Origin of the sequence: Pseudomonas sp. PAMC 26793 (assembly GCF_000313235.1) — a bacterium.
GTDB classification, from domain to species: domain Bacteria; phylum Pseudomonadota; class Gammaproteobacteria; order Pseudomonadales; family Pseudomonadaceae; genus Aquipseudomonas; species Aquipseudomonas yamanorum.
The window spans coordinates 170020-227487 of the sequence record NZ_AMXG01000058.1 but is presented as its reverse complement, the minus strand read 5'-3'; the positions used below and the strand labels follow the sequence as shown (position 1 = coordinate 227487).

General features: G+C 61.3%; 49 protein-coding genes and 1 pseudogene (2 of these 50 cut by a window edge). 27 read left to right on the top strand and 23 right to left on the bottom strand.

Annotated features, from left to right (window positions below):
* On the top strand, nt 1-1125 hold the 3' portion of the coding sequence (locus D109_RS0131555) for a DUF1254 domain-containing protein (RefSeq protein WP_017480439.1). 276 nt of this gene lie to the left of the window's left edge; the window shows 1125 of its 1401 coding nt (coding positions 277-1401); its start codon lies off the left edge, out of view; its stop codon occupies nt 1123-1125.
* Nucleotides 1126-1160: 35 nt separating this feature from the next.
* On the opposite strand, the pseudogene D109_RS1000000135115 reads toward D109_RS0131555, so the two are convergent.
* Nucleotides 1161-1289 (bottom strand): annotated as a pseudogene (locus D109_RS1000000135115) (DUF3313 domain-containing protein); the annotation flags it as partial.
* A gap of 118 nt (nt 1290-1407) precedes the next feature.
* On the opposite strand from D109_RS1000000135115, the gene D109_RS0131550 reads away from it, so the two are divergent.
* Together D109_RS0131550 and D109_RS0131545 are read left to right on the top strand one after the other, a co-directional pair.
* On the top strand, nt 1408-3231 hold the full coding sequence (locus tag D109_RS0131550; protein WP_017480438.1) for a serine hydrolase: 1824 nt from the start codon (nt 1408-1410) through the stop codon (nt 3229-3231).
* A 6-nt stretch (nt 3232-3237) separates the two neighbouring features.
* A complete protein-coding gene (locus tag D109_RS0131545; protein ID WP_017480437.1) occupies nt 3238-4041 on the top strand; it encodes a MipA/OmpV family protein in 804 nt (267 codons plus the stop codon).
* 135 nt (nt 4042-4176) lie between these two features.
* On the opposite strand, the gene D109_RS0131540 is transcribed toward D109_RS0131545, so the two are convergent.
* Nucleotides 4177-5454 carry an ATP-binding protein gene (locus D109_RS0131540; protein ID WP_017480436.1) on the bottom strand — a complete coding sequence of 426 codons (1278 nt, stop codon included), beginning with the start codon at nt 5452-5454 and terminating at the stop codon, nt 4177-4179.
* Nucleotides 5455-6162: a winged helix-turn-helix domain-containing protein gene (locus tag D109_RS0131535; protein WP_017480435.1), complete on the bottom strand. Its 708-nt coding sequence runs from the start codon at nt 6160-6162 to the stop codon at nt 5455-5457.
* Nucleotides 6163-6317: 155 nt separating this feature from the next.
* Here D109_RS0131535 and D109_RS0131530 point away from each other — a divergent pair, with 155 nt between their 5' ends.
* A complete protein-coding gene (locus D109_RS0131530; RefSeq protein ID WP_017480434.1) occupies nt 6318-7523 on the top strand; it encodes an MFS transporter in 1206 nt (401 codons plus the stop codon).
* Here the strand turns inward: D109_RS0131530 and D109_RS0131525 are convergent.
* On the bottom strand, nt 7479-8081 hold the full coding sequence (locus tag D109_RS0131525) for a tRNA-(ms[2]io[6]A)-hydroxylase (protein ID WP_008431008.1): 603 nt from the start codon (nt 8079-8081) through the stop codon (nt 7479-7481). The two genes, D109_RS0131530 and D109_RS0131525, sit on opposite strands and share 45 nt — an antisense overlap.
* Nucleotides 8082-8232: 151 nt before the next feature.
* On the opposite strand from D109_RS0131525, the gene D109_RS0131520 reads away from it, so the two are divergent.
* Nucleotides 8233-9093 (top strand): universal stress protein, encoded by an 861-nt coding sequence (locus D109_RS0131520; protein WP_017480433.1) that lies wholly within the window; start codon nt 8233-8235, stop codon nt 9091-9093.
* A gap of 822 nt (nt 9094-9915) precedes the next feature.
* On the opposite strand, the gene D109_RS0131515 is transcribed toward D109_RS0131520, so the two are convergent.
* Nucleotides 9916-10386 (bottom strand): DUF1289 domain-containing protein, encoded by a 471-nt coding sequence (locus tag D109_RS0131515; RefSeq protein WP_026078347.1) that lies wholly within the window; start codon nt 10384-10386, stop codon nt 9916-9918.
* A 394-nt stretch (nt 10387-10780) separates the two neighbouring features.
* Here D109_RS0131515 and acnB point away from each other — a divergent pair, with 394 nt between their 5' ends.
* From acnB to D109_RS0131495, 4 genes are all read left to right on the top strand, one after another.
* A complete protein-coding gene (gene acnB / locus D109_RS0131510; protein ID WP_017480431.1) occupies nt 10781-13381 on the top strand; it encodes a bifunctional aconitate hydratase 2/2-methylisocitrate dehydratase in 2601 nt (866 codons plus the stop codon).
* Between the two features lie 301 nt (nt 13382-13682).
* The gene (locus D109_RS0131505) at nt 13683-15659 is read left to right on the top strand and encodes an IucA/IucC family siderophore biosynthesis protein (RefSeq protein WP_017480430.1); all 1977 of its coding nucleotides are present in this window, start codon (nt 13683-13685) and stop codon (nt 15657-15659) included.
* Nucleotides 15649-16863 carry an MFS transporter gene (locus tag D109_RS0131500; RefSeq protein WP_026078345.1) on the top strand — a complete coding sequence of 405 codons (1215 nt, stop codon included), beginning with the start codon at nt 15649-15651 and terminating at the stop codon, nt 16861-16863. Before D109_RS0131505 ends, D109_RS0131500 begins: the two co-directional genes overlap by 11 nt.
* Before the next feature lie 11 nt (nt 16864-16874).
* Entirely contained in the window at nt 16875-18995 is a 2121-nt protein-coding gene (locus D109_RS0131495) for a TonB-dependent receptor (protein WP_017480428.1), read from the top strand.
* Here the strand turns inward: D109_RS0131495 and D109_RS0131490 are convergent.
* The gene (locus tag D109_RS0131490) at nt 18967-19392 is read right to left on the bottom strand and encodes a MerR family transcriptional regulator (protein ID WP_017480427.1); all 426 of its coding nucleotides are present in this window, start codon (nt 19390-19392) and stop codon (nt 18967-18969) included. The two genes, D109_RS0131495 and D109_RS0131490, sit on opposite strands and share 29 nt — an antisense overlap.
* Before the next feature lie 69 nt (nt 19393-19461).
* On the opposite strand from D109_RS0131490, the gene D109_RS0131485 reads away from it, so the two are divergent.
* Nucleotides 19462-20694 (top strand): NADH:flavin oxidoreductase/NADH oxidase family protein, encoded by a 1233-nt coding sequence (locus D109_RS0131485; protein WP_017480426.1) that lies wholly within the window; start codon nt 19462-19464, stop codon nt 20692-20694.
* A gap of 78 nt (nt 20695-20772) precedes the next feature.
* Nucleotides 20773-22497, top strand: coding sequence for a ubiquinone-dependent pyruvate dehydrogenase (gene poxB / locus D109_RS0131480; protein ID WP_017480425.1), 1725 nt, complete (start codon nt 20773-20775; stop codon nt 22495-22497).
* 44 nt (nt 22498-22541) lie between these two features.
* Here poxB and D109_RS0131475 read toward each other — a convergent pair whose 3' ends face one another.
* Nucleotides 22542-23099: an NADPH-dependent FMN reductase gene (locus D109_RS0131475; RefSeq protein ID WP_017480424.1), complete on the bottom strand. Its 558-nt coding sequence runs from the start codon at nt 23097-23099 to the stop codon at nt 22542-22544.
* Nucleotides 23100-23326: 227 nt separating this feature from the next.
* Here D109_RS0131475 and D109_RS0131470 point away from each other — a divergent pair, with 227 nt between their 5' ends.
* Entirely contained in the window at nt 23327-23563 is a 237-nt protein-coding gene (locus D109_RS0131470; RefSeq protein ID WP_003209248.1) for a hypothetical protein, read from the top strand.
* A 4-nt stretch (nt 23564-23567) separates the two neighbouring features.
* Here D109_RS0131470 and gspG read toward each other — a convergent pair whose 3' ends face one another.
* Complete coding sequence (gene gspG / locus D109_RS0131465; protein WP_017480423.1) at nt 23568-23996, bottom strand: type II secretion system major pseudopilin GspG; 429 nt, start codon at nt 23994-23996, stop codon at nt 23568-23570.
* A 176-nt stretch (nt 23997-24172) separates the two neighbouring features.
* Here gspG and D109_RS0131460 point away from each other — a divergent pair, with 176 nt between their 5' ends.
* The gene (locus tag D109_RS0131460) at nt 24173-25075 is read left to right on the top strand and encodes a LysR substrate-binding domain-containing protein (RefSeq protein ID WP_017480422.1); all 903 of its coding nucleotides are present in this window, start codon (nt 24173-24175) and stop codon (nt 25073-25075) included.
* A gap of 299 nt (nt 25076-25374) precedes the next feature.
* Here the strand turns inward: D109_RS0131460 and D109_RS0131455 are convergent, their stop codons facing one another.
* Nucleotides 25375-25944, bottom strand: coding sequence for a GNAT family N-acetyltransferase (locus tag D109_RS0131455; protein WP_017480421.1), 570 nt, complete (start codon nt 25942-25944; stop codon nt 25375-25377).
* Nucleotides 25945-25964: 20 nt separating this feature from the next.
* Complete coding sequence (locus D109_RS0131450) at nt 25965-28220, bottom strand: arginine/lysine/ornithine decarboxylase (RefSeq protein WP_017480420.1); 2256 nt, start codon at nt 28218-28220, stop codon at nt 25965-25967.
* Between the two features lie 146 nt (nt 28221-28366).
* Between D109_RS0131450 and D109_RS0131445 the strand changes: the two genes are divergently transcribed.
* Nucleotides 28367-29515, top strand: coding sequence for a MalY/PatB family protein (locus D109_RS0131445; protein WP_017480419.1), 1149 nt, complete (start codon nt 28367-28369; stop codon nt 29513-29515).
* Nucleotides 29516-29609: 94 nt separating this feature from the next.
* Nucleotides 29610-32957 (top strand): hypothetical protein, encoded by a 3348-nt coding sequence (locus D109_RS0131440; RefSeq protein ID WP_017480418.1) that lies wholly within the window; start codon nt 29610-29612, stop codon nt 32955-32957.
* A gap of 147 nt (nt 32958-33104) precedes the next feature.
* On the opposite strand, the gene D109_RS0131435 is transcribed toward D109_RS0131440, so the two are convergent.
* Nucleotides 33105-33320, bottom strand: a complete 216-nt coding sequence (locus tag D109_RS0131435; RefSeq protein ID WP_003217010.1) for a molybdopterin-binding protein — start codon at nt 33318-33320, stop codon at nt 33105-33107.
* Nucleotides 33321-33640: 320 nt separating this feature from the next.
* Here D109_RS0131435 and D109_RS0131430 point away from each other — a divergent pair, with 320 nt between their 5' ends.
* From D109_RS0131430 to D109_RS0131420, 3 genes are read left to right on the top strand one after another with little or no spacing between them, the layout of a single operon-like run.
* The gene (locus D109_RS0131430) at nt 33641-34612 is read left to right on the top strand and encodes an aliphatic sulfonate ABC transporter substrate-binding protein (RefSeq protein WP_017480417.1); all 972 of its coding nucleotides are present in this window, start codon (nt 33641-33643) and stop codon (nt 34610-34612) included.
* A 10-nt stretch (nt 34613-34622) separates the two neighbouring features.
* A complete protein-coding gene (locus tag D109_RS0131425) occupies nt 34623-35456 on the top strand; it encodes an ABC transporter permease (RefSeq protein ID WP_017480416.1) in 834 nt (277 codons plus the stop codon).
* A 2-nt stretch (nt 35457-35458) separates the two neighbouring features.
* A complete protein-coding gene (locus D109_RS0131420; protein WP_017480415.1) occupies nt 35459-36172 on the top strand; it encodes an ABC transporter ATP-binding protein in 714 nt (237 codons plus the stop codon).
* A 212-nt stretch (nt 36173-36384) separates the two neighbouring features.
* Here the strand turns inward: D109_RS0131420 and D109_RS0131415 are convergent, their stop codons facing one another.
* From D109_RS0131415 to D109_RS0131405, 3 genes are all read right to left on the bottom strand, one after another.
* Nucleotides 36385-37320 (bottom strand): FecR domain-containing protein, encoded by a 936-nt coding sequence (locus tag D109_RS0131415; RefSeq protein WP_017480414.1) that lies wholly within the window; start codon nt 37318-37320, stop codon nt 36385-36387.
* A complete protein-coding gene (locus D109_RS0131410) occupies nt 37317-37835 on the bottom strand; it encodes a sigma-70 family RNA polymerase sigma factor (protein WP_017480413.1) in 519 nt (172 codons plus the stop codon). The genes D109_RS0131415 and D109_RS0131410 overlap by 4 nt, the downstream gene beginning before the upstream one ends.
* An 84-nt stretch (nt 37836-37919) precedes the next feature.
* Nucleotides 37920-38540 carry an LpxA family transferase gene (locus tag D109_RS0131405; protein ID WP_017480412.1) on the bottom strand — a complete coding sequence of 207 codons (621 nt, stop codon included), beginning with the start codon at nt 38538-38540 and terminating at the stop codon, nt 37920-37922.
* Between the two features lie 114 nt (nt 38541-38654).
* Here D109_RS0131405 and D109_RS0131400 point away from each other — a divergent pair, with 114 nt between their 5' ends.
* Nucleotides 38655-39620, top strand: a complete 966-nt coding sequence (locus tag D109_RS0131400) for a threo-3-hydroxy-L-aspartate ammonia-lyase (RefSeq protein WP_017480411.1) — start codon at nt 38655-38657, stop codon at nt 39618-39620.
* Entirely contained in the window at nt 39617-39994 is a 378-nt protein-coding gene (locus tag D109_RS0131395; protein ID WP_017480410.1) for a RidA family protein, read from the top strand. The genes D109_RS0131400 and D109_RS0131395 overlap by 4 nt, the downstream gene beginning before the upstream one ends.
* Before the next feature lies 1 nt (nt 39995).
* On the opposite strand, the gene D109_RS0131390 is transcribed toward D109_RS0131395, so the two are convergent.
* Nucleotides 39996-40622 carry a transcriptional regulator gene (locus D109_RS0131390; protein WP_017480409.1) on the bottom strand — a complete coding sequence of 209 codons (627 nt, stop codon included), beginning with the start codon at nt 40620-40622 and terminating at the stop codon, nt 39996-39998.
* Between the two features lie 764 nt (nt 40623-41386).
* On the opposite strand from D109_RS0131390, the gene D109_RS0131385 reads away from it, so the two are divergent.
* Nucleotides 41387-42790 (top strand): sodium:solute symporter family protein, encoded by a 1404-nt coding sequence (locus D109_RS0131385; RefSeq protein WP_017480408.1) that lies wholly within the window; start codon nt 41387-41389, stop codon nt 42788-42790.
* A gap of 37 nt (nt 42791-42827) precedes the next feature.
* Nucleotides 42828-43748: a pyridoxal-phosphate dependent enzyme gene (locus D109_RS0131380; RefSeq protein WP_017480407.1), complete on the top strand. Its 921-nt coding sequence runs from the start codon at nt 42828-42830 to the stop codon at nt 43746-43748.
* Between the two features lie 114 nt (nt 43749-43862).
* On the opposite strand, the gene D109_RS0131375 is transcribed toward D109_RS0131380, so the two are convergent.
* From D109_RS0131375 to aldA, 4 genes are all read right to left on the bottom strand, one after another.
* Complete coding sequence (locus D109_RS0131375) at nt 43863-45473, bottom strand: GMC family oxidoreductase (protein WP_017480406.1); 1611 nt, start codon at nt 45471-45473, stop codon at nt 43863-43865.
* A gap of 27 nt (nt 45474-45500) precedes the next feature.
* Nucleotides 45501-46718, bottom strand: a complete 1218-nt coding sequence (locus D109_RS0131370) for a mandelate racemase/muconate lactonizing enzyme family protein (protein ID WP_017480405.1) — start codon at nt 46716-46718, stop codon at nt 45501-45503.
* Between the two features lies 1 nt (nt 46719).
* Nucleotides 46720-48030 carry a nitrate/nitrite transporter gene (locus tag D109_RS0131365; RefSeq protein WP_017480404.1) on the bottom strand — a complete coding sequence of 437 codons (1311 nt, stop codon included), beginning with the start codon at nt 48028-48030 and terminating at the stop codon, nt 46720-46722.
* A 76-nt stretch (nt 48031-48106) separates the two neighbouring features.
* The gene (gene aldA / locus D109_RS0131360; protein ID WP_017480403.1) at nt 48107-49531 is read right to left on the bottom strand and encodes an aldehyde dehydrogenase; all 1425 of its coding nucleotides are present in this window, start codon (nt 49529-49531) and stop codon (nt 48107-48109) included.
* Between the two features lie 208 nt (nt 49532-49739).
* Between aldA and ccoN the strand changes: the two genes are divergently transcribed.
* Nucleotides 49740-51167 (top strand): cytochrome-c oxidase, cbb3-type subunit I, encoded by a 1428-nt coding sequence (gene ccoN, locus D109_RS0131355; protein WP_017480402.1) that lies wholly within the window; start codon nt 49740-49742, stop codon nt 51165-51167.
* Nucleotides 51167-51388, top strand: coding sequence for a cbb3-type cytochrome c oxidase subunit 3 (locus D109_RS0131350; RefSeq protein WP_017480401.1), 222 nt, complete (start codon nt 51167-51169; stop codon nt 51386-51388). Before ccoN ends, D109_RS0131350 begins: the two co-directional genes overlap by 1 nt.
* A gap of 110 nt (nt 51389-51498) precedes the next feature.
* Here D109_RS0131350 and D109_RS0131345 read toward each other — a convergent pair whose 3' ends face one another.
* Nucleotides 51499-51993 (bottom strand): hypothetical protein, encoded by a 495-nt coding sequence (locus tag D109_RS0131345; protein WP_017480400.1) that lies wholly within the window; start codon nt 51991-51993, stop codon nt 51499-51501.
* A gap of 126 nt (nt 51994-52119) precedes the next feature.
* Here D109_RS0131345 and D109_RS0131340 point away from each other — a divergent pair, with 126 nt between their 5' ends.
* Entirely contained in the window at nt 52120-52815 is a 696-nt protein-coding gene (locus tag D109_RS0131340) for an aspartate/glutamate racemase family protein (protein ID WP_017480399.1), read from the top strand.
* On the opposite strand, the gene D109_RS0131335 is transcribed toward D109_RS0131340, so the two are convergent.
* From D109_RS0131335 to D109_RS0131325, 3 genes are all read right to left on the bottom strand, one after another.
* Nucleotides 52812-53324, bottom strand: a complete 513-nt coding sequence (locus tag D109_RS0131335) for a GNAT family N-acetyltransferase (RefSeq protein WP_017480398.1) — start codon at nt 53322-53324, stop codon at nt 52812-52814. The two genes, D109_RS0131340 and D109_RS0131335, sit on opposite strands and share 4 nt — an antisense overlap.
* Before the next feature lie 77 nt (nt 53325-53401).
* Entirely contained in the window at nt 53402-54547 is a 1146-nt protein-coding gene (locus tag D109_RS0131330) for a glycerate kinase (protein ID WP_017480397.1), read from the bottom strand.
* 91 nt (nt 54548-54638) lie between these two features.
* A complete protein-coding gene (locus D109_RS0131325) occupies nt 54639-55745 on the bottom strand; it encodes a sugar diacid recognition domain-containing protein (RefSeq protein ID WP_017480396.1) in 1107 nt (368 codons plus the stop codon).
* Nucleotides 55746-55905: 160 nt separating this feature from the next.
* On the opposite strand from D109_RS0131325, the gene D109_RS0131320 reads away from it, so the two are divergent.
* Both D109_RS0131320 and D109_RS0131315 read left to right on the top strand, forming a co-directional pair.
* Nucleotides 55906-57216: an MFS transporter gene (locus D109_RS0131320; protein ID WP_017480395.1), complete on the top strand. Its 1311-nt coding sequence runs from the start codon at nt 55906-55908 to the stop codon at nt 57214-57216.
* 230 nt (nt 57217-57446) lie between these two features.
* Nucleotides 57447-57468, top strand: partial view of a hypothetical protein gene (locus D109_RS0131315; RefSeq protein ID WP_152416434.1) — the start only. It continues 326 nt past the right edge of the window; 22 of the gene's 348 nt are visible here — the first part of the coding sequence; the start codon lies at nt 57447-57449; its stop codon lies beyond the right edge, outside the window.

Sequence of the window (57468 nt, the reverse complement as noted above, 5' to 3'; positions counted from 1 at the left end):
ACGCCCAACTCCTTTGTCTGGCTCGATCTGCGGGCCGAGCCCGTGGTGTTGACCCTGCCCAAGATCGAAGACAACCGCTACTACGCCGTGCAGTTAATCGACCTCTATACGCAGAACTTCGGCTATCTGGGTACCCGTAGTACCGGCAACAACGGTGGTCACTACATGGTTGCCGGCCCGGGCTGGAAAGGCCAGCAGCCAACCGATATCGACCGCGTCGTGTACAGCGAAAGCAACATCGCCTACGCCCTGTACCGCACTCAATTGTTCGATGAGAAGGACCTGGGCAAAGTCAAGCAGATCCAGAGCGGCTATAAGGTCCAGACCCTGAGCAGCTACGTGAACCAGCCCAAACCCATCAAGCCGCCGAAAATCGCCTGGCCCAAGCCTACGCCGAACATGAGCGACAGCGTGCATCTGTTCCGCTACCTGAACTTCATGCTGGCCTACGCCGCACCGCAGGACAGTGAGAAAGACGTGCTCGCGCGTTTTGCCAAGATCGGCGTCGAGGCGGGCAAGCCGTTCGACCTCAAGGCCCTGACGGTTGAGCAGCGCAAAGCATTGGATGACGGCATCGCCGACGGCAAGGCCGAGTATGCTGCCTTCAAGAAAGACAAGATCGATACCCATCAAGTATCCAGTGCTGACCTGTTCGGCAACCGCGACCACCTTCAAAACAATTACCTGTACCGCTACGCAGGCGCCAACCTGCACCTGTTTGGCAACTCCGGTGATGAAACGGCCTACCTGCGCTACTCCGTGGACAGCGAAGGCAAACCCGCCAACGGCGCACGCCACAGCTACACCCTGCACTTCGCCAAGGACCAGTTGCCGCCGGCCGACGCATTCTGGTCACTGACCATGTACAGCGCCAAGACCAAACTGCTGACGCCCAACCTGAAGAAGCGCTACCTGCTTACGTCGGGGATGTTGCCCAACTTCAAGCTCGACGCCGACGGCGGCCTGACGCTTTTGGTTGCACACCACGAACCACCGAAGGCGGAACAAAGCAACTGGCTGCCTGCACCTCCGGGTCCGTTCTACGCTCTGTTGCGCATTTACCTGCCCAAACCTGAAGTGGGCAACGGCCAATGGAAGCAGCCACCGCTCACACCGATCAAATAGCTCCTGCTCAAGCCGCGCACCGTTTGAGGCTTGGTCCTTTTTAGCTTCAAAAAGGATGGGTGCAGGCCCGACACCCAGCCGTCGATGACGCTTTTCACGTCATCGGCGTTCATCACCTAGGAGTCGTTTGCCAGCGGCTTGCCGGGGCCTTTGCGCACGACTTCGGTTGGGGGGCGGCCCCCCTTTAACAGTCTTTGACAGTTTCCCGACAAAGCTCACAAAGACTGATGGACGGCCCGCCCCTAGCATTCGAGCATCCAAACCACCCCTCGGGTGCTCATCATGTTTCGCACATTGCGCAGTATTCCGCTGCTGGGCTGCCTGCTGAGCAGTCTCGGCTGCCACGGCCAACCGCCGGCCCCGCCGCCCATCCCTAAGGGCGACTACAGCGCAATCATCCGCTACCTGCAAAAACGCATCCCCGTTGAAATGGCCAGGCAAAACATACCCGGCCTGTCCATCGCCCTGGTCAATGGCCAGGAACTGATCTGGGCCCACGGCTTCGGCGTTGCCGACAAAGCCCTGGGCAAACCGGTGACCCCCAACACTGCGTTCCGCGCCGGCGCCCTTTCCAAACTGCTCACCGCCACCGCGGCCATGCAACTGGTGGAGCAACAGCGCCTGGCCCTCGACGCTCCGATCCAGGACACCCTGCGGGAGTTTTACGTCCGCTCGCGCTTTCATTCCGACCAGACCGCTGCCGACCGCGACATCACCCTGCGCCGCCTGCTCAGCCACCAGTCCGGCCTACCCAGCGAACACCTGCGGGACGTGCGCAACACCTTCGCCATGGGCCAGATGCCGATGCGTATTTCCGGGGTATGGCTGAGCACGCCGCCGGGCACTCAGGTGGCCTATTCCAACCTCGGCTACGCCCTGGCCGGTGCCGCCATCGAGCGCAGCAGCGGGCAAGACTTTGAAAACCGCCTGCAAAGCAGCCTGCTCAAACCGCTGGAGATGAATCAGTCGAGCTTTGTCGGCACCGGCGCACAACTGAGCTTCCGCGCCCGGGGTTATGAGGATGGCACCGTCAGCGCCGACGCCCAGGTACGCGACCTCGCCGCCGGTGGCTTGTGGGCAAGCCCCAAGGACCTCAGCCACTACGTGCGCATGCTCTTCGCCCGAGGCCTCTACAAAGACAAACAGGTGCTGAGCAGCCAGTCGATTGACGACATGTTCACCCAGCAAAACACTGGCAACGCCCTGGACTTCGACTGCCAGATGGGCCTGGGGTGGTTTCTCGCCCCTTGTGGTGATGAACCGGTCGGCCCCGGCATACGCACTTACCAGCACAGCGGTGGCGGAGATGATTTCGCCGCGCAACTGACGATGCTGCCGGACCAGCAACTGGCCGTGATCGTGATGGCCAACGACAGCAACGCCGAAGAGATGGTGGTGTCTCTGACCACCGACACCCTGCGCCTGATGCTCCAGGCCCAGACCGGCGAGCCGGTGTGTTCTGACGACTGCCAGCAGCCGGCCCATGGCCTGAAAATCCGCCAGGTGCCCGCCGCTATCGACCGCAAGCGCCTGGCCGGTTTCTATGCCACGGCCTGGGGCATTTTCCGTATCAAGGACGAAAACGGTCAGCTGTATGGTGAGTTGGCCGACACCCGTTTCGAACTGCTGCGGGACGGCCATGGCTGGCTGCGGGCGCAGCAGAAATTCCTCGGTTTCTGGCTCAAGGACCTGGGTGAACTGGGCCGCGTCCAGCTGGACGTGGTGACGGTGCAAGGCCGCCAGATGCTCACCGCCCGCAGCCATGGTCAGCGCGTGCCCGTGGGCGAACGCATCGAACAGACCCCGCTGAGTAATGCCTGGGCCGACACCATCGGCACCTACCAAGTGCTCAACACCCATGAACCCGACGCGCCCTTGAGCGGCATCAGCGTGCGCCTGGAAAACGGCTTCCTGGTGATTCGCGGCCAACTGCACGACCAGACGCTGACCGACTACATCCTGCTGCCCGTGGACAACGCCCACGCGGTGCTTGCCGGCAACGGCTATGGCCTGGGGGACACCGTGAGCCGCCAGATCAATGGCCTGAGCGCCTCCGGCTACCAGTTCAAACGTACCGATTCTCCCCACAACCCCCTGAGTCTCTGACCTCACATGAAGACCCTCCTGCGTTCAAAAAACCTCTGCCTTTCACTGACGTCGCTGTGCCTGCTGTCCGGCGCCGACACCCTTCTGGCCGACGACTGGGAATACACCCTCAAGGCCGGCGTGGCCAACCTGCCCCGCTACAGCGGCAGCGACGAGCGGGTGACCGCGCCGGTGCTGGGGGCGGCCATCGTCAGCCCCTGGGGGATTTTCCTCGACACCGACAAGGGCCTGGGCTGGGGTTATGACGGCGGCGGTGCGAGCTTCAGCGCCTACGTCGGCGCCAGTGGCAATCGCAAGGATGAAAGCAGGAGCGGTCGCCCGGGCTCGAAGAAACTCAAGGGCATGGGCGAGATCAAGACCCGTCCCCAAGTAGGCATCAGTGGCAGCTATAACCTCGGCGGGGTGATTCTCGGCGCCACCCTCGAGCATGCACTTGAAGAGGATGATCACAAGGATTCCGGCAAGGCCTTCACCCACCTGGAATTGAGCCTGGGCACCAACCTGTATGACGGCGACTGCGGTTCGTTGGACGCCAGCCTCAGCAGCCATTTTGGCGACAGCAACTACCTGCAGACCTGGTACGGCGTCACCACCGGCCAGGCCGCGCAGAGCCGCTTCAAGGCCTACAAGGCCAGCGGTGGCAATATCAGCAACGGGATGAACCTGGTGTGGAGTTTGCCGATCAGTGAGCACACCCAGTTTTCGACGCTGCTGGATGTGCAATACCTGGCGGACAAGGCCGGCCAGAGCCCGATTGTGGAGCGGCGGCTGCAGACGTCAGTGATGGGGATGGTCGAGTACAGGTTCTAAGGCGATCGTTCCCACGCTCTGCGTGGGAATGCCTATTGGGACGCTCCGCGTCCCGCTCCTGCGCATGGGTGACGCGGAGCGTCACGGCAGGCATTCCCACGCAGAGCGTTGGAACGATCGGTGGCTGATGGGTGGTTATTCGGCATACGCCCACGTCATCCGAAACGACGCCCCGCCCCACTCCGAATCCAGCACTTCAACCTGCCCGCCGTGCCACTGGCACACCCGCCTCACCAGCGCCAGGCCGAGGCCGAAGCCACCGGTGCGGCGGTCGCGGCTGGCATCGAGGCGCAGGAACGGTTCGAAAATCTTCGCCCGCCCTTCCATCGGCACCCCAGGCCCATCGTCATTCACCCGCACTTCGTAGCCGGCACCGAATTTCACCAGCGACACTTCCACACGCCGGTCAGCGTAGCGAATCGCATTGCGCAACAGATTGATCACCGCCCGGGCCATAAAGCGCGGCTCGATGCGGATGTAATCGACTTCACAGGTGCGCAGCAGCAACTGCACGCCTGCCGCCTCGGCCTCCAGGGCGACGCTGCCGATCACGCTGTCGAGCCAGCTGTGGGCCTCGATGCTTTCCCGGGTGATCTGCGTGGCGCCACGTTCCAGGCTGGCATAGGTCAACAGTTCCGAGACCATTTCTTCCAGCTCGCCGAGGTCGGCGTACATGTCGGCGATCAGCGCGCGGCTCTGCCGTGGGTCGGCCTGTTGCTTGAGTTGGTCGAGCTCAAACGACAGCCGCGCAATCGGCGTGCGCAGTTCGTGGGAGACCGCGTTGGTCAACTCGCGCTGATTGGCGATCAGGCTTTCGATGCGCTCGGCCATCTGGTTGAAGTGCCCCGCCAGCTCGCGCACGGTGGAACGGCGCGGCAGCAGGATGCGCGAGCCGAGGTCGTTGTCGCCGAAACGTTGCGCGGCCAGGCGAATATGCTCCAGGTCACGCCAATGGGGCCGTACCCAGAAGTACAGGACAATCGCCAGGCACAGGCCGAGGAAGCCATACGCCCACATGTACAACCACTTGGGCTCTTCCGGCAGCTTGATTTGCAGCAGTTGCTGGCCGCCGTCGATGTTGGAGATGAACTCCATGAAATCGCCCCGCACCACCAACTCGCCCCCGGCCAGCAGTTGCTGCTCACGTTCGGTCAGTTTCAGCGCGTCCTTCTGCACCAGCGCCAGGCGCAGTCCGTAGTGCGGCTGCAAGTCAACCAGGCGAGCAGCGCGGGCTTCACCCGTCACCGGCCGCAATTGTTCCACCAACCCATAAGCAGGGCCGCGCAGGGCCTCACGGTTGTAGGTTTCGTTGGCCTCCGGCAGCAGCTCATCGAAGGTGTAGTTCACCAGCCAGATCGCCCCCGCCAAACCAATGGCCAGGATGATATACAGACGCAGAAACAGCCGTAACATCTAGACCTCCCAGGCGAACGGATTGAACAGGTAGCCCTTGCCCCAGATGGTCTTGATGCACACCGGTTCCCGAGGGTTGTCATTGAGCTTGCCGCGCAGCTTGCTGATGTACACGTCGACGCTGCGATTGAGCCCGTCGAAGGCAATCCCGCGCATGCGGTTGAGGATGTCGTCGCGGGAGAGGATTTTCCCGGCGGCGCTGGCCAGCAACCACAGCAGTTCGAACTCCATGGTGGTCAGGTCGATCTTCTCGCCGCCCAGGCTCACCACCCGGCAACTGCGGTCGATGGCCAAGCGGCCGAACTCAAGGGAGCCCCGCACCGTGGGCTCCGGCGTCTGCCGGCGTTGCAGGGCACGCAGACGGGCCAGCAGCACGGGCGGCTTGATCGGCTTGATCACATAGTCGTCGGCGCCGGATTCCAGGCCGAGGATATGGTCCAGGTCGTCTTCCTTGGCGGTAAGGATCACGATGGGCGTGTCGGACACGTTGCGAATTTCGCGACACACATGCAGGCCGCTCTGGCCGGGCAGCATCAGGTCGAGCACGACGATCTTGGGCTTGAACTCCAGAAAGGCCGCCAGCGCCAGGTCACCCCGGTGCACGGCCAGCACTTCGAAGCCGTGCTGGGACAGGAAATGGGCGATCAGCCCTGCCAGCTTCTGATCGTCCTCCACGAGCAAGACCTTGCCGAGACCCAAGTTATCCATAAATTTCCAGTGCACGCGCAGATTGAAGTGTGCGCATTATAGGGGGCAAGCAGGCAGACTAAAGCAGCTGGCCATTACTGGCCGACGAAGCTTCATGCTTTTAAGAGTTTTTAACAAATAGCCTGCAATCTTTAACGCCATTCACAGGGAGTTGTATGCGCAAGGATTACCTGGCGTTCTTCATTTCGTTATTCCTGTCACGCCTGGCCGACCAGATTCTGTTGTTCATCGTGCCGCTGATCGTGTTCCAGACCACCAACAGTGTGTCCTGGGCAGGCTTGGCGTTTTTTGTCGAGTCACTGCCGCGCTTTCTGTCATTCCCGGTGTGCGGCGCGTTGTGCGACAAGTTCTCTCCCGTTCGCATCCTGCATATCAGCCAGGTTTACCGGGCGGTTGCCTGCGTGCTGGCGGTGCTGCTGTATGGGGCATTTGACGGGATCTACTGGATTGTCATTCTTTCGGCGCTGTGCGGCGTGTTGACCACCCAGGGCATCATGGCCCGGGAAGTGGTGATGCCGCATATCTTCAAGCATTACACCTACGCCAAGACCTTGTCCTACTCGCAGATTGCCGACCAGACCGGGTTGGTGCTGGGCCCCTTGGTGGCGGCGCTGATGCTGGAGGTCTGGGCCTGGCATTGGGTAGTGCTGGGGATTGCCGGGCTGTTCCTGCTGGCAGACCTGGCGATGCTGATCTGGCAGCGCAACACCAGGGTCAACCTGGAGACCTTCGAGCAGCACCATGACATCTGGCTGCAACCGCTGCGCATTGCCTTCGGCCACATCCGCAGCCTGCCGGAACTGAAAAGGATCATCGCCCTGGCGGTGGGCGTGAACCTGATCATCGGTGTCACCCTGGCCACGTCGGCCGCCATGGTCATCGGTCAATACGCCGCCGGCAAGGACTCCTACGCCGGCCTGCAGGCAGCGGGTGCCGTGGTGACCATTGTCATTCTGTTCTATCTGGCGCGCGCCACCCTGCCGTTGAAGGTGCTCGGCGGCCTGTCGTATTCAATGATTGCCGTGGGTGCGCTGGTGACTGCGATCAGCCCGAACGTCTGGGCCTATGCCGCAGGCTTCCTGCTGGTGACCGGTTTCGACAAGATGTTCAACGTGTATATGCGCAGCATCCGCCAGCGGATGATTCCGACCCAGGATTTTGGCAAGACCGTAGGAGTGATCACGTTGCTCAACAACCTCTCGCAGCCGTTGGCCGGATTGCTGATTGCGGTTTTCGCGGCATCGCTGGGGACACAGACAGTGATCCTGCTGTTGGCCGGGATCACCGTATTGATCGGTGCGCTGGTGTACGTGGTGTCAGGCCGGCACGCCACTGTGAAAGCGGAACTCGACGTCCGGTGACTCGATCAGTTCCTGCTCGGCGGCGCGCACGCGGTCGATGACCTGGGCGATGTCCTTGGCGTCGCCGTACTGGTAGGCCAGTTTCAGGTAACCCTGGAAATGCCGGGCTTCGCTTTTCAGCAGGCCGAAGTAGAACTTGCCGAGTTCTTCGTCCAAATGCGGCACCAGTGCTTCGAAACGCTCGCAACTGCGGGCTTCGATAAAGGCGCCGACCACCAGCGTATCCACCAGTTTGACCGGCTCATGGCTGCGCACCACTTTGCGCAAACCCGAGGCGTAGCGGCCGGCGGACAGTTGGCGCAGCTCGATCTTGCGCTTCTTCATCAGGCGCATGACTTGCTCGTGGTGCACCAGTTCTTCCCGGGCCAGGCGTGACATCAGGTTGATCAGGTCGACGTGGGAATGGTACTTGGCGATCAGGCTCAAGGCAGTGCTGGCGGCCTTGAATTCACAGTTCTTGTGGTCGATCAGCAAGGTTTCCTGGTCGGCCAACGCGGCCTGGACCCAGCCGTCGGGGGTGCGGCAACCGAGGAATTCGTGGATTTCTGGCAGGTTCATCGGGCTCACGGGCAAAGATTCACAAAAGGCCGGCGATTATACCGACCGCGCCGCAGACCGCCAGCCACTGGGCTTGATGTGCATCAACATGACGTGTGCCGGGCAGCAACTATAGTTGTTCCACGCCCCCCCTTTTTTGGAGAACCCGACCATGCAAGCCATCCGCAGCATCCTGGTGGTCATCGAGCCTGAACATTCGGAAAGCCTGGCCCTCAAGCGCGCCAAGCTGATTGCCGGCGTCACCGGGGCCCATTTGCATCTGTTGGTGTGTGACAAGAAGCACGAGCATTCGGCGATGTTGAGCCTGCTGAAGGCCGGTTTGCAGGAGGATGGTTACAGCGTCACGACTGAACAGGCGTGGAATGACAGCCTGCATGAAACCATCATCGATGTGCAGCAGGCTGAGGGGTGTGGGTTGGTGGTCAAGCAGCATTTCGCGGACAGTCCGCTGAAAAAGGCGTTGCTGACGCCTGCCGATTGGAAGCTGATGCGTTACTGCCCTACTCCGGTGCTGCTGGTGAAGACGTCCACGCCGTGGGCTGGCGGGGTGATTTTGGCGGCCATCGATGTGGGCAATTCGGATGCCGAGCACCAGGCGCTGCATAACTCGATCATTGATCATGGGTTTGATATCGCGAGCCTGGCCAAGGCGCAGTTGCATGTGATCAGTGCGCATCCGTCGCCGATGTTGTCGGCGGCTGACCCGGTGTTTCAGCTCAAGGAGACGATCGAGGCGCGGTATCGCGAGCAGTGCAAGGCGTTTCAGGCGGAATTCGATATTGATGACACGCATCTGCATATCGAGGAAGGGCCGGCGGATGTGTTGATTCCTCATGCGGTGCATAAGTGGCAGGCGGCGGTGACCATTATCGGTACCGTGGCGCGTACGGGGATTTCGGGGGCGTTGATCGGGAATACGGCGGAGGTGGTGCTGGATGCGGTGGACAGTGATGTGTTGGTGCTTAAGCCGCAGGAGTTGATGGATCATCTGGAGGAGCTGGCTAATGGGTGAGGCTTTTTTGGGGGCATATCCGTTATTTGGGTGATGGCGGCTATTGGTTCCGCTCTTACAGCGGGTCACTTTTGGAAAAGAGCCCCAAAAGTAACCAAAAGGGCTCTTGCCCCACCACTCGGCACCTCGCCTAGGCTCGGTGTTCACTCCGGCTTTGGACCGTGGGCCGCCGCGATGGGCCATCCATGGCCCAGCGCGGCTAACCCGGCGTCCTGCCGGGTTACCCACGCTCCAAAGCCTGCGTTCGGCCAGCGTGGTTTAACGGGGCGCCTAAGATCAAGATCAAAAGCAAGAGCACAGCGGCCTACCGGCCGGCTTGGGTGTTGAAGAGCAAAATCAAAAGCTAAAGCGGGCACGGTCAAATGTGGGAGCTGGCTTGTCTGCGATGGCATCAACTGGGTGTACCTGATGTACCGAGTTGTCTGCATCGCAGGCAAGCCAGCTCCCACAGAAAAGCAGCTCTGTTTTCGCTCTGGATCTCTGGCCTTCTAACACTCAAGCCGGCCGGTAGGCCGCTGTGCTCTGCTTTTGATCTGCTTTTGATTTTGATCTGCGGGCCCCGTTAACCACGATGGCCGCAAGTAGGCACGGTGGAGCGGGTAAATCGGCAGGGATGCCGATTTAGCCGCGCCGGGCCATGGATGGCCCGTCGCGGCGGCCCGCGGAATCGGGCCGGAGTGCGGGCATGCCGAGCCTAGGCGAGGCACCGAGTGGTGGGGCAAAGCGTTTTTTGGTTACTTTTTTAGGCGTTTGTAAAAAAGTGACCCGCTGTAAGAGCGGAACCATAAGCAGCCGTTACCGCAGCAACGGATATGTACACAGTCAGCCAGCAAAAGCATCCCGCAAAAACCCCGGCGCGATATACCGCTGATAATGCGCCTCGGACAAAATAAAAAACTCCCGATCTATCGCATCCCGCAACTCAGGCAACCCCCACTCCCGAAACTCCGGCATCAACACCATCCCGTAAGCCTCAAGATTGCTGATCACCCGAGCCCCCCGGGCAATCAACTGATACGCCCAGCAATACTCCGACTGATGCGGCACAAACCGAATCTTGCGTTGCTCCAACTGCCCCCGCAGGATTTTCGGGTCAAACACCTCTAGCTTCCCAGCCATTACCTGCACCAACAACTGCTCCAGCCGCAGCCAGACCGCACGCTTTTCTTCCTCGTTATACCCGTTCCACTGAATCACCTCATGGTGAAACCGCTTACACCCCCGGCACACAAGATCGCCGTAAACCGTGGAGCACAGGCCTACGCAAGGGGTCTTGATGGTTTGGTTAGACATGGTCGACAACGCACAAATCAGCGAAACAGTTGCACATGTTAGCCCTTTGTCTAAGGTTGATCACCCCGCAAACTTGGCGACGCAACTTACGTTTAGATTTTTTTTGCCGTAGAATCATCCGGCCTTGTAAGGCGCCAATAATCCGTTGGAAGCTGTTTTCAAAGCGTCACGAGCACAGTCGTTCCTAAAGAACGGTGTTGGCGATGGTTATTTACCCGGTAAATAGCCAGCGCCAACCCTCATCAGCTCCGTTCTGCAGGCGTAAAACTTTGAAAGCAGCTTCTGTGAGGATTGCCGGCAGCGCTGGCTCTACGGCCCAAAAAGCCCCTGAGCGCATGCGTGCCGTGCTTTTCTGGATGAGCGTCCCGTGGGACCACTGATGAGGGTAATAACTGTGCTTGAAGCCTACCGCAAACATATCGAAGAGCGTGCAGCCCTGGGTATCGTTCCCCAGCCGCTTAACGCCGAACAAACCGCAGGCCTGGTCGAGCTGCTGAAAAATCCCCCGGCTGGCGAAGAAGAATTCCTCGTTGACCTGATCACCAACCGCATTCCACCAGGCGTTGACGAAGCTGCCTACGTCAAGGCCGGTTTCCTGTCTGCCCTGGCCAAGGGCGAAGCCACTTCCCCTCTGATCGACAAGAAACGCGCTGTTGAACTGCTCGGCACCATGCAAGGCGGCTACAACATCGTGACCCTGGTCGAACTGCTGGACGACGCCACCCTGGCTCCCGTCGCTGCCGCCCAACTCAAGCACACCCTGCTGATGTTCGATGCTTTCCACGACGTCGCGGAAAAAGCCAAGAACGGCAACGAACACGCTAAAGCCGTGATCCAGTCCTGGGCCGACGGCGAGTGGTTCAAGAACCGCCCGACCCTGGCCGACAAGATCAGCCTGCGCGTGTTCAAGGTGTCTGGCGAAACCAACACCGACGACCTGTCCCCTGCCCCGGACGCCTGGTCCCGTCCTGACATCCCGCTGCACGCCCTGGCCATGCTGAAAATGGCCCGTGACGGTATCGTGCCGGATGAGCAAGGCAAGACCGGCCCGATGAAGCAGATCGAAGAAATGCGCAGCCAAGGCTTCCCGATCGCCTACGTCGGTGACGTGGTCGGTACCGGTTCGTCGCGTAAATCGGCAACCAACTCGGTACTGTGGTTCTTCGGCGACGACGTGCCTTACGTGCCGAACAAGCGCGCTGGCGGCTTCTGCTTCGGCAGCAAGATCGCTCCCATCTTCTACAACACCATGGAAGATGCCGGCGCACTGCCAATCGAATTCGACGTCACCAACATGCACATGGGCGACGTGATCGACCTGTACCCGCATGCTGGCAAAGTCACCAAGCACAACAGCGATGAAGTCCTGACCACCTTCGAAATGAAGACCCCGGTCCTGTTGGACGAAGTCCGTGCTGGCGGTCGTATCCCGCTGATCATTGGCCGTGGCCTGACCGAGAAGGCTCGCGCCGAGCTGGGCCTGCCGCCTTCGACCCTGTTCAAGCTGCCGGAAGCGCCGGCTGAAAGCGACAAGGGCTACACCCTGGCGCAGAAAATGGTCGGCAAGGCCTGCGGCGTGGCTGGCGTTCGTCCAGGCACCTACTGCGAACCGAAGATGACCACCGTCGGCTCCCAGGACACCACCGGTCCTATGACCCGTGACGAACTGAAAGACCTGGCGTGCCTGGGCTTTTCCACCGATCTGGTAATGCAGTCGTTCTGCCATACCGCGGCTTATCCAAAGCCGATCGACGTGACCACCCACCACACCCTGCCTGACTTCATCATGACCCGAGGCGGTGTATCGCTGCGTCCAGGCGACGGCATCATCCACAGCTGGCTGAACCGTATGCTGCTGCCGGACACCGTCGGTACCGGTGGTGACTCCCACACCCGTTTCCCAATGGGCATTTCGTTCCCGGCCGGTTCCGGCCTGGTGGCGTTCGCCGCAGCCACTGGCGTTATGCCACTGGACATGCCGGAATCGATCCTGGTGCGTTTCAAAGGCGAAATGCAGCCTGGCATCACCCTACGTGACCTGGTTCACGCCATTCCTTACTACGCGATCCAGGCTGGCCTGCTGACCGTAGAGAAGAAAGGCAAGAAGAACGCGTTCTCCGGCCGCATCCTGGAAATCGAAGGCCTGGACAACCTGAGCATCGAACAGGCTTTCGAGCTGTCCGACGCCTCGGCTGAACGTTCGGCTGCCGGTTGCACCATCAAGCTGTCGAAAGAATCCATCACCGAGTACCTGAACTCCAACATCACCCTGCTGCGCTGGATGATCGGTGAAGGCTACGGCGATGCGCGTACCCTGGAACGCCGTGCCCAAGCGATGGAAGCCTGGGTTGCCAACCCTGAGCTGATGGTTGCCGATGCTGACGCCGAATACGCTGAAATCATCGAGATCGACCTGGCCGACATCAAAGAGCCTGTGCTCTGCGCGCCAAACGATCCGGACGACGCTCGTCTGCTGTCCAGTGTTGCTGGCGAGAAGATCGACGAAGTGTTCATCGGTTCGTGCATGACCAACATCGGTCACTTCCGCGCTGCCGGCAAATTGCTGGATCAGGTCAAGGGTCAGCTGCCAACCCGTCTGTGGCTGTCGCCGCCGACCAAGATGGACGCTCACCAACTGACCGAAGAAGGCTACTACGGCATCTACGGCAAGGCTGGCGCGCGCATGGAAATGCCGGGCTGCTCGCTGTGCATGGGTAACCAGGCACGTGTAGAGCCGAACTCGACCGTTGTGTCGACGTCGACCCGTAACTTCCCGAACCGCCTGGGTGACGGCGCAAACGTCTACCTGGCTTCGGCTGAGCTGGCGTCGGTGGCTTCCATCCTGGGTCGCCTGCCGACCGTTGAGGAGTACATGGAATACGCCGCGAAGATCAACACCATGGCCAGCGACGTGTATCGCTACCTGAGTTTTGACCAGATCGCCGAGTTCCGTGAAATTGCTGCAAGCGCCAACATTCCTGTGGTTCAAGCCTAAGGTTTTGTTGCTGTAAAGGAACGCCGCGTATCGCAAGGTACGCGGTGTTTTTTTATGCCTGCAGAAAATCGTTCTATCCGAGACAGCCCCAAATAGTCCGTAAGATCGGTCCTGTATTCGCGTCAGTAATATTTACACTTCGATACAGAGCATTCCGTCAGAACATTAAATCATCCACAAACGTCAATGAATCCGCGGGATAGAGCGGTTTATTCGGACCGCTGGAAGGCCCGTCGGCTGTATCAAAATACAAAAACAGCGCTGCGAATAACAATGATTATCATTGGTTTCCGCATTTAAAATGGGTATCCTTCGCCTGCTTTTACTCAAGGCTGCGCAAAAGGACTCCCACTTGAAGTACGAATACAGCACAAAACCGCAATGGCTACTGACTCGCTGGAGCGAGGCACTCGGCACTCCCCTCTTCCAAACCCATCGCATCACACTCGACTCCCTGATCAACACCTTGGCGCCAGCCGCCGAGCGCAGCTTCCAACGTTTGATTCAGGCGCTGTTCCGTGAGGGGTTACTGAACGCAAACGCCCTTGAGTACGACGACCACCACCGATGCTGGTTGACCCTCTGCGACCAAACCCGCCTGTGCTTCGACCATTTGCTCCCGGGGCGCATGAGCAGCTGGGACCTGCGTGGCAATATCACCGCACACAGCGGGGAATACCCACCTCACAAGGTCCAGTTTCCTTCGGAACTGCTGACCCTGCTCAACAACGATCTCCAGGCGCCTGCCGCTCCCGAGGTGCTGCACCGCCTCAACGAAGAGCTCGATGACAGCTTCACCAACGACACGCTGTGCCTGGCGTTCCATCAGCAGTGGACGCTCCATTTGCACGAGGCCATGGACCCGGCACACAGCGACAATCTGTTGGCATGGCTCAAGGACGATCCACGCGTTGCCAACCCGACCTCGTTACTTGAGCAATGGGGCACCCTGGGCCACCCATGGCACCCCAACTACAAGACCAAGCTTGGCTTGAGCACCGACCAAGTCATCGATTTTTCACCGGAGTTCGAAGCCCGCTTTCCGGTGATCCTCTGCGCGCTGCACCGCCAGTTTGCTCATGTCGAATCACTGGCTGGCACCGCCGACTACTGGCAGTGGTGGCAAGCCCACTTTCCACACGCGGCCCAGCAACTGACGGCTGAACTGACGCGCCAAGGCCTTGAGGCCGCAGACTACCTGCCGCTGCCTGCGCACCCGTGGCAAGCCCGCCAGGAGCTGCCACAGACCTTTGCCAACGAAATCGGCGACCGGCTGTTGGTGCTGACCGACATCGTCGCATTTACCGCACATCCCACCATGTCGTTCCGCACCGTGTTGCCCGAGGGACGGCGTGATGCACCGATGGTCAAGCTGCCGGTTTCACTGCGCCTGACCAGCGTGCAACGCACCGTATCGCCACGCTCGGCGCGCATGGGCCCGCGCATCAGCCACTTAATGCAAACCATCCTGGCTCGCGAGCCGGAGGTTCAGAAGATTCTCGGCATCGTTCCCGAACGCATCGGCGTGCACTTCAAGCCACAACCGGCAGACGACGAGCGCTCTCGTCACCTGGCGGTGCTGTACCGGGACAACCCGCTGAACCAACTGCAGCCCGGGGAAATAGCGGTTCCGGTCGGCAGCCTGTTCGCCGTCGACCAGCACGGCCAGCCGCTGTTGCGACAGTGGGTGCATCTGGCACAGGGCAAGGACGATAGCGGCGCCATGCAAGCGTTTTTCCGTGATTACGTTGCGATTGCAGTGCCTGGCCTGCTGAATATGTACCTGCGCTACGGCGTGGCTTTCGAAGCCCACCAGCAGAACAGCTTCATGATCATGGCCGCAGACGGACAACTGAGCCGCCTGCTGTTGCGTGACTTCGGCGACATCCGTATCGACCGCAAGACGTTGCATGCGCAGGGCCTGGACATCGAACTGCACGACCCGAAGATGACGCTGTATGACGACGCAGGCTTCGTGCGCGACAAACTGCTGCACACGGTTTTCATGTGTCACCTGGGCGAACTGGTGCTGCTCGGCGCCCGCGAATTCGACGTCCCCCAGGCGCTGCTGTGGGGTGAGCTGGCTTCACAGGTCAGCCAATGCTTCGACGACCTGCGCGGCCAGGTCGAACCGCAGCGCTGGGCCACGGAACGCCAGGCCTTGCTGGAACAGGACTGGCCCGCCAAATCGTTTATGCGCATGCGCTTGCTGGAGAGCCATGCCGATATCGTCGGGCGCCTGTGCAACCCGCTGAGCGTTCAAGTCGATGGCAACTAACAGCGCAGCCCTGAGGTTGCTGGTCTGCATTCAACTGGTGTCCATGGGCGCCATGGAAATGAGCGGCCCTTTCTGGCCCTTGCAGATCCAGAAACTGCTTGGCATCGCCAACGCCCAGTACACCGGCCTGCTGTCTTCACTGGTGTACGCCGGGCCGATGATGGCGGCTATGGTGCTGACTCCCGCCTGGGGGCGGCTGGGTGATCGAACCGGCCACAAGCCCATGATCATTCGGGCGTTGCTGGCGCTGGCAGCGTGTCAGGCCCTGGCCGCAATCACCTTCGATCCATGGCTATTGGTGGGCATCAGGGTGGCGCAAGGAGCGCTCGCCGGGTTTATTGCAGCGGCCCAAGCCTACGCTCTGGCCTGCTGTGGCGACGGGGGGCGCGGGCAAATTCTTGCCCGCCTGCAATCGGCGACGGCCGTTGGCTCACTGGCCGGCCCAGTGCTGGGTGGCTGGCTGATGGATGTCTCGGGGTTCGCGTTGCTGTGCTACAGCGCCACCGTCATTTGCCTGTTGTGCGCGGCGATCAGTGTGTTTTTGCCCAGCGATACGCAGCGCGTAACCCACAAGCAAAAACCGCCACATACCCAGCTGCCCAAGGGTTGGCTGGGAGCGATGCTCGGCGTCATCGTGCTGATTCAAGCGGCCAAAATGATGCCGCAGCCGTTCTATGCCTTGTACGTGGCAGACATCCTGCACGCGCCCGCCTGGCTGATCGGCGCCAGTTATGCCGCCAGCGCCGCCACGCTCGCACTGTCCGCGCCGCTTTGGGGGCGGTTATTCGACCGCCATCAACCGGCGCACACCCTGCGTGTCATTGAATGGGTTGCCTGGGCCTGCGCACTGACCCTCGCTTTTACTGCGATCGCCAGTGAGTGGATGGGCTTTATTGCCAGCCGCTTGCTCTGGGGCGTATGGCAAGGCGCGCTACTGCCCGTTGCTTACACCTTGATCGCCAACACGGTCGCGTCCAGCCAGCAAGGCTTCGCGCTGGGCCTGGGCAACAGCGCCGCCAAAGCCGGCGCGTTGTGCGGAGCCCTGATCGGTGGCATCGGCATGGGGCTCATTGGGTTGGCGCACAGCTTCTGGCTCGTCGCCCTCACATACGCGTTGGCTGCACTGGGTATCCGTGCCATTCGGTCTTTCTCAAAAATGCCGGAAACGACTGTTTCCACCACCACCAACACTTCTCAACACTAAAAAAGAAAAAAATGAAAAAACTCCAACTTTCTATCCTGTTGCCCTTTATCGGCTCGTTGAGCACCCCGGCGTGGGCCGATCAAACCGAAACGGCGCCCACCACACCCAACGCCATGCAGTTACAGGAAGTGGTGGTGTCCGCCACCCGTACAGAGGCCAGCATCGCCTCGATTCCCGGCTCTGTGCAGGTGATCAGTCAAGATCAGATCACCCAGCAAACCGGTGCGGGACGTCGCGTCTCTGACATCCTCGGCCAGCTGGTTCCGGGTATTTCCCCCTCCACCGGAGGCATGAGTAACTTCGGCCAGACCCTGCGCGGGCGAAACACACTGGTGCTGATCGACGGGGTTTCCCAGAACTCGACGCGAGACAACTTCCGCCAGCTCAACAGCATCGCCCCGGAAAGCATCGAGCGCATTGAAGTGATTTCCGGCGCCAGCAGTGTGTACGGAGCGGGCGCATCCGGCGGCATCATCAACATCATCACCAAGCGCAACAACGGTGAGGCGTTGGCATTCAGCAGCAAGATTGGCCTGACTTCCGGCAACAATCTCAACAAGAAAGGTTTTGCCTACGACGTGTTCCAGAGCGCCACCGGGCGCAAGGACGCGCTGGACTGGTACGTATCGGCCAACGGCGTACAGCGCAACGATCAATTTGACGGGAACGGACACCGCATCCCCCAGGACACGTCCCAGGGCAGCAACATGGACACCGACACCTACGACCTGCAAGGTCGCTTCGGCTACGAGCTGGACGCCGACAAGAAGATCAGCCTGTCGCTGCAGGACTACAAAGACCAGCAAGATACCCACTACACCAAGAACCCACGCATCACCAGCGAAGCCGTCGCAGTAAAAGGCCTGGACCTGGATGACCAACCGTTCACCCACAACCAGGCCGTCAACCTCAACTACACCGACAAGGATTTCTACGGCCAGGGCTTGCAGGTCGAAAGCTATTGGCGCCGCGCCGACGCCTTGTTTTTTCCGGACCTGTCACGGGGCAGAGCCGGGATTTCCGACAACAATAGCGTGCAGGATGTGTACGGCCTGCGGGCAGCCATCGAAAGCGCCATGCCAGACATCGGCTCGGCCACCGGTACATTGGTCTGGGGTGCCGATTACAATCACGAAACCTCAACCCAGCGCGGTGATCAATATCGGGTCAATGGGCTGAGCTACACCAAGACCGGTACGACCTTTGAAATGGGGCCGGACATCACGACCACCAACAAGGCCATCTTCGGTCAACTGTCCTACGACATTGGCGATTGGACACTGCGTGGCGGCGTGCGCCGCGAATGGATCGACAGCGAGATTTCCGACAGCATCGCCTACGGGGAAATCGTCCAGACAGGCAATCGGGCGACCCTCCCCGGCGGCACCCTGAAATACAACGACACCCTTTACAACCTAGGCGCGGTGTACCACCTGAGCGAAAACCAGGACGTGTTCGCCAACTTCAGCCAAGGCTTTTCCCTGCCGGATATCCAGCGTTTCCTGCGTGACGTCAACAGCACCTTTGACATCCAGAAACTCAATGCCCAGGCCCTCAAGGTCAACAGCTATGAGTTGGGATGGCGTGGCAACTGGGACAAGTGGCAGGCCAGCGTCACGGCGTACGAGAACACCTCGGACGTCACCCAGTTCTATGACGCCAACGACCGCGTACTGCGCTTGATCAACCAGAAAGAGCGCGTGCGCGGCGCGGAAACAACCCTGACCTATAACGTGACGGATCAATGGTCGGTGGGCGGCACTTACGCGTACGCCAAGGGCGAGACCAACCAGAACGGCAAATGGATCGACCTGCCTGCCACGCGTATTTCACCGGCCAAGACAACTGCCTTCGTGGGTTACGACCGTGGGGACTACAACCTGCGCCTGCAAGGCATGCGATTGGCCAACTATGACGCCGCGTTCGACGATAACAACGGCCGCGATATCAAGGGCTACACGTTGTTCGACCTGCTAGGTTCGGTAGCGTTGCCGGTGGGTCGCCTGGAGGGCGGGGTCTACAACCTGACCAACCGCAACTACCAGAACATGTTTGCCCAGGCCAACGCCCGCGCGCCCTACCCGAATGCTGAAGGCCGTACGTTCAGCCTGAGTTATGCCGTCGACTGGTAATAACCTCTGCACGCGGAAGCGAGCTCCCGCTGATCAAGCAAGGCTCGCCTTCAGGGTGAGCCTTGACCGTCTCGATCACCGCCCGCAACTCAGCCTTGCTTTGCTCCAGACGCGCCTGTATCACCTCGATTTCCTCGATCTTTCGCTCAAGCCCGAAGACAATCTCTGCTCGCCTGGCCTCGCTGGGCGAGGCATCCGGCATCAGCTGTTTCAGCTCCTGCAAACTGAAACCTGCGCGCTGAGCGCCTTGGATCAACTGCAACGCCTGCAGGGTTTGGGGCGCATAACGGCGATAGCCATTGGCTTGCCGTTCAACCTGGATAAGCCCCTCAGCCTCGTAAAAGCGAATTTTTGAGGCCGACAGGCCGCTGAGTTTTGCCAACTCGCCGATATTCATGCTTTACCCGCTTGACCTTAAAGTGACCTTTAAGCTTAGCCTGAGCGCTCCCATTGTGAGGAGTCAAGCATGTCACCCTTTGAAGCGTTGCAATTGCCCAACGGCCAGCTCATCAGTAACCGCATCGCCAAGGCGGCGATGGAAGAGAACATGGCGGATGCACACCAGGCGCCTTCCGAGGCCTTGATGCGCCTGTATCAAGCCTGGGCCGAAGGCGAACCCGGCCTGATCCTGACCGGCAACGTGATGATCGACCGCCACGCCATGACCGGCCCCGGCGGCGTGGTGCTGGAAGACGAACGTCACCTGGACAAGTTTCGCCAATGGGCCGCGATTGGCCGGGCCAAGGGCGCGCAGTTCTGGGTACAGCTGAACCACCCGGGCCGACAGACCATGGCCAACCTCGGCCAGCCAGCATTGGCTCCGTCTGCGGTGGCCCTCGATCTCGGCGGCTTTTCGAAGATGTTCGCCCAACCCAAGGCGATGACCGAGGACGATATACAGGACGTCATCTCGCGCTTCGCCACCAGCGCGCGTCTTGCCGAAAAAGCCGGTTTCAGCGGCGCGCAGATCCATGCCGCCCACGGCTACCTGCTCAGCCAGTTTCTCTCGCCCTTGAGCAACCAGCGCACGGACCGCTGGGGCGGCAGCGTGGAAAACCGTGCGCGGCTGCTGCTGGAGGTGGTCAAGGCCGTGCGCGCCTCTGTGAGCCCTGACTTCTGCGTGGCAGTAAAACTCAACTCCGCCGACTTCCAGCGTGGCGGGTTTGACGCCGCCGACGCCCGCGCCGTGGTCGAGCTGCTCAACCCGCAGGCCATCGACCTGCTGGAGTTGTCCGGCGGCAGCTACGAAGCCCCGGCCATGCAAGGCGAGGCTCGCGACGGACGCACCTTGGCCCGCGAAGCCTATTTCATCGAGATGGCCAGCGACCTGGCGAAAGTCGCCAGCATGCCGGTGATGGTCACCGGCGGTATCCGCCGTTTGCCAATCGTCCAGCAAGTACTGGACAGCGGCATCGCCATGGCCGGGATCGCCACCGCCCTGACCCTGGAGCCGCACCTGATCAAGCAGTGGCGCGCTGGCCGCGATCTCAACCCGCAACTGCCGCCGATCCGCTGGAAGCGCAAACCCCTGGCCAGCCTGGCGAACATGGCAGTGGTGCGCTATCAGCTGCGCCGCCTGAGCCGTGGCCGCCGGCCGAACCCCGGGGTGGCGCCGCTGCTGGCGTTGATAAAAGACCAACTCTTTATCGCCCGTCGCACCCGCCAATATCGAGCCGCGATGACCAATTCTTCACATTGAGCGGGGAGCATTCAGCGCCATGGAACTGTCCTTTACTGATCAGCAGCTTTTTACCCTCACTGACGATTGGAGTTCTTCATGGCGAAAATCACCCTGGCCCAGCAATTGGCGACCACCCTTGAACAGGCGGGCATCAAGCGCATCTGGGGCCTGACCGGCGACAGCCTCAACGGCCTGACCGACTCCCTGCGCACCATGGACAGCATCGAGTGGATGCACGTGCGCCACGAAGAAGTGGCCGCATTCGCCGCCGGTGCCGAAGCGGCCGCCACCGGCGAGCTGACGGTATGCGCCGGCAGCTGTGGCCCCGGCAACCTGCACTTGATCAATGGCCTGTTCGACTGCCATCGCAACCATGTGCCGGTACTGGCCATCGCCGCACAGATCCCCTCCTCCGAGATCGGCCTGAACTACTTTCAGGAAACCCATCCCCAGGAACTGTTCAAGGAGTGCAGCCACTTTATCGAGCTGGTGACCAACCCCGAACAAATGCCCCACGTGCTGCACCGCGCCATGCGCTCGGCGATCCTCAATCGCGGCGTGGCGGTGGTGGTGATTCCGGGCGACGTGTCGTTGCTGGAAGTGGAAGACAAATTCAAACCATGGCCGGCCCTGCTGGCGCCGCGCACCTTGCCGGCAGAACAGGACCTGCAACGCCTTACCGGCATCCTCGAAAACAGCGGCAAAGTCACCCTGCTGTGCGGCAGCGGCTGTGCCGGCGCCCACGATGAAGTGGTGGCCCTGGCCGACGCCCTCGGTGCACCGGTGGTTCACGCCCTGCGCGGCAAAGAGCATGTGGAGTGGGACAACCCGTTCGACGTCGGCATGACCGGCCTGATCGGCTTCAGCTCCGGTTACCACGCCATGCTCAACTGCGACACGCTGATCATGCTCGGCACCGACTTCCCGTATCGCCAGTTCTACCCCACTGACGCGAAGATCATTCAGGTCGACCGCAACCCTCAGGCACTGGGCCGGCGTGCCACCCTGGACCTGGGGATTGCTGCCGACGTCAGCGAGACCATCCAGGCGCTGCTGCCGCGCCTGACCCGCAAGACGGATCGCAGCTTCCTGGAAACCTCGCTCAAGCATTATGAGAAAGCGCGCCAAGGCTTGGATTACCTGGCAGAACCGTCAAAGGCCGGCCGGCCGATTCACCCGCAATACGTCGCGCGCCTGCTCAGTGAGCTGGCGGACGATGATGCGATCTTCACCGCCGACGTGGGTTCGCCGACCGTGTGGGCGGCACGCTACTTGAAGATGAATGGCAAGCGCCGGTTGATCGGCTCGTTCAACCACGGCTCGATGGCCAACGCCATGCCCCAGGCCATCGGCGCACAAGCGGCGTTTCCCGGGCGTCAGGTGATTTCGATGTCTGGCGACGGTGGCTTTACCATGCTGATGGGGGACTTCATCAGCCTGGCGCAGTTGAACCTGCCGGTGAAACTGGTGGTGTTCAACAATTCGTCCCTGAGCTTTGTCGCCATGGAGATGAAAGCTGCGGGCTACCTGGACACCGGCACCGAGCTGAAGAATCCGGACTTTGCTGCCATGTCCAATGCCATGGGCATCCTCGGCATTCGCGTCGAACAGTCCGAAGACCTCGAACCGGCCCTGCGCCGCGCCCTGGCCCACGACGGCCCGGTGCTGGTGGATGTGGTCACCGCCACCCAGGAACTGGTGATGCCGCCCAGCATCAAGCTGGAACAGGCCAAGGGCTTCAGCCTGTACATGCTCAAGGCGGTGATGAGCGGACGCGGTGATGAAGTGATCGAGTTGGCGAAAACCAACTGGCTCAGGTAAGTCCTGCCAGTGTAGGAGCGAGCTTGCTCGCTCCTACAGGTTACTTATGCGCTTTGCTTTTCCACCCACTTGCCGTAGGCATCAATAAACGCCTGCAAAAACGGCTTGGTCTTTTCCGACAGTTTCCCCGACTCGTCGAACACACTGCCCGCGCCGCCCAGGTAGGCTTCCGGCTGTTGCATGCACGGCACATCGAGGAACACCAGGGATTGGCGCAAATGGTGATTGGCCCCAAAACCGCCGATGGCGCCGGGGGACACACTGATCACCGCGCCCGGCTTGCCGCTGAACACACTTTGGCCATAAGGCCGCGAACCGACGTCAATTGCGTTCTTCAGTACACCCGGCACCGAGCGGTTGTATTCGGGGGTCACAAACAGCACCGCGTCGGATGAACGCACGTGTTGACGGAAAGTACTGTAGGCTGCCGGCGGTGCAGCACCGTCGATGTCCTCGTTGTAGAGCGGCAAATCGCCAATTTCGACAATGTTCAATTTGAGGTTGGCGGGCGCCAACTCAGCCAATGCCAGGGCGACCTTGCGGTTGATCGACTCTTTTCTCAAGCTGCCGACCAGTACGGCAATCGTGTAGACCTTGCTCATTGGGGTTTCCCGATTTCTGACTGAAGGAGCGTGTAGTTATAGAGCCTGCGCGACGCTATCACCAGCGCGTTTTTACAATGCCAAGGACGTTCACACCGCAAATGGACTTGTAAGTAATGTCTGAAAAAGTCAACGAATAGTATTTTTTTTCAATAGGTAAACTACCCCGCTCTCCTACGGTCTACAGAACCGCAAATCGAGTGTTTATCTCCAGAGGTTCTAAACAGATGGCAGCAGTACTTGTCGGACAGTTCCATGCCAGAGACGCGGAAGGTCGCGTTTATTCGGTGCATGAGTTCCAGGAATCCAACCCGCCCCTCGACGGCCTGGCTGGATCGGCGCCCACCACCACCTACAAGCTGGCCATTGGCGACCGCGTAGAAAAACTGGATGGCGATGAGTTCAGGCTGATTCAGTCGGGCACTATCATCACCCGCGAATCCGCAACGATCCACGCTTCATAAGACGTTATTCCCCATAGGCGATATCCACATTATCGCCGACGCCTCCCAGTGTCCGGTCCTTGCCGAACGAGAACAGATCAAAGTGGGTTTTGGCCTGGCTGGGAGGATAGTGGTACTGATAGGCCACGCCCCAAGGGTCCGTCAGCATGTCCTCATCCTTGAGATAGGGCCCCCGCCACTTCGCTTCCCCCGCTGGCTGAACCGTCAACACCGCCAGACCCTCGTCGTCGGTAGGATAACGCCCGACATCCTGATGAAACTGCTCGACCGCCTTGCCCAGCACGTTGAGCTGTACCTTGGCCGTGGCGATTTCGGTCTGAGTCACGTCGCCAAAGATCCTCGGCCCAACTGCAATCACCAGCACGCCCACAACCAGCACGGCCACCAGCACATCCCAATACGAAAACCCGCGCATGTGTGTTTTACCGAGCATCGATAAGGCTCCCCCGTGGATCCTTTGGTTGATACGCCCTTTGTATGACCTGTTGGTTGCAGGCGCCAAGGGACTTGATCGTGCAAGTCTAGTTGGGCCATTCCCGCGCCGGGTCTTTTTTCCGCACCCGGGCCTGAGCCATTGAATCCACGTCGCGCTGAACATAGACTCCGGCCATGCGTTTACGTCATATCGAAGTCATCCAAGCGATTTTGCAGACCGGACACCTCGGCACCGCCGCCGAATGGTTGCAACTGCCCGTGGCCGATGTGGACGCGACGCTCAAGGATGCCGAGCTGCAATTGGGTTTCATGCTGTTCGCCAGTGTGCGCGGACGCTTGCAGGCCACCCGGGAAACCCTCGAGCTGCAGGGTGAAATCGCCCACCTCTATGCGGCCCTTGAGCCGGTGCAACGCCTGGCCAGCAGCCTGAAGCACCACCATGCCCCGCCCTTGCGCGCACTGTGCACCCCGCCGCTGGCCAATCAACTGCTGCCCCAGGCGATCGCCGTGCTGCGCCGGCGCTTTCAAGACACGCCGTGCAACCTCTCCAGCCACTCCACCCGGGACATCGTCAAAAGCCTGCTGCTGCACGAAGCAGACCTTGGCCTGAGCCTGCACGACCCGGAGCATCCGCAGATCCACAGCACGCCATTGGCTCACGGCAAGCTGCAATTGCTCGCGCCCCATGGCTGGCTGAAGCCTCGGCAGAAGTACATCGCGCTACAGGAGTTGGCCGGGCAGTCGATGATCGGCCTTGAAGGCCAGGACCCCCTGAGCCGCCTGCTGGACAGCAAACTGCAAGCCCTGCGCCCGCTGCCGGTGGTGCAAACCCGGGTGCAGACCTACCAGATGATGCGCAGCATGGTCGAAGCCGGGGAAGGCCTGGCGATTGTCGACCCGTTCACCGCCACCGGCGCACGGGAAGCCGGGCTGGACGCGTGCCCGTTGTCACCACCGATGGTGGTGACCTTGTATGCGTTGACGCTGAAGGGCAGCGAGCCATCGCCCGCCTTGAATGCATTGCTGGAGATTGTCACCGAGAAGGCTGAAAGCCTGCTGACAAGCACACTGCCTTGAATGTGGGAGCTGTCGAGCTTTAGCGAGGCTGCGAAGGCGGCGGCATGCTCGATAAAGAGGTCGCCTGACCCACCGCTATCGCGGCCTCGCTGGGGCTCGACGGCTCCCACAGGGTTCGGGGGAAGTCTGGGAGTTGTGTGTTCGGTCGCAAGCACTTGGGTTGCGCAAATCGAATGTGGGAGCTGTCGAGCTTTAGCGAGGCTGCGAAGGCGGCGGCATGCTCGATAAAGAGGTCGCCTGACACACCGCCATCGCGGCCTCGCCAGGGCTCGACAGCTCCTACAGTTGATCGGGGTGACTCAGACCGCTTCCAATTCTGTCTTGAACAACCGATACCAGAAAATCGCCACTTCACGGGTCTGCGGGTCGATCCCTCGATAGCGCAGGTGGTCGATCCCGCCCATCACATAGCCACAACGCTCATACAACCGACAGGCACCGAGGTTGTTGTTCTGGGTTTCCAGCATCATCCCCGGCAGGTTTTTCTTGCGGCTCCAGAACTGCGCCACGTCCAGCAACGCCTTGGCCACCCCATGGCGCCGCGCCGGCAATACCACCGCCAGCTCATCCACATGGGCAAAGCCGTTCCAGTTGGTGCTGACCACGATATGCCCCACGGGCCGGTCATCCAGGTACGCCATGAACACGGCACTGTCGGCAGCGTCCCGGAAGCTGGCGAATTCCTCGGGATCGATGCCGTAGCATTTGCGGTACGGCACGATACGCTCCACCGCCCACTGATCGACGCGCTTGCCCATTTCCGGCACACCGTAGGCATTGACCTCAAAGCTGAAGTCGTTACCCCACACGTAGGCGTCAAATCCCTCATCAGCCACGCGGACACTGAGACCCGGGTACTTCGGGTTCATTACAGCTTGCATAAACATTCTTAACCCTTGATGCAATCGACGGTGTAACAGCGACCATTGCCGTCATCTTCGTGTTGCAGTCCATGAACATCGGCGACAAAACCGGGGAAACTACTGTCGAACGTCCTGGCAAACGCCAGGTAATCAATAATCGAGCGAGTCGATTCGGTGAAGCGCTCACCCGGCATGATCAACGGAATGCCCGGCGGATAAGGCACCAGCATGACCGCTGCGATGCGTCCTGGCAAAGCGTCGATGGACACCGCCTCGACTTCGCCCTTGACCAACAGGTCGTAGGCGTCGGCCGGTTTCATCGCGATTTCCGGCAATACCGTGTACATCCGCTTCAAGTGCTTGGCCGTGGCATTGCTGCGGTAGCAGCTGTGCAACTGGTCGCACAGATCCTTCAAACCCAATCCCTGATACCGCACCGGGCCCTGCTGAAACACCGATGGCAAACAGGCAGCAAGGCTCACATTGGCGTCATAACTGCGCTTGAATTCCAGTAATTCGGTGAGCAGGGTACTCCACTTGCCTTTGGTGATGCCCATGGAAAACAGCACAAGGAACGAATACAGCCCGGTCTTTTCCACCACCAGCCCACGTTCCCAAAGGAATTTACTGACCACCGCAGCGGGTATTCCGCACTCGCTCAGTGCCCCGCCGGCGTTCAGGCCGGGCATCACCAGGGTGACTTTGATCGGGTCCAGCAGCACGTAATCTTCGGCGATATCACCAAAGCCATGCCAGTCGGCCTGGGGTTGCAGCAGCCAGTCCGCCGTCACCACCCGGTCGATGCCCGCCACCAGCGGCGGCTGCCAGATGGAGAACCACCAGTCTTCAGCGGCGATGTGCTGGCGCAGGTTGGCCAGGGCACGACGAAAGCTCAGGGCTTCGTCAAACATCTCTTGCAGCAACGAGCGCCCCGCCGGACCTTCCATCATCGCCGAGGCCACATCCAGGGAGGCGATGATGCTGTACTGCGGCGAGGTGGAAATATGCATCATGAACGCTTCGTTGAAGCGATCCCGGTCGAGCTTGCGCACACCGCCATCCTGCACATGGATCATCGACGCCTGGCTGAACGCCGCCAGCAGTTTGTGGGTGGAGTGCGTGGTGAACACCATTGGGCTGTCGGCCGTGCGCGAAGTGCCCATGCCATAGCGCCCGGCGAAAAACTCATGAAACGCCGCGTAGGCGTACCAGGCTTCGTCAAAGTGCAGCACCTCGACACTGTTGCCCAGTTGCTGCTTGATCAGCTCGGCGTTGTAGCACAGGCCGTCGTAGGTCGAGTTGGTGACCACCGCCAGCTTGACCTTGGCCGGTCGACCTCGGGTCAGCGGGCTGGCGTCGATCTTGGCGCGGATCGACTCGGGGCTGAACTCGCTCAGGGGAATCGGCCCGATGATCCCCAGTTCATTGCGCTCCGGGCACAGGTACAGCGGGATGGCGCCAGTCATGATGATCGAATGCAGCACCGACTTATGGCAGTTGCGGTCCACCAGCACCAGGTCATCCCGGCCAACCATGGAGTGCCAGACAATCTTGTTAGCGGTGGACGTGCCATTGATCACGAAGTACGTGTGATCCGCGCCGAAGTTGCGCGCCGCCCGCGCCTCGGCCTCGGCCAGCGGGCCGGTGTGGTCCAGCAGCGAACCAAGCTCCGGCACCGACACCGACAAGTCCGAACGCAAGGTGTTTTCCCCGAAGAACTGATGAAACGCCTGCCCCACCGGGCTTTTGCGATAGGCCACGCCACCGCCATGGCCGGGGGTATGCCAGGAATAATTGGAATCCGCCGTGTGCTGCACCAGGGCCTTGAAGAATGGCGGCAACAGGCCATCCAGGTAAGCCCGCGCGGCCCGCGCCACTTGCCGCGCGAGAAACGGCACAGTGTCTTCAAACAGGTAAAGAATGCCCCGCAACTGGTTGAGTTCGCTCATGGCGTCGGCCGGGGCGTTTTCCAGGGTGACCTGCTCACCAAGGGCAAAGATCGGCAGGTTCGGCGCCCGCACCCGCGCCAGGCGAATCAGCTCCACCATGTTTTGCATCAGGTGGGTATTTTCCCCGGCCCCCTCGGCAGCAATCAACATGCAGGCCAGGCCGTGATGGGTCGAGGCCACCAGGCGGCCCTCGGCGTAGTCCACCGCTGAAAAGATACTGAAGCCCTCCTGTTCCAGCTCCCGGGCGATGCCCCGGACGCGGTCGCCGGCAACGGTGTCGGCCTTGATGTCGCGGTGCACGATCAGAACCGGGAACTTCAGGTCTTTGTACATGAGCGCTTGGCGTCCTGAGGGCTATGCCTTCAGGGTAGAAGCTCGGGGCGGATGTGGCGAATGAAGATGCGCAAATGCTGGCCTATAAAATTTATAGCGATAGAATTGGCGCCATTCCACGCCCGCCTCCCTGACACGAGCCCCCCATGAGCTTTGACTTCGACAAGATCCACTCCCGCCTCGGCACCGGCAGCACCAAGTGGAGTCGTTACCCGCAAGACGTTCTGCCGATGTGGATTGCCGACATGGACATCGCCGCGCCACCGGCCGTGCTTCAGGCGCTGCACCAGCGTCTCGATCAACAGATCCTCGGCTACAGCGTAGCCTGCGATGGCGTGCGGGAGGCAATCGTCGCCGACCTGTGGGCCAAGTACGCCTGGCGCGTGCAGCCCGATGAGCTGTTGTTCCTGCCGGGTGTCGAGCCGGGTTTCAACATGGCGTTGCATGCGTTTGTACAACCCGGGCACCCGGTGGTGTTGCAGACCCCCAACTATCGCCCGATTCGCCTGGCACCTGGCCACTGGAACCTGCCAAAGATCGAAGTGCCGTTTGAGTTGAGCGCCGAGGGCGAGTACCTCACGCCGCTGCCAGCAATGCGTGAGGCACTCCAGGGCGCCGGTGCGTTGCTGTTGAGCAACCCGCATAACCCGATGGGCAAGGTCTTCCCCCGTGAAGAACTGCTGGCCGTGGCCACCGCCTGCCTGGACCAGGGCGCGCTGATCGTCTCCGATGAAATCCACGCCGAACTGTGTTTTGACGGCCGCCGCCATATCCCTACCGCCAGCCTCAGCCCGGAAATTGCCCAGCGCACCATCACCCTGATGTCGGCGAGCAAGGCGTACAACGTCGCCGGGTTGAAGACCTGCTTTGCGGTGATCCAGAACCCCGAGATTCGCGAACGCTTCAATCACGCCCGTTGCGGCATGGTCGACAGCGTCAGCCCCCTGGGCCTGGAAGCCACCCGTGCGGCCTACAGCGACTGCGGCGACTGGCTGCAAGCGCTGGTGGCCTACCTGCAAGCCAACCGTGATTACCTGCTGAACGCCGTGCAAACCCGCCTGCCTGGCGTAGTGATGCATGCGCCCCAAGGCACTTATCTGGCGTGGCTGGATTGCAGCACCCTGGGCCTGGAGGACCCGCAACGGTTCTTCCTTGAGCAGGCCAAGGTCGGCTTGAGCGCGGGGATCGAATTCGGCGATGACAGCCAGCAGTTCGTGCGCCTGAACTTCGGCTGCCCGAGGGCCATGCTGGAAGAAGGCATTGCCCGCCTGGAACGCAGCCTGCGTCACCGTTAAGGCGCAATTCACAACTTTTCGCAACGACCGCCGAACCCCTGCTGTTACTGTTTTTGCCGATTCGTCCCACCGGTAACAGCAGGAGTTCCATGGCATGACGACCCAGCCGCTCAACCGCTCGACCGACCCCAAGCCCCTTCCGCTCACGCCGCCCAAGTCCGGCGCGGCGTTCCATGTGCTGCTCAAGAACAGCGCCAACAACAAGAAGGTCGAGGCCGGCGACAAAACCGCGCAAGGGCTCGCTGCCAGCAAGGAACAAGGCTATGAACTGGCCGACAAGGACGCCGCACCGCCGGCGAGCCTGGGTGACTACAAAGCCATCGGCCCGGCGGATGAAGTCGGCCCCGGGCTGATCCGTTATGAAACCCAAGATGGCAAGAAGGTCATCGTCAGCGAAAAAGACAGCCCCGACCTGTTCAAGCAAGTCAGCGCCGACTTCAAGGCACTCTCCGGCGTCAACGCCAGCGAAGCCGCTGGCTACGAGCGCCTGGGCAGCGATGCCACGGCCCCGGAAAAACTCGGTGACTACAAATCCCTCGGCCCGCCCGACGAAACCGGCCCCGGCGTGATCCGCTACGAAACCCAGGACGGCAAGAAGTTCGTCATCAGCCAGCGAGACAACCCCGAGGCCTTCCAGAAAGCCAAGGACGCCTACGAGAGCTTCACCGGCCTTACCAGCAGCGAAGACGCCGGCTACAAGCGCGCCAGCGACAACGAAGTGTGGCCGCCCTATGCCGGCACCACCGTGGGCCCCAAGGATGAAGTCGGCCCCGGCCTGATCCGCTTTGAAAGCAATGGCCAGAAAATGGTCGTGGCCCGGGACGACAACCCCAAGTTGTTCGACTACCTGGCAGGCCTGCACGAGGTCTACACCAACCCCGACAAGAAGGCCGCCGTAGAGTCCGCGCTCAACGACGGCTCGACCCTGGCGGATGCCAACACCAAGGTGCCGGAACTGAATGACTACAAGGGCTTCGGCTGGATCGAAGGCCAGCAAGGCAACGTGCTCACCTATGAAACCCACGACGGCACCAAGGTGGTGGTGTCGGCCGATGTCAGCCCGGAACTGTTCAAGAGCGTGGCCACCGCCCAGGACACCTGGAGCAAGATCCACAGCAGTGAAGACGCCGGCTACAAGCTGGCCGGGCCAAATGATTTCCTGAAAAACACCGACATCACCTTCGGCTCCCCTGACGAGCTGGGGGACGGCCTGATCCGCTATGAAACCAGCGAAGGCAAAGTCATCGTCTCCAAGGAGCTCAGCCCGCAGCTCTACGACGAAGTGGTGGCGAAATGGGAAGCCTGGAGCGCCGGCACCGTCGACGAAACCCGCGCCAAGTACAACCTGCCGAGCAACGATGAGCTCGACGTGCTCAACCTCGACACCGGCGTGCATGCCGACAAGGACGACGATAAATCGCCGACCCAGAGCGTCAGCGAACTGGCCACCACTGAACTGATCGACACCTACCGCGCCGGCGTCAAGGACGGCTCGATTCCCAAGGACGACCCGCGGGCCAAACTGGTCCGCGCCCTGGAAGCCCAGGCCGCCTACCAGAACGGCCACGGCATCACCGGCTACGAAGAATCCAAGCGCCCGTTCAACACCACCTGGCGCGAGTTCGATGACAAGCAGACCGAACTCACCTCCGCCGACATGCACGACATCATCGACGGCAAGGCGGTGCAGGAGCAGATCGGCGAACTGTTCAAAGACCCGACCGTGCAGGCCGACTACAAGACCAAGATGGACGACGCCATCAGTCACCTGCCCAACAAGGACGAGATCAAACAGAAGCTCCTCGACCTGACCAGCAACCCGGACTACGTGCTGTACCTCAAGGACCTGCAAAAACAGGGCAAGAGCCACGAAGCCCAGCAAGACCTGAGCAACACCCTGACCTCGCTGTCGCTGTTCGACCCGGAAGCCGCCACCAAGGCAGCGCAGAACATCCAGGCCGACGGGCTGACCACCGACCTCAACGAGATCCTCTCGGACCCGAGCAAGATCTCCGACGAGAACAAGGAACTGGCCACCAAGGACCTGTTCGGCCTGCTCAAGGGCGTGCTCAAGGGCAACCTGCTGGACCTGCCGCGTCGCAGCCAGGAAGTGCTGGAGAAATTCCTCAACGAGGGCCTGGAGGGCAAGGAGAAATCCTCGGCCGTGACCAAGGCCCTGGAAGAACTCGGCGACGTCTACAAGAACAGCGGCACCATCAGCGAAGCCGACGTGAAAACCGCCCTGAGCAAACCGTATATCCCGGTGGCGGATCGCGGCATGCTCGGCGAGGTGTTCAACACCCTCAACAGCAAAGGCATCCTCGGTTCGATGGGCGCCGGCGTCAGCCTGTTCTCGGGGATTTACCAACTGGTGGGCAAAGGCGGCAAGCTCGGCGAAACCCCGGCCCAACGCATGACCATCGCCAAGGACTTCCTGAGTTTTGCCGGCGGCGCGAGCCACTTCGTCAAGCTCGGTGACAAGATCGGCGAGGCCCTGGGCAAGGGCGGCCTGGTGGACTTCGTCGGCCTGGACAAGACCCTGCCGGAAATCTGGGGCAAGGAAGGTGCGGCCGGCAAAGTCATCGACTTCAGCAAGCCCACCGAGATCGACTCAAAGGTCAGCAAGGAAATCGCCGCCGCCCTGGACGCGGTTCCCGACAGCCAGTACGACGGGGTCGCCAAGCTGTTTGGCGAAGGTGACAAAGCCGTGACCGAAGCCACCGAAGGCCTCGCTACTCATCTGGATGACGGCCTCAAGGCCGCCGGTGCGGCCAAGCTTGGCGCCTCCCAATCGGCGAAGATCGCCGGTTCCGTGATCAAGGTGCTGGGCCCGGCAACCGACATTGCCGGTGGGTTTGCCGACATTGTGCTCGGCGCCCTGGCGATCAAAAGCGGTGTGGACAGCAAAGACCCCTTGGCTCAGGCCGCAGGTGGCTTGCAAGTGGCCGGCGGTGCGTTCGGCGCCTCGGCCGGGGTATTGGGTGCGGCGGCGCTGTTTGGCGCAGGCACGGCGGCGGCGCTGACCGGGCCGCTGTTCCTGGTGGGCGTGGTGTTGGCGGTAGTGGGCGGGATCATTGGCTACTTCGTCGACCACAACAAAAAACAGAAGGCCACCGAGAAGGAAAACGACTGGTACCGCGACCTGGCCGGCGACGGTTTGTTGCAGGACAACTGGGCGGACAAGGTCGAATACGCCCACTACGAAATCCACCACTACCACGGCCGCGACACGCCGACCGATGACAGCCTGTTCCGCTTCCAGCAATCGGAGTGGGAGCATTTCGACTCGACACCACAGAGTGGCGGTTCGTCGAGCAACCGGCTGGATGGGGATTTGCACAAGGACTACAAGGACCCGAGTGAAACCCCCAAGGCACTGCCGGATGCTTCGGATGAGAAGCCTGGGTCACGTCCATCGGGAGGCGGGCCTCGCCTTAACTAACCCTCCAACGGCCGTATGCAAAACAAAATGTGGGAGCGGGCTTGCTCGCGAAAGCGGTGGATCAGTCACTGTAGATGTCGACTGTCACAACGCATTCGCGAGCAAGCCCGCTCCCACATTTGGATTGGGTTCACAACTGGATTGCAGTCACAGCTTGGCGATCGACACTTCAGTCGACTTCACAAAGGCAATCACTTCACTGCCCACCTTCAATTCCAGGTCACGCACCGAGCGCGTGGTAATCACCGACGTCACGATGCCTGACGCGGTTTGCACGTCGATCTCGGACACCACTTCGCCGATCAGGATTTCCTTGATCACGCCTTTGAACTGGTTGCGCACGTTGATCGCTTTAATGGTCATGTCGGCTTTCCTTTGGTCTGTTGGGTCAATCCGCACGAATGCGCAGGCACTCAAAGTGCCCTATTCAAGAAACCAACAAAAGGAATATATAACTCTTTATTTATTCCATAAAAACATATGCAAGCTGTTGCGCAGCCAACAGTGATTCAACAAAGTGCCCTCCCCGATCACAACACCCACCAAGCCAACCCCAATAAAACCGGGCCTGCGACTGCTGGCACAGAGGCTGCATATTCCTGTAACGCATGATGGAACATGCCATATAAATTTTCTGAATATAAGAAAAGCCTTCTCTTTCCCGCCTTGCCCGGAGCTGTTCCATGAAACCCTTCGTCAACACCCTGTTGGGCGCCTGCGCCCTCGCCCTCAGCCTGCAACCCCTGGCCCAAGCGGCGGAAACCGACCCTGCGCAAGTCAATCTGGATTATGCCTATTACTCCCCGGTGAGCCTGGTGCTCAAGCACTTCGGCTGGCTTGAAGAAGCGTTGCCGCAAACCAAAGTCGGCTGGGTGTTGAGCCAGGGCAGCAACCGCTCGCTGGAATACCTCAACAGCGGCGGCGTCGACTTCGCCTCGTCCGCCAGCCTGTCGGCGGTGTTGAGCCGGGCCAACGGCAGCCCGATCAAGTCGGTGTATGTTTACAGCCGCGCTGAATGGACCGCACTGGTGGTGCGCAAGGACTCAACGTTCAAGAGCGTCAGCGACCTCAAGGGCAAGAAAATCGCCGCCACCAAAGGCACCGACCCGTACTTGTTCACCCTGCGCAGCCTGCAGAAAGCTGGCCTGAGCAAGGACGACGTGGAGTTGGTGCACCTGCAACATCCGGACGGTCGCACCGCCCTGGAAAAAGGTGATGTCGACGCCTGGGCCGGCCTGGACCCGCACATGGCCGCCAGCGAGATCCAGGCGGGCTCGCGCCTGCTGTACCGCAACAAGGACTTCAACAGCTACGGCGTGGTCAGCGTGACCGACAAATACGCCAAGGAGCATCCGCAGACCATCGCCAAGGTGCTCGGCGCCTATGAAAAAGCTCGCAACTGGGCGGTCAAGCACCCAGACGAATTCGCCAAGCTGCTGGCCGACGAGTCCGGCCTGCCCCTCGACGTGGCCAAGCTGCAACTGTCGCGCACCGACTTGAGCAGCCCGTTGCTCACCGCCCAGGACGTGGTGTCGTCAAAGGCCGCCGCGCCGATCCTGGTGTCGGAAGAACTGGTGCGCCGTGGGGTGAATGTGGATCAGGTGATCGACCAGTTGATCGACCCAAGCTTCGGCCAGGCCTTGCCTCGTCCATAAGGGGAGCGTCATGAGCAGCAAAAGCGAAACCCTGCCCGTCGCACTCGCGCCAACGCTCACCGTGCAGCGCAGCGCCTGGCCACGGCGGCTCAAGGGGCTGGCGTTGCCGGTGCTGATCCTGGTGATCCTCGAGGTGGTGGTGCGCATCGGCTGGCTGCCGTCCTACCAGATGCCGGCCCCCAGCGAGATCGCCGTGACCCTCACCGACCTCGCTGAAGGCGCGCTGTGGAAACACATCAGCGCCAGCCTGTTGCGGGTGCTGCTGGGGTTCACCATTGGTGCCAGCCTGGCGCTGGTGTTTGCCTCCTGGGTCGGCTTGAGTCGCGAGGCCGAGGCGTATCTGGAGCCGACCTTCGCCGGCCTGCGCTCGATCCCGAGCCTGGCGTGGGTGCCGCTGTTGCTGCTGTGGCTGGGCATTGATGAGACCTCGAAGATCGTGCTGATTGCCATCGGCGCGTTCTTCCCGGTGTACCTCAATGGCGTCGCGGCGATACGCGATATTGACCGCAAGCTGGTGGAGGTCGGGCAGATGTATGGCTTCAGCCGCACGCGCCTGGTGCGCCGCATCCTGTTGCCTGCCGCCCTGCCCGGCCTGTTCACCGGCTTGCGCAGCGGCCTGAGCCTGGCGTGGATGTTCCTGGTGGCGGCCGAGTTGATCGCCGCCACGAAGGGCCTGGGTTACCTGCTCAGCGATGGCCGAGAGACCTCACGGCCCGACATTGTGCTGGCAGCGATCATCGTGCTGGCGCTGCTGGGCAAGATCAGCGACGGCCTGTTGGCCGCCCTGGAAAAACGCTGCCTGGCCTGGCGCGATACCTTCAACGGCCAAGGCCCGGAGCATTGAGCATGAGTGAAGCGCTATTGGATATTCGCGTCGAGCGTAAGAACTTCGGCGCCACCACCGTACTGACCAACGTCCACCTGGCCCTGCAACCGCGGGAAGCGGTGAGCCTGCTGGGCCCCAGCGGCTGTGGCAAAAGCACGTTGCTGCGGATCGTCGCCGGGCTGGAAAAGGACTATCAGGGAGAACTGCTGCAAGGCGGTGGTGAGGTTGCATTTGTCTTCCAGGAGCCGCGTCTGATGCCGTGGCTGACGGTGGAGCAAAACATCGGCTTCAGCGATGACGACGGCTATGACAGGGCCTGGGTCGCGCAGTTGATCGATGAAGTGGGGCTGACGGGGTTTGGCCGGGCGTTACCCAAGGCGTTGTCGGGCGGGATGGCGCAACGGGTGGCGATCGCTCGCGGGCTGTATTCGAGACCGCAGGTATTGCTGCTGGACGAGCCGTTCAGCGCGGTGGATGCGTTTACCCGCATGAAGCTGCAGGACCTGTTGCTGCAGTTGGCTGAACACCATGGGATCGCCTTGCTGCTGGTGACTCACGATGTGGACGAGGCGCTGTACCTGAGTGACCGGGTGTTGGTGATGGACAACCGGCCCAGCAGCATTCGCCAGGAGCTGGCGGTGGAGCTGTTGCATCCGCGGGATCGGCGGGATCCGCTGTTGGCGCGGCTCAAGGCACTGGCGCTGACTGAGCTGCAGCGGGCGCATGTGATCTGAAAGGCACGTGTTGAGGCCGCCAAAGATCAAGAGCAAAGCGGCCTACAAGCCGGCTCGGGGTGTAGTGAAACAAAATCAAAAGCTAAAGCGGGCACGGTTCAAATGTGGGAGCGGGCTTGCTCGCGAAGGTCGTCAACGATGACGCGGGCATCCTGATTCAACGCGGCGCTCTCAGGTTCTTCGCGAGCAAGCCCGCTCCCACAAGGATCGCATCAAGCCGCCGATTTACGCGGCGTCAAGGTCACCCAGTACTGCGTACGGGACTGCACTTGCAGCGGCATCGTCGACGCCAGCAACGCAAGAATTCGATCGGTATCAGCCAACTGAAAACTCCCCGTGACCCGCAGTGCTTCTAGGCTCGGGTCCCAGCGCAGCACTCCCGGCCGATACCGCTCCAACTCCCGCAAGAAATCGCCCAACAGCTGGTTCTGCGCGGTCAACACACCGTCGCGCCAACCCAGTTGCTGCGCATCAAACGCCGCCGCAGCGCCCATCCCGGATGCCTGCAACCGTGCCTGCTGCCCACTTTGCAATGTCGCCATTTGCCCGCGCAGGTCCTGCACCTGCACCGCGCCCTTGAGCACCGACACCAGACACCCGGATGACACCTGCCGCACACACACGTCAGCCTGGCTGACGATCAGCTGGCCGTAACGCGTCTGCACCGTCAGCGCGCCGGCCCCCGGCACGGTTAACGCCATCTCCCCTTCCACCAGCATCACACGGCGCCGGGCAGCATCCACATCCACCGCGCTCGCGGTATTGAGTTGCAGGCTGCTGCCATCCGCCAGTGGCACCCGCTTGCGTTCGCCGGTGCCGGTGCGCAGGTCGGCGCGCCACACGTCAATAGGCAATTGCCGGCTGAGCAACCACGCCGTCGGCAACAATGCCGCCACACCCAACGCACGCTTGAGCACCGCACGCCGTCCCGGTTGCGGGCGATCGAGGCTGGCCATGGCCAATGCCGCAGGCAAGTCGGTAAAACGCTGGCGCAGCAACTGGGCTTTTTGCCAGATCTGTTCGTGTTGGGGATGGCTGTCGCGCCACTGCTGCAGGCTGGCATGATCACGCTCGGTGGCGTTGCCGGATTCCAGCAACGCCAGCCATTGCGCCGCCGCACGCGCCAGATCCGGCGCGGTACGGCTCACAGGTCCACCAGCAGGCAATGCTCATAGGCCTGGGCCATGTAGCGTTTCACTGTCCGCTCGGAGACTTTGAGTCGCTCGGCAATCTCGCGATAGCCCAGGCCCTCCAGCTGGCTCCAGAGAAACGCGCGACGCACCACCGGTGGCAAACCATCGAGCAGCTCATCCAGGGCTTGCAGGGTTTCCAACAGCAGCCAGCGCTGTTCCGGCGACGGCACGCAAGCATCCGGCAACTGCATCAACGCCTCGAGATACGCCTGCTCCAGGCTGCGCCGCTGGTGAAAATTCACCAGCAAGCGCTTGCCCACGGTCACCAAATAGGCCCGGGGCTCCTGCAATTGCGCAATCGGCTGCGCGCTGGCCAACACTCGCAGGAACGTGTCCTGGCTCAGGTCGGCCGCATCCCAGGCATTGCCCAAACGGCGGCGCAACCAGCTTTCCAGCCAGCTGCGGTGGTCGCGGTACAAAGTGTGAAGCGTCGGTTCAGCGAGGTGCGTCGGCAATACAGCATCATTCATGGCAAGTAACCTGCGCGGCGCGAGTCAGTCTCAAATGAGATTCATTCTATTTAATATCCCGCCGGCATACCATGTTCTTTTCGACTAGCCGTTGTGCACTTCCGCATCGAACAGTTGACCGCGCCCTACCACACTGCCGGAACTGAGCAGCGCCCCCGGTGCCAACACCCCATTGGCACCCACCCGACACTGATCCCCCAGCAACGCGCCAAACTTGTCACAACCAGTACCCTGCAACTGCCCATCAACGCGCACCTGGACCTCCTTGTCGTCACGCTCGTTCCGGTAATTGGCGACGATGCTGCCGGCTTCCAGGTTAACCCCGCGCCCCAGCACCGAATCGCCGACAAAGTTGAAATGCGCCAGCTTGCTGCCGCTGAACACGAAGGACGTCTTGAGCTCTGCACCCGGTCCGAAGATGCAATATTCATCCACCCAGCAGCCACCCCGCAGGTAAGCACCGGCGGCGATAAAACAGTGGGCACCGATGATCAGCGGGGCTTTTAAAACAGCGCCCGCTTCCACAACCGCAGTACGGTGCACGGCAATCTCGTCATGAATCTCATAGTCATCATCAGAAAGCCCCGCCAGCAACTTGCGAACGATTTCCGGCGCCTGGGTCACCAACTCCCACGGCGCAAGATCCGCCCAGGGTGCCAGCGGCGAACGGGAAAAATCAGCGATGTAATCGGTGAGTCGAATCAATGTCGAGCCCTCTACAGATCAGAGAAGCCCGAAACGCTAGCATGGAATGCAACTTTACATTTTGTATAGATATGGATATTTTATCCACATAACGACATTCGAGAGGTCCCTTCCATGCCACCGTCTTCCTACCCTGACGTGATCAAAGCCTCCGAACGCCTGGAAGGCTTCGCCCACCGCACGCCGGTGTTCACCTCGCGTACCCTTGATGTCGAGACCGGCGCCCAGGTGTTTATCAAGTGCGAAAACCTGCAACGCACCGGCTCGTTCAAGTTTCGCGGCGCCTTCAATGCGCTGTCGCGTTTTGATGAGCAGCAGCGCAAGGCTGGCGTCGTGGCGTTTTCCTCGGGCAATCACGCGCAAGGCATCGCCCTGGCCGCACGGTTGTTGCAGATGCCGGCAACCATCGTGATGCCCACCGACGCCCCCGCCGCCAAGGTCGCCGCTACCCGGGAATATGGCGCAAGCGTGGTCTTCTACGACCGCATCACCGAGGACCGCGAGCAGATCGGCCGTACCCTCGCCGAGCAATACGGCATGACCCTGATCCCCTCCTACGACCACCCGGACGTGCTGGCCGGCCAGGGCACTGCCGCGAAGGAGTTGCTGGAGTTCACAGGCCCGCTGGACGCGCTGTTTGTCGGCCTGGGCGGTGGCGGCATGCTGTCCGGCACCGCGTTGGCCACCCGTGCGCTGGCACCCGATTGCCTGTTGTACGGGGTCGAGCCCGAAGCCGGGAATGACGGCCAGCGCTCATTCCGGAACGGCAGCATCGTGCACATCGACACGCCCGTCACCATCGCCGACGGCGCCCAGACCCAGCATTTGGGCCAGCACACCTTCCCAATCATTCGCGAGCAGGTCACTGACATTCTCACTGTCTCCGATGCCGAATTGGTGGCCTCGATGAAGTTCTTCATGCAGCGCATGAAAATGGTCGTGGAGCCCACCGGCTGCCTTGGCCTCGCGGCCCTGCGAAACCTCAAGCATCAGTTCCGGGGCCAGCGCGTGGGCGTCATCGTGACCGGCGGCAACGTCGACCTCCAAACCTATGCGAAGCTGCTGAGCGCACCACAATGAACTTCATCCACACCCCTGCAGCCTCGGCGCCTGCCGGTCACTACTCCCAGGCCGTAAGCCATCAGGGCACGCTGTACATCTCCGGGCAATTGCCAGTGAGCCCTGACGGGCGTCATAACCTCGAGGCTTCGTTTGCCGAACAGGCTCAAGTGGCCCTGGACAATCTGTTGGCGATCTTGAAGGCGGCCGGCGGCTCTCCCGCAGACCTGGTGAAAGTCACCGTGTATGTGGTGGGCGTGAAGCACTGGCCTGAATTTGACGGTTTGTATGCCGCTGCGCTGGGGGAGCACCGCCCTGCCCGCGCGGTGGTGCCGGTGCCGGAATTGCACCACGGCTATCTGATTGAAATCGAAGCCGTGGCACGGTCGGCGTAGGTCATTTGGCGTAGGTGTAGACCGCCGCCCGCGAGACCCCAAGGTGCGAGGCAACGGTTTCCATGGCACGTCGAATGTCCATCACGCCCGCCTCTTTCAGCTCTTGCATCAGCAAGCGCCGGTCGGCCGTCTTGAGGGCACGGGGCGTGGTCGCCAGGCGTGCGGCGAACTGGTCGATACGCGCACGAATGGCATCCGCGCCGGACGGGTCGAGGGACTCGGCGGGCCGGTCGCCGCTGACCGAGCCGAACTGTTCCAACATGCCCTGCAGGCCCCGGAACAGCGAGAGGTCGACGTTCATGCACAAGGCCGCGACGTACTTGCCGCTGGAGTCCTTGATGCCGATGGAGGTGCTCTTGACCTGGCGCCCATCGCTGAACTGGTTCTGGTAGTTGGCGATCACCTGCGGGTATTCGGGATCGGCGATCCGCGCCAGGCCCAGCTCGGTGGCCGGGTCACCCGGTTGACGCCCGGAGAGGTTGTTGTGGATGGCCAGGATTGCGTGCTGCGGGTCGCGCAGGTCGTGCAGCACGACTTCGCAAAACGGACTGAAGGTTTTGCTCAGGCCTTCGGCAATCTGTTCGAGTTGGCTGATCAAGGCGGCTTGTTCGGGAGTGTGTTTTTTCATTCAGACAACATATCCAGTAGTGGATAGACCGTCAATTTGGCTTTTTGGGGTGTGAGGTTGGTTGGGGTATATCCGTTATTTGGGTAACGGCCGCTTATGGTTCCGCCCTTACGGCGGCTCACTTTTGAACAGCGCAAAAGTAAGCAAAACGCTCTTGCCCCACCACTCGGCACCTCGCCTAGGCTCGGAGTGCCCTCACTCCGGCTTTGGACCGTGGGCCGCCGCGATGGGCCATCCTTGGCCCAGCGCGGCTAACCCGGCGTCCTGCCGGATTACCCACGCTCCAAAGCCTGCGTTCGGCCAGCGTGGTTTAACGGGGCGCCTAAGATCAAGATCAAAAGCCAGAGCACAGCGGCCTACCGGCCGGCTTGAGTGTTGAAGAGCAAAAGCAAAAGCCAAATCAAAAGCGGGCACGGTCAAATGTGGGAGCTGGCTTGTCGGGTCGCCGCATCGCTGCGATGGCATCAACTGGGTGTACCTGATGCACCGAGTTGTCTGCATCGCAGGCAAGCCAGCTCCCACAGAAAAGCAGATTTGCTTTCGCTCTGGTCTTTGCCTTTGCTTTTAACACTCATGCCGCCCGGGAGGACGCCGGTTTAGCCGCGCCGGGCCATTGACGGCCCGTCATAAGTGGCCGTTACCTAAATAACGGATATTCACCCATACCATAAGGGTATCAACCCATACCAACCCGATATTAGACGAAAGCAAAACCAGCAGAGGAAACTACCCACAATTACAAAAATACCTAAAGAGTATAAAAAATGCCCGCCCGCTCCTCCTGGATCGTACTGTCCATCACCGGCCTGTACATGCTCAGCCTGGCACTGATCAGCTACGGCGTTCGCCGCCACTCCCGCAGCGCCAACAACTACACCACCGGCGGCGGCCACTTCCCGGCGTTCCTGATCGGCTTCCTGATGCTCTCGGAATTTATCGGCACCGCAGTCAGCATCGGCACCGCCCAGACCGGCTTCAAGGTGGGCATCTCCGCCGCATGGAACCTGTTCGCCCTGGCCCTCGGCTTCGTACTCTTCGCCTGGCTGCTGGCGCGCAAATACAAGGACTTGGGCGACAACACCATCTCCGGCGTACTCGCGCGCAATTACGGCCAACGCACCCGCTTCGCCACCTCGATCATCACCATCTTTGCCCTGGAGATCGTCGCCGTCTCGATCTACGCCAGCGGCGGGGCCGTATTGGCCAGCGTGATGCAAGTGGACCGAACCCTGGCGATCGTGATGGTCGGCGTGGTCTCGGTGGCGTACGTCAGCATCGGCGGCATGCGCTCAGTGATCTACACCAACTTCGTCCACGCCGCCCTGAAATACCTGGGCGTCGGCCTGGCACTGTGGTTTGGCTTGAAGCAGGTGGGCGGCATCGGCCAGTTGCAAGCGCAATTGCCCGCCAGCATGTTTGACTGGACCACCGTCGGTTGGGGCCAGATCATTGCCTGGATGATCGCCGGTATCGGTTCGATCTTCTCCACCCAATACGTGATCCAGGCGGTGAACACCGTCAGCCATGCAGGCAAGGCCCAGCGTGCGTGTTTCTACGTGGCGGTGCTGATGGTGCCGTTCGGCATCGGCGCGGCATTGATCGGGATGTGCAGCGCAGTGCTATTCCCCAATGTCGATTCCCTGCAAGCCTTCCCCACCCTGATCGCCAGCATGGACCAACTGACGGCCGGCCTGGTGGTGGCAGGCCTTGCCGGCTCGCTGTTCGGCACCATTTCAGCGGTGAGCATGGGCTCGGCGACGTTGCTGTTGCGGGACTTCTACGAGCCATGGTTCAACCCGGAAAAAAGCGACGCCAAGTCCCTGCGCTTCGTGCGCTTGGCGACCATCGCCGTCGGCCTGTTGCCGATTGCCCTGGCGCTGACCTCAGACAAGGTGCTGATGATCGCCTTCCTCGGCAAGGCGTTGCGCGCCTCCCTGGCGGTGCTGGTGTTGATGGTGTTCTACGCGCCGAAATTCGGCACGGCGGCAGGGGCATTCCTAAGCATCATTGCCTCGTTGCTCGCGACCGTGGGCTGGTTCCTCGCCGGTAATCCGTGGGGCATCGACAACGCTTACATCGCCCTGTTCACGCCGCTGATCATCATGGGCATCAGCCATGTGACACGCCGCAAGACACCGGCCGAACCGCTGGTGGCCGCCACAAGCTGAGGTAGGATGGCAGCCCAACCAATAAGGAAGTTGTGAAATGCTGCCCATCCGCACCCCGTTAATCCTGCACCCCGGCCTGTCCACCCCTACCCGGCGCATCTGGCTGAAGCTCGAGAACCTGCAACCCTGTGGCTCGTTCAAGTTGCGCGGAATGACCACGCTGTGTGCCTACGCGGCCAGCCAGGGCAAGACCACCGTGGTGTGCCCCTCCGGCGGTAATGCCGGGCTGGCGACGGCCTTTGCGGCGCGGGGCTTAGGGTTGCAGGCGCGGATCGTGGTGCCCTCCACCACCCCCGAAGCCACCCGTGCGCGCATCCGCCAGGCCGGGGCCGAGGTGGTGGTGCACGGTGATCTGTGGGATCAATCCAACGAACTGGCCCTGCAACTCGCCGAAGCGCCGGACGCGTTGTATGTGCCGGCCTTTGATCACCCGCTGTTGTGGGAAGGTCACAGCAGCATGATCGACGAGATTCTCGAAGACTGCCCTCAGGTGGGCGCCATCGTGACCTCCGTGGGCGGCGGTGGATTGCTTGCGGGCGTGCTGACGGGGCTGGAGCGCCATGGGCGGTTCGACTGCAAGGTGATTGCGTGCGAAACGGCGGGCGCGGCTTCGTTTGCGGCCGCGGTGGAAGCTGGAAAACCGGTGCGGCTGGCGAAGATTGATACCGTGGCCAAATCGTTGGCGGCAACCCAGGTGGCGGCGTGGCCGGTTGAACATATCGGCAGGTTTGCCCATCAGTGCGTGGTGTTGAGCGATGCCGACGCAATGATGGGGGTGGCGCGGTATGCCGATGATCTCAGGCAGTTGGTGGAACCGGCGTGTGGGGTTTCGTTGGCCGTGGCTTACTTGGAGCATGCCGCGATTGCCGGGGTTGAGGATGTGGTGGTGATTGTGTGTGGTGGGGTGAGCATCAATGCCGAAACGGTTGCTCAGTGGCAGAACACGGTCTCTCTATGATCGTTCCCACGCTCCGCCTGGGAATGCCGCCCTGGACGCTCCGCGTCTGCTCTTTAAGTCGTGACGCGGAGCGTCACTGGATGCATTCCCACGCAGAGCGTGGGAACGATCAGTTCAGGCATCCTGCAGGATCAGATCCGCGCCCTTCTCCGCCACCATCAACACCGCCGCATGGGTATTGCCCGAGGTCACGTTGGGGAAAATCGATGCATCGACAATCCGCAGCCCTTGCATCCCGTGCACCTTCAAGCGCTTGTCCACCACCGACACCTGCGGGTCCGAACCCATGGCGCACGAGCCGCACAGGTGATAGATCGAGCCGCTGTTCTCGCGGAAGTACTGCAGCATTTGCTCGTCGGTTTCCACCGCCGCACCTGGCAACACTTCAGCCACCGTCACGCCCTTGAGCGCCGGTGCCTGCATGATCTTGCGCATCAGCCGGCTGCCCTGGATCACCTCGTCGATGTCCTTCTGGGTACTCAGGTAGTTGGGGTCGATCAAGGCCGCATTCCGTGGGTTTTTCGAAGCGATGCGAATCGTCCCGCGGCTGGTGGGCCGGCACGGGTTGAAGCACAGCAGGAAGCCTGAATACGGCTCGGGCTTGAGGCTGGTCTTGTTGTTTTTCGGGATCTGGTACGACAGCGGGTTGAAGTACAGCTGCAGGTTCGGATGCGCCTGTTCAGCATTACCGCGAAAGAACCCGCCAGCCTGGTTGACGCTCATGGCCAGCGCGCCCTTGCGGGTCAGCAGGTATTTGAGGCCCAGCTTGAACTGGCCGAACAGCGAGCTGAGCTGGTCGTTCAAGGTCGGGATATTGGCCTTGTAGTAATAGCTGGCGCACAGGTGGTCCTGCAGGTTCTGCCCCACCGCCGGCAGGTCCTTGACCAGCGGGATGTTGTGTTCGGCAAGCAGTTGCTTGTCCGCCACTCCCGACAGTTGCAGGATCTTCGGCGTATCCACCGCACCGGCACACAGGATCACTTCCTTGCGCGCGGTAAAGGTCCGCACCACGCCGTGCTGGGTCACGCTGATGCCGGTGGCGCGCTGCTGGTCGTCGAACAGCACCCGGTCTACCAGTGCATGCAGTTCGACGGTCAGGTTCGGCCTACCCAACGCCGGATGCAGGTGCGCAAAGCTGCTGGAGCAGCGCTCGCCGTTGCGGGTGTTGACGTCGTAGAGACCCGCGCCTTCGAAGTTCGGCCCGTTGAAGTCATCGCTCAGGCCATAGCCCAATTGCTCGCAGCCCTTGAGGAACACATCGCAGATGGCGTGGGTCTGGCCCTTCATCGGCGTGATGCTGATGGGACCGCTGCTGCCGTGGTATTCGGTGTCGCCCAGGGGGTGGTTTTCCAGCTTGCGGAAGTACGGCAGCACGTCCTTGAAGCCCCAGCCGTCGTTGCCATTGGCGGCCCAGTCATTGAAGTCATGGGCCTGGCCGCGCACGTAGATCATGGCGTTGATCGAGCCGGAACCGCCCTGCACCTTGCCCCGTGGGGCATAGATGGCGCGGTCGGCCAGCTGTTTTTGCGGCTGGCTGTAGTACATCCAGTTGAAGGTCGGGTTGTAGTACATCTTGGCGAAACCGACCGGAATCTTGAACCACCAGGAACTGTCCTTGCCGCCAGCCTCCAGCAGCAACACCGAATGCTCGCCCGAGGCGGAGAGTCGGTTGGCCAGGACGCAACCTGCGGCGCCGGCGCCGGCGATGATGTAGTCGTATGTCATTCACGGTTACCGCATAAGTCGTTTTTTTTAGCCCTTGGCGGGCGAAGTGTCTTTCACATCAGCAGGCGTGGGCGCCATTTGCAGGTGCAGGCGTTCGCCGGTATATGGCGTGTGCTTGCGCACCACGTCCATGTTCAGCTCCACCCCAAGGCCTGGCTCGGTGGACGGGATGATGTAGCCGTCCTCCCATTGCAGCGGCTTGGTCAGCACTTCGGCATGGAAGCCGCCCCAGGTCATGATGCTTTCCTGGATCAGGAAGTTCGGCGTGCACGTGGCCAACTGAAAACTCGCCGCCGCGCCAATCGGGCCGTTGTACAAATGCGGGGCGATCTGCGCGTAGTACGCCTCGGCCATGCTCGCGATTTTCTTGGCTTCCAGCAGGCCGCCGCAGCGGGCCACGTTCATTTGCAGGATCGATGCACCACCGGCCTGCAAGAGCTTGAAGAACTCGTACTTGGTGGTCAGCCGCTCGCCGGTGGCGATGGGGATGCTGGTCTTGGCCGCGACCTGGGCCATGGCCTCTTCCTGGCCCGGTGGCACCGGCTCTTCGAACCACAGCGGGTCGTATTTCTCCAGGCGCTTGGCCAGGCGGATCGCCGACGACGGCACCATCTGCCCGTGGGTGCCAAACAGCAAGTCGCACTTGTCCCCCACCGCTTCGCGGATCTTGCGGCAGAAGGTTTCGCAGCGCTCCAGCACTTCCAGGGAAATCTGGTGGCCGGAGTACGCGGTGTAAGGCCCAGCCGGGTCGAACTTCACGGCGGTAAAGCCTTTGTTCATGTTCTCGACGGCGCACTCGGCAGCCAGGTCCGGGTCGTCGTAGTCGTACTCGCCCTGGCTGTTGACCGGGTACAAGTAGGTGTAGGAACGCAGGCGCTCGTTGACCTTGCCCCCCAGCAACTCGTAGACCGGCTTGTTGGCCGCCTTGCCGATGATGTCCCAGCAGGCCATTTCCAGGCCGCTGACCACGCCCATCATGGTCAGGTCGGGACGCTGGGTGAACCCGCTGGAATACGCCTGGCGGAAAAAACGCTCGATGTGGTGCGGGTCGTGGTTGAGCAGGTAGCGCTCAAACACATCCTCAATGATCGGCAGCATCGCCTTGGGCCCGAAAGTGGCGGCGTAAATCTCGCCCACGCCTTCAATGCCGCAGTCGGTTTTCAGTTTGACGAACAGCCAGTACATCCCACCGATGTGCGGTGGCGGTACGGCAACAATATGGGTTTCAAGGGCGACGATTTTCATCTCAGGCACCTGTCTGGTTGAATTTTTTACGATTGATTCGAGCGCGCAGGGTCAGGGCCGCGAGGGTCCCGAGCACGCCGATGAAGGCGATGTAGCCGAAGTACAGGTTGTAGCCGACCTGCCCCGGGTAGGTGGCGGTGAGGTAGCCATTGATCAGCGGGATAAAGGTGTCCGGCAGGTAACCCACCACCGAGACGATGCCGATGGCCAGGCCGGTGATGCGCAGCGGGATGTTGCAACTGTCGAGGATCGCCCAGTACAGGCCGCGAATCGCGTAAGTCATCAGGCCGATAAAGATCACCGTGCCGATCAGCAAACCGAGGCTGCCAATGGCCGGGAATACGATCAGGCCGACCATCGCCAGGGTCACCAGCGCCAGCGCGACGATCAGCACCGAGATGTTCGAAAACTTGTCCCCCAGCCAGCCGCCGCCGATCCCGCCGATAGGTCGCATCCACAGCTTGATGGTGGTGATGGTGCCGGCCATCACGGCGGTCATGCCGCTGCCTTGCAGGTAGTCGGAAAAGCTGTAGGTGGCCCAGAACATGTGATAGCCGCAGAACACAATGGCGGTGACCAGCCACAGCTCGGGGATTTTCACCAGGGTGGTGAGGTCGGCGACCAGGTTGAACTTGCCCTTCTCCACCGCGGCGGTTTCGGCCATGGATTTGGGGTCCTTGAGCAGCACCAGCACACAACCAATCGCGATACACACGAACGAATACAGGTACACCACGTGCTTGAAGCCTTCGGCTGCCGTCTGGCTGCGGGTCTCGGTGGCATAGGCAAACAGCCCCAGGGCCACGGTTGCCAGCAAGGCTTCCACCAGGCCACGACCACCGTCGAGGATGCCGAAGAAACGGCCCTGCTCGCTGTGATGGGCAATCATCTTCACCCGCTTGAGCACCGACGCCCAGAAGGTCAGGCCGGTGGTCAGGCCCCAGCAGCCGAAGATGATCATCAGGCCGATCATCGACGGCACGGTGGAATACCAGAGGCCCAGGGCACCGGTGGCCACCAGCGAGAAAAAGATCAGGAAGCGCGGCGGCAGGCGATCGGCCAACCAGCCACTGGGCAGGTAGCTGAGGAGAAAGATCGTACCGAGCATCGAATACAGATAACCCAGCTGGCTGTGGTTGATCTGGAACACCTCGAGCATGGTGGTCTGGTAGACCTGGCGCAGGTAGAGGATCGGGTAGATCGCCCCGGCGGCCAGCACCAGCAACATCAATTGGAAGTAGCGACTGGCTTTGTCGCTTTTGGCCGCGGACACGGCATCGAAACCCTGGGCAACGGGTGCAGGCTTGAACATCTTGTAGACCTCGGGCACCCACTGTGCAGGTGCCCCGATAATTGTTTTTATTGAGGTGAAGCCGGTGATCGGTGAATCAGTACTTCATGACCACCAAACGGGTCTGGGTGAACTCAAGCATCCCGTGCTTGCCGTCATCGCCGCCCAGCCCTGAGCGTTTCCAGCCGGCGTGGAAGCCCTGGTAAGGGTCGGCCGGGGTGCGATTGACGTACAACTCGCCGGCCTCAATGGCGTTGGCGACTTTCATGGCCGTGCGGTAGTTCTCGGTGTAGAGCACCGACGACAGGCCGAACTGGTGGTCGTTGGCCATGGCCAGCGCTTCGTCGATGTCGCGGTACTTGAGAACCGGCAGCACCGGGCCGAAGATTTCTTCCTGGATGATTTCCATGTCCTGGCGGCAGCCGCTGAGCAGCGTCGGCGGGTAGAAATGGCCCGGGCCTTCGGGCAGTACGCCGCCGGCTTCCAGTACAGCACCGTCGGCGATGGCGCGCTGGACCATGGCGTGAATATTCTGCCGGGAACTGGCGTTGACCAGCGGGCCCATCAGGCCTGCGTCCGTGGCACGGTCACCGAATTTGACGGCACTGATCTTGGTCTTGAGCAGGGCCAGGAATTGGTCGTAGACGCTTTCCTGCACGTACACCCGCTCGACCGCCGTGCACAACTGGCCGCAGTGGGTGGTCTTGGACGCGATGATTGCGCTGGCGGCCTGTTCCAAGTCGGCGTCGGCCTCGATGATCGCCGGGGTCTTGCCGCCCAGTTCCAGGGACGGCTTGGCGATGTTGGCCTTGCAGTAGTCGAGCACGACGCGCCCGGCGTTGACGCTGCCGGTGAGGGTGATCAGGCCCACGGCCTTGTGGGTGCACAGGGCGGCAGCGGTGGCGTGGTCCATGGTCAGGATATTGATCACACCGGCCGGCATGCCCGACTGCTCGACCGCACGGGCGATTTCAAAAGCAGACAACGGCGTGTTGTTGCTCGGGCGCACCACCACGGTGTTGCCGGCAATCAGCGCCGGGGCGATTTTGCGCAGCAGGGTGTAGACCGGGTAGTTGAACGGAATCAGGCAAGCCACCACGCCAATGGGCTCGCGCTGCAGGAACAGGCTTTCGTCCGGGGTGTCGCTGGGGATGATTTCGCCTTCAATGCGGCGCGCCCATTCAGCGTGGTAGCGGGTGATCTGAGCGGCGTAGCGGGCTTCGTTGCTGGCGTCGTCGAGGCTTTTGCCGGATTCGCTGGCAAGCGCCTTGCCTATGCTTTCAGCGCAGGTTTCGAGGGAGTCGGCGAACGCCCGCAGGTGTTCGGCGCGCTGGATGCTGGTGAGTTTGCCCCAGGTCTTTTGGGCGGTAGCGGCGGCCTCGACAGCAGCAGTGGCCTCATCAGGTGTGGCGGCGCAGACAAGGCCGACCTGAGCCTCGGTCGCGGGGTTGTAAACCGCGATCTGGGCGGTGCTGGCAGGTTCGGCGAAGTGGCCGTTGAAAAAGTTGCGCTCGATTTGCATGTGGTTTTTTGCCCAATCGTTGTTGTTTTGCGAGTGACTTGCAGTTTTGTCATTGGGCGGGCGGGGGACAAACGATTTATTGACGGGGGTAACGTGCAAAAAACGCAGGTTAGTGGCTGATCCGTATTAATGACCCGAGTCTGAGTCTGTATTGTTCTGCCCATACTTCCTACAGTGCCGCCCACTTGGAACCGTGGGAGGACTAAGCATGCAACCACCATCAACCGCACAGGCCTACAACTACAAGGTCGTGCGTCAATTCGTCATTGCAACCATCGTTTGGGGCGTGGTCGGCATGGCCATGGGCGTATGGATCGCCTCGCAACTGGTCTGGCCGGAAATGAACCTCGACCTGCCGTGGACCACCTTCGGCCGCCTGCGCCCGCTGCACACCAGCCTGGTGATTTTCGGCTTTGCCGGCAGCGCGCAATTCGCCGCCAGCTACTACGCAGTACAGCGCACCTGCCAGGTGCGGCTGTACTCGGACAAGCTCGCCGCCTTTACCTTTTGGGGCTGGCAGTCGGTGATCGTGATCATGTTGGTCAGCCTGCCCCTGGGCTACACCACCACCAAGGAATACGCCGAAATCGAGTTCACCGGCGCCGTGTGGATGACCGTGGTGTGGGTGGCTTATGCGATCGTGTTTTTCACCACCGTGGTGCAACGCAAGACCCAGCACATCTATGTCGGCAACTGGTTCTTCGGTGCGTTTATCGTGGTGATCGCGATGCTGCACGTGGTCAATCACCTGTCGATCCCGGTGGACTGGTTCAAGTCCTACCCGGTGTACGCCGGCGCCACCGACGCCATGGTGCAGTGGTGGTACGGGCACAACGCGGTCGGCTTCTTCCTGACCACCGGTTTCCTGGGAATGATGTATTACTTCGTGCCCAAGCAAGTCGGGCGGCCGGTGTATTCCTATCGTTTGTCCATCGTGCACTTCTGGGCGTTGATCACCCTGTACATCTGGGCCGGCCCGCACCACTTGCACTACACCGCGCTGCCGGACTGGGCGCAGTCCCTGGGCATGGCGATGTCGCTGATCCTGCTGGCGCCCAGCTGGGGCGGGATGATCAACGGCATGATGACGCTTTCCGGGGCCTGGCATAAATTGCGCACCGACCCGATCCTGCGTTTCCTGGTGCTGTCGCTGGCGTTCTACGGCATGTCGACCTTCGAAGGGCCAATGATGGCGATCAAGACCGTCAACGCCCTGTCCCACTACACCGACTGGACCATCGGCCACGTCCACGCCGGGGCCTTGGGCTGGGTGGCGATGATCACGTTTGGCTCGCTGTACCACATGATCCCGAAAATTTTCGGGCGCGCGCAGATGCACAGCGTGGGGCTGATCAATATGCACTTCTGGCTGGCAACCATTGGCACGGTGCTGTACATCGCATCGATGTGGGTCAACGGCATCACCCAGGGCTTGATGTGGCGGGCGGTGAACGATGACGGCACCCTCACCTACTCCTTTGTGGAAGCCTTGCAGGCCAGCCATCCGGGGTTCGTGGTGCGCTTTGTCGGCGGGGTGTTCTTCCTTAGCGGCATGTTGCTGATGGCGTACAACACCTGGCGCACGGTGCGCGTGGCGGACCTGAAGGTGGCGCAGCTTGAAGCGCAGATCGCCTGATGTGGGAGATAGCGCTGAACCTGGCGGCGGTGATTGGCCTGTATGGCGCGGTGGAGTATTGCTTGCGGGGCCAGTCGAAGGAGAGCCTGGATGAGGCCAGCCTGATGCCGTTTGCCGATGACCCGGAGGTGGCGCGGCGGGTGGAGTTGGCCACGGGCAAGCGGGTCAACGCGGTGGCGCCTGAAGAAACAAAGCAGGACTGGGGCAATATAGAGATCTAATTGTGGGAGCGGGCTTGCTCGCGAATGCGGAGGTTCAGTCAACATATACAGCGACTGACACACCGCTTTCGCGAGCAAGCCCGCTCCCACACAAGCACCACATTGAGCGACTAGCCGCGTTCGCGGGGAATCAGGCTCTGCAACTGCAAGGCCAGGAAGTTGGCATCGAAACCGAAGGTGTCCGGGTCTTTCAGGCCGTTGGTTTTCTTCCACAACCAATCGTTTTTCCCCGGCAGCAGCACCAGGGAAATACTGCCGTAGCGGGCGGCGGTCAAGCCCATCACCGACAACGAAATCAACCCACCGGCGCCCATCACATCCGGCACGAACTCCACCGGTTTGCCGGCGATATGGATGGTCAGTTTCTCGGTCTTGAAGGTGGAGGTCTCTACCGGCACGCTGGGGCCGGAAGCCACGTACGCTTCGCGCTGCACTTCCAGCAAGCCGACGGTCTTCACCGGTTCCAGCCACTGCTCGATCTGGTCGAACAACTCGACGATCTTCTGCGCCCAATGGGCCGACTGCACTTCGAACTGCTGCTTCTTGTGGGCTTCGCTGTCGGCGTAATGACGCAGCATCTCGCCCAGTTGTTGTACATCGTCCATTGCCGTGTTCCTTGGGTGACCCATGTTGCGAACCTTGATCATGGCAGATGCCGCACACGGGCGTATGACTAAAGCACAGCGCTTGGGTAATGTGGTGCCCTCGCCCGTCCAATTCAGGAGCATCGCATGCGCACCATCGGCCTTATCGGCGGCATGAGCTGGGAGTCCAGCGCCGAGTATTACCGCATCATCAACCAACGTGTGCGCGACCAGCTCGGGCCCCTGCGTTCGGCACAACTGTTGATGTACAGCGTCGACTTCGGCCCGGTGGAGCAGGCCCAGCACGCCGGGCGCTGGGATGACGCCGCACTGATCCTCGAAGACGCCGCCCGCTGCCTGCAAGCCGGTGGCGCCGAATGCATCGTGCTGTGTACCAACACCATGCACCTGGTGGCGCCGCGCATTGAAGCGGCGGTGTCCATACCGTTTCTGCATATTGCAGACGCCGCCGGCGCGGCGGCCGTGGAGGCCGGCACCCTGACCGTAGGCCTGCTGGGCACTGCCTTTACCATGGAACAGGCGTTTCTCAAGTCACGCCTGGCGGCGCAGGGGCTGACCGTGCTGGTGCCGGACGCCGACGAGCGCCAGGCCGTGCACCGGATCATCTATGAAGAGTTGTGTGTCGGGGTGATCAGCGACGCATCGCGTGAGGTGTACCGGCGGGTGATCGAGTCTTTGGCAGCCCGTGGCGCCCAGGCCATCATCCTCGGTTGTACGGAAATCAGCCTGTTGATCAAGCCGCAGCACAGCGACCTGCCCTTGCTGGACACCACCGAGCTGCATGCGCAGGCTGCGGTGGCGTTTGCCTTGCAGGACGACTAGGCCGGCTGGCGGATGCGCGCCATGGTCAGGGTATCGACGAAGGCGCCGTCACGTACGGCGTAATCCCGCAGCCGGCCTTCGGTCTCGAAGCCGAACTTGTGGTACAGGCGGTGGGCGGCTTCGTTGTCGGCGTACACCGTGAGTTCCACCCGGTGCAGGTTCATCCAGTTATCCGCCACCTCCAGCGCCGCACTCAGCAGCCGGGAGCCCACGCCCTTGCACTGCCAGGCGGTGGCCACGCCCATGCCGAATGAACCGACGTGGCTGCGGCGCACGCGGGAATATTGCTCAAGCCCCAGGTTGCCGATCACCTCGCCTGCATGCACGGCCACCAGTTGTAGCCGCCGTTCATCCCCGGGTGCCAGGCGTGCACGCCAGGCCTCAACCGATTGGAAAGGCATTTGCAGCACCTGACGGCAGACAGCCGGGTCGTTGTAGAGCGCAGCGACGCCATCAAGGTGGGCCTCGGTGAAGCGCGTGATCACGATTTTGGGTTCAGGTGTGTGCATGGTGTTTCATCCTTTGAAAACACATGGCGGGCCAGTGTAGGCGGCAAAGCCTCAGGATGGCGAGCCCAGCACCGCAATTATCGGGGCCGCGCAGCAACCAGTTTCCAGACCCGGGCGATGTCCGAGGCGCGCTCGCGCAACAGGCGCGGCGCCTCGCTGCAGGCCTGTTCCAGGGTAGTCGGGCCGGACGGCAAGGCGAACGCGGCATCCACACCGTGGGCGTACATCTGCTCGTAGCCATCACCCAAGGTGCCGGCGATCACAATCACTGGCACGTTGTGCTGTTTGGCGATCCGCGCGACGCCAAACGGGGTTTTGCCCCGCAGGGTCTGGGCGTCGAAGCGGCCTTCGCCGGTGATGACCAGATCGGCGCCACGCACGGCCTTTTCGAGCCCCACCAGCTCGGCGACCACTTCAACCCCTGCACGAAACTGTGCGCCAAGGAACGCCTTGGCGGCAAAGCCCAGGCCGCCGGCGGCGCCGCTGCCGGGTTCGTCGCGTACGTCCTTTGGCAAGACCTTGGCGCAGTGATCGGCGAAATGGCCGAGGGCAGCATCCAGTTGTTCGACTTGCTGGGGATTGGCGCCTTTTTGCGGGCCGAAAATCGCCGAGGCACCGTGGGGGCCGCACAGAGGATTGTTCACGTCGGCGGCAATTTCGAAGCGCACCTGGGCCAGGCGTGGGTCCAGTTGCTCAAGGCTGATGCGCGACAGCTTGGCCAGCGCCAGGCCGCCCAGGGGCAATGCAGCCTCTTCGGCATCAAGCAATTGCACACCGAGAGCCAGCATCGCCCCGGCGCCGCCGTCGTTGGTGGCGCTGCCGCCAATGGCCAGAATAACGCGTTGGGCGCCGGCATCCAGGGCGGCGCGGATCAACTCGCCAGTGCCGAAGGTGCTGCTGGAACACGCATCTCGCTGACCCGGTGGCACGAGTTGCAGGCCACTGGCCTCGGCCATTTCGATGATTGCGGTGTGGCTCTCGGCCAGCCAGCCCCAATGTGCGTCGACACTGCCACCCAGCGGCCCCTGCACACGGGTGGTGCGCAACTCGCCCTGGCAGGCGGCGAGTACCGACTCCACCGTGCCCTCACCACCGTCCGCCATCGGGCACTTGATCAGTTCGGCGTCGGGCCACACGCTGACCAACCCCTCGGCAATGGCATTCGCCACACCTTCGGCACTCAGGCTGTCCTTGAACGAGTCGGGGGCGATGATGATTTTCATGGGCTTTCTCCGGTTTTTATAACGCCCATGCTGCCAGTTGGCACCGGCAATAACGCCGGTCCATTGCACAAGAGTGGCTGGGGTTTGTTGTTCATTTCGACAAAGCCTGGGGCAATAGCTGCACGCCCAGGTACAACGCAAGCATGCCGTCGAGGGTCAACGGGTCGACGCCGCTCAACTCGGCGATGCGCTCCATGCGATAGCGCAGGCTGTTGCGGTGAATGCCCAGGGCGTCAGCGCAGGCCTGGCTTTGGCCGTCGTGATCGCACCAACTGCGCAGGGTCGCCAGCAACTGGCCGTTGCTGTCCTTGGCCAGCACCTTGCGCAGCGGGTTGAGCAGTTCGTCGAGGGCGTCGTCGTTGCGGTGGCGCCAGAGCATTACCGGCAGGCGGTAGCGATTGAGGGTCAGCAGCCGCGACTCGGGCAGCACATCGCGGCCATAGGCAAGCAGATCGCCGACCCGCCGGTAGCAACGGCGTAGCCCGGCCAGGCCGTCTGCTTGCCCGCCGACGGCGACCCGCAGGATGTTCCAGCCCAGGCCGTCGAGTTTTTCCAGCAGGCGCGGGTTGTCGACTTGCACCGACGCCGGTCGGCACCACAGCAGGGAAAACTGCGCGGAGCTGACGCACCAGCTGTCCGGGTAGCGCGAGGTCAGCCAGGCGCTCAAGGCTTCCGCCGACTGGCCGCTGCCCAGTTCAAACAGGTACGGCGTACGTGCCATCTGCGGTTTGAGGCCCAGTTGCTGCGCCTCGTCCACTAGCCGCGGCGAGTCGCCGGTCTCGGCCAGCAGCAGCGCCAGCAGGTCATCGCAACGCTGGCGGCGCCATTGCTGCTCGGCCTGCTGGTGGCGCTGGCTCACCAGCATTTCGGCGGTCATGCGTACGAGTTGCGCATAGGTGCGCAGCAATTCCGGTTCGCCGGTAATGCCCAGGACGCCGATCAGGCGCTGATCGTGCAGCAACGGCAGGTTGATCCCGGGCTGCACGCTCTTGAGGTGCTTGGCGGTCTGGCTGTCGATCTCCACCACGCGCACATTCGCCAGCACCAACTGCGCGCCTTCATGGCGGGTGTTGATGCGTTCGGGTTCGCCGCTGCCCAGGATCAGGCCCTGGCTGTCCATGACATTGACGTTATAGGGCAGGATCGCCATGGTGCGATTGACGATATCCTGCGCCAAGTCATGATCCAGCTCGAACATGGGGCTAAATTCCTGAAAAATCCGGTTGTTCATAGGCACAGCGCAAACGATGCTTGACTGTGCGCGAGCACAAAGACATCACCCCTTGAGGTGGCCGAGACTCATTGGGCGATCAACGTTACCCTCGCATCGCGAAAAATCATAATAAAGAGAGACTGCCATGTCACAGAGCGCCGCTGTTACCCAGGCCACCGATGACGATAAAAACGCCGTATACAAGCGCATCACCCTGCGCCTGATCCCCTTCATTTTCATCTGCTACCTGTTCAACTACCTCGACCGCGTCAACGTCGGCTTTGCCAAGCTGCAGATGCTCGACGCCCTCAAATTCAGCGAGACCGTGTACGGCCTCGGTGCCGGGATCTTCTTTATCGGCTACGTGCTGTGCGGCGTGCCAAGCAACCTGGCGTTGACCAAATTCGGTCCACGGCGCTGGATTGCGTTGATGATGATCGTCTGGGGCACCCTGTCCACCTGCCTGCTGTTCGTCACCACGCCAACGCACTTCTACGGTTTGCGCCTGCTGACCGGTGCTGCCGAAGCCGGGTTCTTCCCGGGCGTGGTGCTGTACTTCTCGCAGTGGTTCCCGACCTTCCGCCGTGGGCGGATCATGGCGCTGTTCATGTCGGCGATTCCGGTGTCCGGCCTGCTCGGCAGCCCGTTCTCCGGCTGGATCCTCAACCACTTCGCCGCCGGCCAAGGCGGGCTTGCGGGCTGGCAGTGGATGTTCCTGCTGCAAGGCGTGCCGACGGTGATCCTCGGTGCCCTCGCCTACTTCCTGCTCAGCGACAGCTTTGCCAACGCCAAGTGGCTCACGCCCCATGAGCGTGCCGTGCTGGAAGCCGACCAGGCGAGCGACCTGGCCAACAAACCGAAGACCACCAGCGACTCGCTGCTGGAAGTGTTCAAGAACCCGGCCATCTGGGCGTTCGGCCTGATCTACTTCTGCATCCAGAGCGGTGTGTACGCCATCAACTTCTGGCTGCCGTCGATCATCAAGAACATGGGTTTCAGCGATAACCTGGTGATTGGCTGGCTCAGTGCGATTCCGTACCTGCTGGCGGCGGTGTTCATGTTGCTGGTGGGCCGCTCTGCCGACCTGCGCAAGGAGCGGCGCTGGCACTTGGTGGTGCCGATGTTGATGGGCGCGATCGGGCTGGTGATTGCGGTGAACTTTGCAACCACGCCGGCCATTGCCATCCTTGGCCTGACCATCGCCACCATGGGTGCCCTCACCGGCCTACCGATGTTCTGGCCGGTGCCCACCGCCATGCTCAGCGCGGGTGCTGCCGCGGGCGGCTTGGCGTTGATCAACTCCATGGGCCAGATGGCGGGTTTCCTCAGCCCGTATATCGTCGGGTTTGTGAAGGACGCCACCGGGTCTACGGACATTGCGCTGTACCTGCTGGCGGCAGTGATCGTCGCGGGCAGTGTGTTGGCGTTGCGCATGACGCGCACACTCAAGGGCTGACACAGGGTAGACCGGTGCCGTCGATCTCCATGACGGCGCCGGTGTTTTTATAGCTAAAGTACTGCCGGAAACCCGTCTTAACCTGAACGCCAAAGCCAAGTAACAAACAGGCTACAAACCTTACCTAACCTTTACTCTGGCGCCGCGTCATCCCCTCAAAAAGTGCTGTCTGAAACGTATGCCCGGGAATATTATTAAAACCGGTTCGATGCATAGGTAGAGGACTTGTCATGATCAGTCGACTCTCAAAAA

Coding starts and splice junctions, on each gene's coding strand:
- D109_RS0131550 (WP_017480438.1), top strand. CDS start 1,408: ATGTTTCGCACATTGCGCAGTATTCCGCTGCTGGGCTGCCTGCTGAGC.
- D109_RS0131545 (WP_017480437.1), top strand. CDS start 3,238: ATGAAGACCCTCCTGCGTTCAAAAAACCTCTGCCTTTCACTGACGTCG.
- D109_RS0131540 (WP_017480436.1), bottom strand. CDS start 5,454: ATGTTACGGCTGTTTCTGCGTCTGTATATCATCCTGGCCATTGGTTTG.
- D109_RS0131535 (WP_017480435.1), bottom strand. CDS start 6,162: ATGGATAACTTGGGTCTCGGCAAGGTCTTGCTCGTGGAGGACGATCAG.
- D109_RS0131530 (WP_017480434.1), top strand. CDS start 6,318: ATGCGCAAGGATTACCTGGCGTTCTTCATTTCGTTATTCCTGTCACGC.
- D109_RS0131525 (WP_008431008.1), bottom strand. CDS start 8,081: ATGAACCTGCCAGAAATCCACGAATTCCTCGGTTGCCGCACCCCCGAC.
- D109_RS0131520 (WP_017480433.1), top strand. CDS start 8,233: ATGCAAGCCATCCGCAGCATCCTGGTGGTCATCGAGCCTGAACATTCG.
- D109_RS0131515 (WP_026078347.1), bottom strand. CDS start 10,386: ATGTCTAACCAAACCATCAAGACCCCTTGCGTAGGCCTGTGCTCCACG.
- D109_RS0131505 (WP_017480430.1), top strand. CDS start 13,683: ATGGGTATCCTTCGCCTGCTTTTACTCAAGGCTGCGCAAAAGGACTCC.
- D109_RS0131500 (WP_026078345.1), top strand. CDS start 15,649: ATGGCAACTAACAGCGCAGCCCTGAGGTTGCTGGTCTGCATTCAACTG.
- D109_RS0131495 (WP_017480428.1), top strand. CDS start 16,875: ATGAAAAAACTCCAACTTTCTATCCTGTTGCCCTTTATCGGCTCGTTG.
- D109_RS0131490 (WP_017480427.1), bottom strand. CDS start 19,392: ATGAATATCGGCGAGTTGGCAAAACTCAGCGGCCTGTCGGCCTCAAAA.
- D109_RS0131485 (WP_017480426.1), top strand. CDS start 19,462: ATGTCACCCTTTGAAGCGTTGCAATTGCCCAACGGCCAGCTCATCAGT.
- poxB (WP_017480425.1), top strand. CDS start 20,773: ATGGCGAAAATCACCCTGGCCCAGCAATTGGCGACCACCCTTGAACAG.
- D109_RS0131475 (WP_017480424.1), bottom strand. CDS start 23,099: ATGAGCAAGGTCTACACGATTGCCGTACTGGTCGGCAGCTTGAGAAAA.
- D109_RS0131470 (WP_003209248.1), top strand. CDS start 23,327: ATGGCAGCAGTACTTGTCGGACAGTTCCATGCCAGAGACGCGGAAGGT.
- gspG (WP_017480423.1), bottom strand. CDS start 23,996: ATGCTCGGTAAAACACACATGCGCGGGTTTTCGTATTGGGATGTGCTG.
- D109_RS0131460 (WP_017480422.1), top strand. CDS start 24,173: ATGCGTTTACGTCATATCGAAGTCATCCAAGCGATTTTGCAGACCGGA.
- D109_RS0131455 (WP_017480421.1), bottom strand. CDS start 25,944: ATGAACCCGAAGTACCCGGGTCTCAGTGTCCGCGTGGCTGATGAGGGA.
- D109_RS0131450 (WP_017480420.1), bottom strand. CDS start 28,220: ATGTACAAAGACCTGAAGTTCCCGGTTCTGATCGTGCACCGCGACATC.
- D109_RS0131445 (WP_017480419.1), top strand. CDS start 28,367: ATGAGCTTTGACTTCGACAAGATCCACTCCCGCCTCGGCACCGGCAGC.
- D109_RS0131440 (WP_017480418.1), top strand. CDS start 29,610: ATGACGACCCAGCCGCTCAACCGCTCGACCGACCCCAAGCCCCTTCCG.
- D109_RS0131435 (WP_003217010.1), bottom strand. CDS start 33,320: ATGACCATTAAAGCGATCAACGTGCGCAACCAGTTCAAAGGCGTGATC.
- D109_RS0131430 (WP_017480417.1), top strand. CDS start 33,641: ATGAAACCCTTCGTCAACACCCTGTTGGGCGCCTGCGCCCTCGCCCTC.
- D109_RS0131425 (WP_017480416.1), top strand. CDS start 34,623: ATGAGCAGCAAAAGCGAAACCCTGCCCGTCGCACTCGCGCCAACGCTC.
- D109_RS0131420 (WP_017480415.1), top strand. CDS start 35,459: ATGAGTGAAGCGCTATTGGATATTCGCGTCGAGCGTAAGAACTTCGGC.
- D109_RS0131410 (WP_017480413.1), bottom strand. CDS start 37,835: ATGAATGATGCTGTATTGCCGACGCACCTCGCTGAACCGACGCTTCAC.
- D109_RS0131400 (WP_017480411.1), top strand. CDS start 38,655: ATGCCACCGTCTTCCTACCCTGACGTGATCAAAGCCTCCGAACGCCTG.
- D109_RS0131395 (WP_017480410.1), top strand. CDS start 39,617: ATGAACTTCATCCACACCCCTGCAGCCTCGGCGCCTGCCGGTCACTAC.
- D109_RS0131390 (WP_017480409.1), bottom strand. CDS start 40,622: ATGAAAAAACACACTCCCGAACAAGCCGCCTTGATCAGCCAACTCGAA.
- D109_RS0131385 (WP_017480408.1), top strand. CDS start 41,387: ATGCCCGCCCGCTCCTCCTGGATCGTACTGTCCATCACCGGCCTGTAC.
- D109_RS0131380 (WP_017480407.1), top strand. CDS start 42,828: ATGCTGCCCATCCGCACCCCGTTAATCCTGCACCCCGGCCTGTCCACC.
- D109_RS0131375 (WP_017480406.1), bottom strand. CDS start 45,473: ATGACATACGACTACATCATCGCCGGCGCCGGCGCCGCAGGTTGCGTC.
- D109_RS0131370 (WP_017480405.1), bottom strand. CDS start 46,718: ATGAAAATCGTCGCCCTTGAAACCCATATTGTTGCCGTACCGCCACCG.
- D109_RS0131365 (WP_017480404.1), bottom strand. CDS start 48,030: ATGTTCAAGCCTGCACCCGTTGCCCAGGGTTTCGATGCCGTGTCCGCG.
- aldA (WP_017480403.1), bottom strand. CDS start 49,531: ATGCAAATCGAGCGCAACTTTTTCAACGGCCACTTCGCCGAACCTGCC.
- ccoN (WP_017480402.1), top strand. CDS start 49,740: ATGCAACCACCATCAACCGCACAGGCCTACAACTACAAGGTCGTGCGT.
- D109_RS0131350 (WP_017480401.1), top strand. CDS start 51,167: ATGTGGGAGATAGCGCTGAACCTGGCGGCGGTGATTGGCCTGTATGGC.
- D109_RS0131345 (WP_017480400.1), bottom strand. CDS start 51,993: ATGGACGATGTACAACAACTGGGCGAGATGCTGCGTCATTACGCCGAC.
- D109_RS0131340 (WP_017480399.1), top strand. CDS start 52,120: ATGCGCACCATCGGCCTTATCGGCGGCATGAGCTGGGAGTCCAGCGCC.
- D109_RS0131335 (WP_017480398.1), bottom strand. CDS start 53,324: ATGCACACACCTGAACCCAAAATCGTGATCACGCGCTTCACCGAGGCC.
- D109_RS0131330 (WP_017480397.1), bottom strand. CDS start 54,547: ATGAAAATCATCATCGCCCCCGACTCGTTCAAGGACAGCCTGAGTGCC.
- D109_RS0131325 (WP_017480396.1), bottom strand. CDS start 55,745: ATGTTCGAGCTGGATCATGACTTGGCGCAGGATATCGTCAATCGCACC.
- D109_RS0131320 (WP_017480395.1), top strand. CDS start 55,906: ATGTCACAGAGCGCCGCTGTTACCCAGGCCACCGATGACGATAAAAAC.